General features: G+C 44.1%; 59 protein-coding genes, 3 tRNA genes and 1 pseudogene (2 of these 63 only partly in view). 15 read left to right on the forward strand and 48 right to left on the reverse strand.

Annotation, left to right across the window (positions count from 1 at the left end):
• Nucleotides 1-465: the start of a UDP-N-acetylmuramoyl-L-alanine--D-glutamate ligase gene (gene murD / locus R2J37_RS14485; RefSeq protein ID WP_316265748.1), read on the reverse strand. It extends 933 nt beyond the left edge of the window; only the first 465 of its 1,398 coding nucleotides appear in the window; the start codon lies at nt 463-465; its stop codon lies off the left edge, out of view.
• Between the two features lies 1 nt (nt 466).
• On the reverse strand, nt 467-1,855 hold the full coding sequence (locus R2J37_RS14490; RefSeq protein ID WP_316265750.1) for a MurL-like N-terminal domain-containing: 1,389 nt from the start codon (nt 1,853-1,855) through the stop codon (nt 467-469).
• 502 nt (nt 1,856-2,357) lie between these two features.
• Here R2J37_RS14490 and R2J37_RS14495 point away from each other — a divergent pair.
• Nucleotides 2,358-3,743 carry a TrpB-like pyridoxal phosphate-dependent enzyme gene (locus tag R2J37_RS14495; RefSeq protein WP_230105038.1) on the forward strand — a complete coding sequence of 462 codons (1,386 nt, stop codon included), beginning with the start codon at nt 2,358-2,360 and terminating at the stop codon, nt 3,741-3,743.
• 58 nt (nt 3,744-3,801) lie between these two features.
• On the opposite strand, the gene R2J37_RS14500 is transcribed toward R2J37_RS14495, so the two are convergent.
• The 12 genes from R2J37_RS14500 to R2J37_RS14555 all read right to left on the reverse strand — a co-directional run bounded on the left by R2J37_RS14500 (nt 3,802) and on the right by R2J37_RS14555 (nt 13,219).
• Entirely contained in the window at nt 3,802-4,653 is an 852-nt protein-coding gene (locus R2J37_RS14500; RefSeq protein WP_230105037.1) for a DUF4392 domain-containing protein, read from the reverse strand.
• A 50-nt stretch (nt 4,654-4,703) separates the two neighbouring features.
• Nucleotides 4,704-5,495 (reverse strand): LamB/YcsF family protein, encoded by a 792-nt coding sequence (locus R2J37_RS14505; protein WP_230105036.1) that lies wholly within the window; start codon nt 5,493-5,495, stop codon nt 4,704-4,706.
• 25 nt (nt 5,496-5,520) lie between these two features.
• On the reverse strand, nt 5,521-6,306 hold the full coding sequence (locus R2J37_RS14510; protein ID WP_230105035.1) for a putative hydro-lyase: 786 nt from the start codon (nt 6,304-6,306) through the stop codon (nt 5,521-5,523).
• 2 nt (nt 6,307-6,308) lie between these two features.
• Nucleotides 6,309-7,238: a 5-oxoprolinase subunit C family protein gene (locus R2J37_RS14515; RefSeq protein ID WP_316265753.1), complete on the reverse strand. Its 930-nt coding sequence runs from the start codon at nt 7,236-7,238 to the stop codon at nt 6,309-6,311.
• Between the two features lies 1 nt (nt 7,239).
• Entirely contained in the window at nt 7,240-7,968 is a 729-nt protein-coding gene (pxpB, locus tag R2J37_RS14520) for a 5-oxoprolinase subunit PxpB (protein ID WP_316265755.1), read from the reverse strand.
• 46 nt (nt 7,969-8,014) lie between these two features.
• Nucleotides 8,015-8,854 carry an aminotransferase class IV gene (locus tag R2J37_RS14525; RefSeq protein ID WP_316265757.1) on the reverse strand — a complete coding sequence of 280 codons (840 nt, stop codon included), beginning with the start codon at nt 8,852-8,854 and terminating at the stop codon, nt 8,015-8,017.
• Between the two features lie 318 nt (nt 8,855-9,172).
• On the reverse strand, nt 9,173-9,439 hold the full coding sequence (gene rpsR, locus R2J37_RS14530) for a 30S ribosomal protein S18 (RefSeq protein ID WP_230105031.1): 267 nt from the start codon (nt 9,437-9,439) through the stop codon (nt 9,173-9,175).
• Between the two features lie 43 nt (nt 9,440-9,482).
• Complete coding sequence (locus R2J37_RS14535; RefSeq protein ID WP_230105030.1) at nt 9,483-9,923, reverse strand: single-stranded DNA-binding protein; 441 nt, start codon at nt 9,921-9,923, stop codon at nt 9,483-9,485.
• Nucleotides 9,924-9,941: 18 nt separating this feature from the next.
• The gene (gene rpsF / locus R2J37_RS14540; protein WP_230105029.1) at nt 9,942-10,229 is read right to left on the reverse strand and encodes a 30S ribosomal protein S6; all 288 of its coding nucleotides are present in this window, start codon (nt 10,227-10,229) and stop codon (nt 9,942-9,944) included.
• Between the two features lie 140 nt (nt 10,230-10,369).
• Nucleotides 10,370-10,561 carry a DUF951 domain-containing protein gene (locus R2J37_RS14545; protein WP_230105028.1) on the reverse strand — a complete coding sequence of 64 codons (192 nt, stop codon included), beginning with the start codon at nt 10,559-10,561 and terminating at the stop codon, nt 10,370-10,372.
• A 22-nt stretch (nt 10,562-10,583) separates the two neighbouring features.
• Nucleotides 10,584-11,411: a class B sortase gene (srtB, locus tag R2J37_RS14550; protein ID WP_230107578.1), complete on the reverse strand. Its 828-nt coding sequence runs from the start codon at nt 11,409-11,411 to the stop codon at nt 10,584-10,586.
• Between the two features lie 623 nt (nt 11,412-12,034).
• A complete protein-coding gene (locus R2J37_RS14555) occupies nt 12,035-13,219 on the reverse strand; it encodes an IS110 family RNA-guided transposase (protein WP_316264811.1) in 1,185 nt (394 codons plus the stop codon).
• A gap of 309 nt (nt 13,220-13,528) precedes the next feature.
• Here R2J37_RS14555 and R2J37_RS14560 point away from each other — a divergent pair, with 309 nt between their 5' ends.
• Both R2J37_RS14560 and bilS read left to right on the forward strand, forming a co-directional pair.
• Nucleotides 13,529-13,924, forward strand: a complete 396-nt coding sequence (locus tag R2J37_RS14560; RefSeq protein WP_316265759.1) for a hypothetical protein — start codon at nt 13,529-13,531, stop codon at nt 13,922-13,924.
• A gap of 17 nt (nt 13,925-13,941) precedes the next feature.
• Nucleotides 13,942-14,466: a flavodoxin family protein BilS gene (gene bilS / locus R2J37_RS14565; protein ID WP_316265761.1), complete on the forward strand. Its 525-nt coding sequence runs from the start codon at nt 13,942-13,944 to the stop codon at nt 14,464-14,466.
• On the opposite strand, the gene R2J37_RS14570 is transcribed toward bilS, so the two are convergent.
• The 13 genes from R2J37_RS14570 to R2J37_RS14630 form a co-directional block, all read right to left on the reverse strand.
• A complete protein-coding gene (locus R2J37_RS14570) occupies nt 14,463-15,788 on the reverse strand; it encodes an MATE family efflux transporter (RefSeq protein WP_316265763.1) in 1,326 nt (441 codons plus the stop codon). The genes bilS and R2J37_RS14570 overlap by 4 nt on opposite strands.
• Nucleotides 15,785-16,228: a MarR family winged helix-turn-helix transcriptional regulator gene (locus tag R2J37_RS14575; protein ID WP_316265765.1), complete on the reverse strand. Its 444-nt coding sequence runs from the start codon at nt 16,226-16,228 to the stop codon at nt 15,785-15,787. Before R2J37_RS14575 ends, R2J37_RS14570 begins: the two co-directional genes overlap by 4 nt.
• A gap of 128 nt (nt 16,229-16,356) precedes the next feature.
• Entirely contained in the window at nt 16,357-16,971 is a 615-nt protein-coding gene (locus tag R2J37_RS14580) for a metallophosphoesterase (protein WP_230105023.1), read from the reverse strand.
• Nucleotides 16,972-17,100: 129 nt separating this feature from the next.
• Nucleotides 17,101-18,135, reverse strand: coding sequence for a glycosyltransferase (locus R2J37_RS14585; protein WP_316265767.1), 1,035 nt, complete (start codon nt 18,133-18,135; stop codon nt 17,101-17,103).
• Nucleotides 18,132-19,118 (reverse strand): YfhO family protein, encoded by a 987-nt coding sequence (locus R2J37_RS14590; RefSeq protein WP_316265769.1) that lies wholly within the window; start codon nt 19,116-19,118, stop codon nt 18,132-18,134. The genes R2J37_RS14585 and R2J37_RS14590 overlap by 4 nt, the downstream gene beginning before the upstream one ends.
• Nucleotides 19,119-19,144: 26 nt before the next feature.
• Nucleotides 19,145-19,840, reverse strand: coding sequence for a glycosyltransferase (locus R2J37_RS14595; protein WP_316265771.1), 696 nt, complete (start codon nt 19,838-19,840; stop codon nt 19,145-19,147).
• Nucleotides 19,841-19,974: 134 nt separating this feature from the next.
• Nucleotides 19,975-20,226 carry a hypothetical protein gene (locus tag R2J37_RS14600; protein ID WP_316265773.1) on the reverse strand — a complete coding sequence of 84 codons (252 nt, stop codon included), beginning with the start codon at nt 20,224-20,226 and terminating at the stop codon, nt 19,975-19,977.
• Nucleotides 20,226-21,296: a phosphodiester glycosidase family protein gene (locus tag R2J37_RS14605; RefSeq protein ID WP_316265775.1), complete on the reverse strand. Its 1,071-nt coding sequence runs from the start codon at nt 21,294-21,296 to the stop codon at nt 20,226-20,228. Before R2J37_RS14605 ends, R2J37_RS14600 begins: the two co-directional genes overlap by 1 nt.
• On the reverse strand, nt 21,293-21,829 hold the full coding sequence (locus R2J37_RS14610) for a glycosyltransferase family protein (protein WP_316265777.1): 537 nt from the start codon (nt 21,827-21,829) through the stop codon (nt 21,293-21,295). Before R2J37_RS14610 ends, R2J37_RS14605 begins: the two co-directional genes overlap by 4 nt.
• 25 nt (nt 21,830-21,854) lie before the next feature.
• A complete protein-coding gene (locus tag R2J37_RS14615) occupies nt 21,855-22,214 on the reverse strand; it encodes a glycosyltransferase family 2 protein (protein WP_316265779.1) in 360 nt (119 codons plus the stop codon).
• Nucleotides 22,215-22,443: 229 nt separating this feature from the next.
• Nucleotides 22,444-22,914: a hypothetical protein gene (locus R2J37_RS14620; protein WP_316265781.1), complete on the reverse strand. Its 471-nt coding sequence runs from the start codon at nt 22,912-22,914 to the stop codon at nt 22,444-22,446.
• Nucleotides 22,911-23,198 carry a hypothetical protein gene (locus R2J37_RS14625; RefSeq protein ID WP_316265783.1) on the reverse strand — a complete coding sequence of 96 codons (288 nt, stop codon included), beginning with the start codon at nt 23,196-23,198 and terminating at the stop codon, nt 22,911-22,913. Before R2J37_RS14625 ends, R2J37_RS14620 begins: the two co-directional genes overlap by 4 nt.
• Before the next feature lie 13 nt (nt 23,199-23,211).
• Nucleotides 23,212-23,757, reverse strand: coding sequence for a helix-turn-helix transcriptional regulator (locus tag R2J37_RS14630; RefSeq protein ID WP_316265785.1), 546 nt, complete (start codon nt 23,755-23,757; stop codon nt 23,212-23,214).
• A gap of 735 nt (nt 23,758-24,492) precedes the next feature.
• Here R2J37_RS14630 and R2J37_RS14645 point away from each other — a divergent pair.
• Complete coding sequence (locus tag R2J37_RS14645) at nt 24,493-25,644, forward strand: IS91 family transposase (protein ID WP_463510212.1); 1,152 nt, start codon at nt 24,493-24,495, stop codon at nt 25,642-25,644.
• 40 nt (nt 25,645-25,684) lie between these two features.
• Nucleotides 25,685-25,861 carry a hypothetical protein gene (locus R2J37_RS14650; RefSeq protein WP_164488446.1) on the forward strand — a complete coding sequence of 59 codons (177 nt, stop codon included), beginning with the start codon at nt 25,685-25,687 and terminating at the stop codon, nt 25,859-25,861.
• A gap of 147 nt (nt 25,862-26,008) precedes the next feature.
• Here the strand turns inward: R2J37_RS14650 and R2J37_RS14655 are convergent.
• The 3 genes from R2J37_RS14655 to coaBC all read right to left on the reverse strand — a co-directional run bounded on the left by R2J37_RS14655 (nt 26,009) and on the right by coaBC (nt 28,128).
• Nucleotides 26,009-26,079 (reverse strand) — tRNA-Cys (locus R2J37_RS14655).
• A gap of 81 nt (nt 26,080-26,160) precedes the next feature.
• Entirely contained in the window at nt 26,161-26,799 is a 639-nt protein-coding gene (locus R2J37_RS14660) for a lactate utilization protein (RefSeq protein WP_230105016.1), read from the reverse strand.
• A 123-nt stretch (nt 26,800-26,922) separates the two neighbouring features.
• The gene (gene coaBC, locus R2J37_RS14665; protein WP_316267056.1) at nt 26,923-28,128 is read right to left on the reverse strand and encodes a bifunctional phosphopantothenoylcysteine decarboxylase/phosphopantothenate--cysteine ligase CoaBC; all 1,206 of its coding nucleotides are present in this window, start codon (nt 28,126-28,128) and stop codon (nt 26,923-26,925) included.
• Nucleotides 28,129-28,225: 97 nt separating this feature from the next.
• Here coaBC and R2J37_RS14670 point away from each other — a divergent pair, with 97 nt between their 5' ends.
• Nucleotides 28,226-28,855, forward strand: a complete 630-nt coding sequence (locus R2J37_RS14670) for an ECF transporter S component (protein WP_256195838.1) — start codon at nt 28,226-28,228, stop codon at nt 28,853-28,855.
• Between the two features lie 53 nt (nt 28,856-28,908).
• On the opposite strand, the gene R2J37_RS14675 is transcribed toward R2J37_RS14670, so the two are convergent.
• Both R2J37_RS14675 and R2J37_RS14680 read right to left on the reverse strand, forming a co-directional pair.
• Nucleotides 28,909-29,961 (reverse strand): toxic anion resistance protein, encoded by a 1,053-nt coding sequence (locus R2J37_RS14675; protein ID WP_316265790.1) that lies wholly within the window; start codon nt 29,959-29,961, stop codon nt 28,909-28,911.
• A gap of 27 nt (nt 29,962-29,988) precedes the next feature.
• Nucleotides 29,989-31,218 (reverse strand): 5-bromo-4-chloroindolyl phosphate hydrolysis family protein, encoded by a 1,230-nt coding sequence (locus R2J37_RS14680; protein ID WP_316265792.1) that lies wholly within the window; start codon nt 31,216-31,218, stop codon nt 29,989-29,991.
• A 218-nt stretch (nt 31,219-31,436) separates the two neighbouring features.
• Here R2J37_RS14680 and R2J37_RS14685 point away from each other — a divergent pair, with 218 nt between their 5' ends.
• From R2J37_RS14685 to R2J37_RS14695, 3 genes are all read left to right on the forward strand, one after another.
• On the forward strand, nt 31,437-32,075 hold the full coding sequence (locus tag R2J37_RS14685) for a DUF1847 domain-containing protein (RefSeq protein ID WP_230105012.1): 639 nt from the start codon (nt 31,437-31,439) through the stop codon (nt 32,073-32,075).
• Nucleotides 32,072-32,776, forward strand: coding sequence for a pentapeptide repeat-containing protein (locus tag R2J37_RS14690; protein WP_331490106.1), 705 nt, complete (start codon nt 32,072-32,074; stop codon nt 32,774-32,776). The genes R2J37_RS14685 and R2J37_RS14690 overlap by 4 nt, the downstream gene beginning before the upstream one ends.
• Nucleotides 32,777-32,887: 111 nt before the next feature.
• Nucleotides 32,888-33,427 (forward strand): helix-turn-helix domain-containing protein, encoded by a 540-nt coding sequence (locus tag R2J37_RS14695; protein ID WP_316265795.1) that lies wholly within the window; start codon nt 32,888-32,890, stop codon nt 33,425-33,427.
• Here R2J37_RS14695 and R2J37_RS14700 read toward each other — a convergent pair.
• Entirely contained in the window at nt 33,407-33,802 is a 396-nt protein-coding gene (locus R2J37_RS14700) for a DUF5626 family protein (protein WP_316265797.1), read from the reverse strand. The genes R2J37_RS14695 and R2J37_RS14700 overlap by 21 nt on opposite strands.
• Before the next feature lie 495 nt (nt 33,803-34,297).
• On the reverse strand, nt 34,298-35,053 hold the full coding sequence (locus R2J37_RS14705; protein WP_316265798.1) for a hypothetical protein: 756 nt from the start codon (nt 35,051-35,053) through the stop codon (nt 34,298-34,300).
• A gap of 530 nt (nt 35,054-35,583) precedes the next feature.
• Here R2J37_RS14705 and R2J37_RS14710 point away from each other — a divergent pair.
• A pseudogene (locus tag R2J37_RS14710) lies at nt 35,584-35,850 on the forward strand (transposase); the annotation flags it as partial.
• Nucleotides 35,851-36,625: 775 nt separating this feature from the next.
• Here the strand turns inward: R2J37_RS14710 and R2J37_RS14715 are convergent.
• From R2J37_RS14715 to R2J37_RS14745, 7 genes are all read right to left on the reverse strand, one after another.
• Nucleotides 36,626-36,696, reverse strand: a tRNA-Cys gene (locus R2J37_RS14715).
• 3 nt (nt 36,697-36,699) lie between these two features.
• Nucleotides 36,700-36,771 (reverse strand) — tRNA-Glu (locus R2J37_RS14720).
• A gap of 112 nt (nt 36,772-36,883) precedes the next feature.
• Complete coding sequence (locus R2J37_RS14725; RefSeq protein WP_316265799.1) at nt 36,884-37,381, reverse strand: glycine/sarcosine/betaine reductase component B subunit; 498 nt, start codon at nt 37,379-37,381, stop codon at nt 36,884-36,886.
• Between the two features lie 14 nt (nt 37,382-37,395).
• Nucleotides 37,396-38,151: a proline reductase cluster protein PrdD gene (gene prdD, locus R2J37_RS14730; RefSeq protein ID WP_230104994.1), complete on the reverse strand. Its 756-nt coding sequence runs from the start codon at nt 38,149-38,151 to the stop codon at nt 37,396-37,398.
• A gap of 59 nt (nt 38,152-38,210) precedes the next feature.
• Nucleotides 38,211-39,368 carry a DUF3810 domain-containing protein gene (locus R2J37_RS14735; RefSeq protein WP_316265800.1) on the reverse strand — a complete coding sequence of 386 codons (1,158 nt, stop codon included), beginning with the start codon at nt 39,366-39,368 and terminating at the stop codon, nt 38,211-38,213.
• A gap of 155 nt (nt 39,369-39,523) precedes the next feature.
• On the reverse strand, nt 39,524-40,984 hold the full coding sequence (locus R2J37_RS14740) for an ATP-binding protein (RefSeq protein ID WP_316265801.1): 1,461 nt from the start codon (nt 40,982-40,984) through the stop codon (nt 39,524-39,526).
• A 373-nt stretch (nt 40,985-41,357) separates the two neighbouring features.
• A complete protein-coding gene (locus tag R2J37_RS14745) occupies nt 41,358-42,581 on the reverse strand; it encodes a Gfo/Idh/MocA family oxidoreductase (protein ID WP_316265803.1) in 1,224 nt (407 codons plus the stop codon).
• Between the two features lie 315 nt (nt 42,582-42,896).
• Here R2J37_RS14745 and R2J37_RS14750 point away from each other — a divergent pair, with 315 nt between their 5' ends.
• Nucleotides 42,897-43,871 (forward strand): AraC family transcriptional regulator, encoded by a 975-nt coding sequence (locus tag R2J37_RS14750; RefSeq protein ID WP_316265805.1) that lies wholly within the window; start codon nt 42,897-42,899, stop codon nt 43,869-43,871.
• Between the two features lie 46 nt (nt 43,872-43,917).
• Here R2J37_RS14750 and R2J37_RS14755 read toward each other — a convergent pair whose 3' ends face one another.
• The 4 genes from R2J37_RS14755 to R2J37_RS14770 all read right to left on the reverse strand — a co-directional run bounded on the left by R2J37_RS14755 (nt 43,918) and on the right by R2J37_RS14770 (nt 47,339).
• Nucleotides 43,918-44,085: a DUF6903 family protein gene (locus R2J37_RS14755; protein WP_230104985.1), complete on the reverse strand. Its 168-nt coding sequence runs from the start codon at nt 44,083-44,085 to the stop codon at nt 43,918-43,920.
• Nucleotides 44,086-44,098: 13 nt separating this feature from the next.
• Complete coding sequence (locus tag R2J37_RS14760; RefSeq protein WP_230104984.1) at nt 44,099-44,971, reverse strand: carbohydrate ABC transporter permease; 873 nt, start codon at nt 44,969-44,971, stop codon at nt 44,099-44,101.
• 15 nt (nt 44,972-44,986) lie between these two features.
• The gene (locus tag R2J37_RS14765; RefSeq protein ID WP_230104983.1) at nt 44,987-45,877 is read right to left on the reverse strand and encodes a carbohydrate ABC transporter permease; all 891 of its coding nucleotides are present in this window, start codon (nt 45,875-45,877) and stop codon (nt 44,987-44,989) included.
• Nucleotides 45,878-45,956: 79 nt separating this feature from the next.
• A complete protein-coding gene (locus R2J37_RS14770; protein WP_316265808.1) occupies nt 45,957-47,339 on the reverse strand; it encodes a carbohydrate ABC transporter substrate-binding protein in 1,383 nt (460 codons plus the stop codon).
• 395 nt (nt 47,340-47,734) lie between these two features.
• On the opposite strand from R2J37_RS14770, the gene R2J37_RS14775 reads away from it, so the two are divergent.
• The 3 genes from R2J37_RS14775 to R2J37_RS14785 are packed head-to-tail and all read left to right on the forward strand — an operon-like array spanning nt 47,735 to nt 50,874.
• Nucleotides 47,735-48,571, forward strand: coding sequence for an AraC family transcriptional regulator (locus tag R2J37_RS14775; protein ID WP_230104981.1), 837 nt, complete (start codon nt 47,735-47,737; stop codon nt 48,569-48,571).
• A gap of 18 nt (nt 48,572-48,589) precedes the next feature.
• Entirely contained in the window at nt 48,590-50,089 is a 1,500-nt protein-coding gene (locus tag R2J37_RS14780; RefSeq protein WP_316265810.1) for an arylsulfatase, read from the forward strand.
• Nucleotides 50,086-50,874, forward strand: a complete 789-nt coding sequence (locus tag R2J37_RS14785) for a sulfite exporter TauE/SafE family protein (RefSeq protein ID WP_230104979.1) — start codon at nt 50,086-50,088, stop codon at nt 50,872-50,874. The genes R2J37_RS14780 and R2J37_RS14785 overlap by 4 nt, the downstream gene beginning before the upstream one ends.
• Here R2J37_RS14785 and R2J37_RS14790 read toward each other — a convergent pair.
• Together R2J37_RS14790 and gnpA are read right to left on the reverse strand one after the other, a co-directional pair.
• The gene (locus R2J37_RS14790) at nt 50,861-51,982 is read right to left on the reverse strand and encodes a radical SAM/SPASM domain-containing protein (protein ID WP_316265813.1); all 1,122 of its coding nucleotides are present in this window, start codon (nt 51,980-51,982) and stop codon (nt 50,861-50,863) included. The two genes, R2J37_RS14785 and R2J37_RS14790, sit on opposite strands and share 14 nt — an antisense overlap.
• A 63-nt stretch (nt 51,983-52,045) precedes the next feature.
• Nucleotides 52,046-54,208: a 1,3-beta-galactosyl-N-acetylhexosamine phosphorylase gene (gene gnpA / locus R2J37_RS14795; RefSeq protein ID WP_331490107.1), complete on the reverse strand. Its 2,163-nt coding sequence runs from the start codon at nt 54,206-54,208 to the stop codon at nt 52,046-52,048.
• Between the two features lie 227 nt (nt 54,209-54,435).
• On the opposite strand from gnpA, the gene R2J37_RS14800 reads away from it, so the two are divergent.
• The gene (locus R2J37_RS14800; RefSeq protein WP_316265815.1) at nt 54,436-55,314 is read left to right on the forward strand and encodes a DMT family transporter; all 879 of its coding nucleotides are present in this window, start codon (nt 54,436-54,438) and stop codon (nt 55,312-55,314) included.
• Between the two features lie 29 nt (nt 55,315-55,343).
• Here the strand turns inward: R2J37_RS14800 and R2J37_RS14805 are convergent, their stop codons facing one another.
• Nucleotides 55,344-56,937 carry the 3' portion of a heavy metal translocating P-type ATPase gene (locus R2J37_RS14805; RefSeq protein WP_316265816.1) on the reverse strand. The gene runs 302 nt beyond the window's last position, so 1,594 of the gene's 1,896 nt are visible here — the last part of the coding sequence; its start codon lies beyond the right edge, outside the window; its stop codon occupies nt 55,344-55,346.

Consider the following 56,937-nt stretch of genomic DNA (forward strand, 5'->3'; position numbering starts at 1 on the left):
AATGTCTTCCGCAATATCAAACACCGGGATACCGATATTTCCTGCAAGCACGACGTCCTCTCCGTTCTCTTTCAAAACATGATACAAAAGAGTGGATGTGGTGCTCTTTCCCTTTGTCCCGGTAATTCCCACGATCTGACTGCGGAATTTACTGATAAAAAGTCCGGTCTGAGACACAAACTGGCACTTATAGTTTTCTATTTTTTCCGGCAGAACAATACCCGGAGTCTTAAAGACAATATCATAGGAATCAAGGAGCTCCTTGTCCATATAATGCGTTCCCGATATGACCGGAATCTTCTCTTCTCCGGATTCCTTTACCTCCACCGGGTTCTGATCCGCCACTGCCAGCTCCTTATATCCTCCTGCCTTCCGGATCATACGCAGACTGGATCTTCCCTCTCTTCCAAGTCCAAGAACCAGAACTTTTTTATTTTCTACGGTCTGGCGTATTTTTTCCAGCATGTTACCTTTCCCCTTTCGTGCATTCTCTCCTTACCAGTTCAAGATACCTCTCCGGAAGGAGATTTTCTTCATCGAAATACCGGAAAAATCTTCCGGACGCGGGGTCGTTTTCTCTGTACAGTCCATTCAGCACGTAATAACGGAAAAGTCCGGGCAGTTTTTTCAGATCTTTCTCTTGCCCCATCATCCGGTCAATAGTCAGGGAAATTGCCGCATTCACCTCGTCTCTGCTTCCCACACACTCAAAAGGTTTCTCCTTTTCCATGCCTGTAAGCTTGCGGAAATCTTCTGTCATATCCGGATCATTCAGCATATCTCTTCCGAAAATGCGGATGATTTCTTCTCCGGAAAGGAAAGGTGATAAAATCAGACACACAAAGAGACATTTCGGACAGTGCCCGCACCATTTATCCTCTTTGCTCCCCGCATTGCAGCTTCGGAAAATATCGTGAAACTCCCGGCATTTTGCAAAATACCCGGCAATCTGAAACTCACTTAACGGGCGCAGCATACTGAAGTAATATGTTCCGCTTCCGATATATTCTGCCTCATAGTCATGAAATGCCTTCTCAAAACGAAAACTCTTGGAATACTGGTGATTTACCGTGCTTCCCTCCACCGTGCTTTCATTAGCGCTGGATTCATTGGAAAGGACAATATATTTTTTCCCTTCCATATATGCTGCGATCGTTGCAGAAAATGCTACAATTGCCGAAAAAGGCGTATGGCCGTTCAGATACCCCTGCTTATTCAGCTCCAGCATGTTTTTATCCAGCGTCCGCTTTACGCAGCACATCTGCGCTTCTCCATAGCCGGCTCTTTCTACCGTTTTCAGTGTCGCTCCCCTGGGATTGATAATATAACAGCAGTTTGTCTCCTTTTCTCCTTTCAGAAGCGAAAGAGTTACGGCAGAATCCTTTCCTCCTCCGACAGGCACAAGGCATCCTTCCAGCCGGCGGTCAGATAAAGCGTCGGCGCTGATTTCCTGCCCTGCAGAAACAATTTCCATAAAATCTTCCTGATTCTCACTGATTCCATTTGTATAGTAAAATTCTCCCAGTCCGTTAAAATACAGATCCTTCCACCACAGGATCTGCTCCGCCGTCAAAGCCCCGGCTTCCACGATCACTTTCGGCGGGCAGGCGATCTTCCAGTAGCTGATCAGCTCTACCATACCCAGGGAAAATGCCAGATTACGAAATGTACTGTCATCAGCATACTTTCTATTCTCCTCATCTTTTTTGGGAAATTCCCAGGTGGGATGAAAAGAGGACAGGCCCGGGATTTCGAAATCATATTCCAGGCATATCCTCTCTTTTTCTTCTTTTATCTGATACCCGTGATAAATAAATTCCGGGTAATCTTTACGCAGTTGTGTATATGAAAACATTATGATACCTTCCTTGTATATGTTCTTCTGTATATATTATCTCATTTTCAGCGTTTTCTCAAGTCATTCCAGGTCTTTGGGGAAAATGTCACTTTTCCCGGAAAGAAAATAATTGACAATTTCACCTTTCCATGATAAAGTTTCTATAAACCAGTGAAGAAGAGTAAGTACTTTTTGACATTTGTCTCACAGAGAGCTGCAGGCGGTGGGATTGCGGCAGATCAAACCAAAAAGGAATGGGCTTCTGAGGGCGAGCGGAATACAGTAGTATGCAAGCCGGAGAGAGAACTCCGTTATCAAAGACAGCATATGTCAGTATGCATGAGAGGATGTTTTACATCAAGCCGGGTGGCACCGCAGGAGTTTTATCATTGATTTTTCAGTATAACAAGCTCTTGTCCCTGCATTTTATCTGCAGGGGCAGGAGCTTTTTTTCTTCTCTCCCTGCAGAAAAGCATCATCACATTTCAAGTTTATTTTATTCAGAAAGGAGAACAGACACATGGAAAAGAAAATCCCTTACAAAATTTATCTGGAAGAAAGCGAAATGCCAAAAGAATGGTACAACGTCAGAGCTGATATGACAAACAAACCGGCTCCCCTTTTAAATCCCGGGACTTTAAAACCAATGACTGCCGAAGAACTGGGCACTGTATTTTGTGAGGAACTGGTAAAACAGGAACTGGACAATGACAACCGCTATATTCCTATTCCGCAGAAAATTCAGGATTTTTATAAAATGTACCGTCCCGCTCCCCTGGTAAGAGCTTATTGCCTGGAAGAAAAACTCCAGACTCCCGCAAAAATCTACTACAAATTTGAGGGCAATAATACAAGCGGAAGCCACAAGTTAAATTCTGCCATCGCCCAGGCATTTTATGCCAAAGACCAGGGACTGAAAGGCGTGACAACAGAAACCGGCGCCGGGCAGTGGGGAACCGCTCTTTCCATGGCATGTTCCTACCTGGATCTGGACTGCAAGGTATTTATGGTTAAATGTTCCTATGAGCAGAAACCGTTCCGCCGGGAAGTCATGCGGACCTACGGCGCGTCCGTCACTCCCTCCCCTTCGGAAACAACAGAAATCGGACGCAAAATCCTCTCTGAACATCCAGGCACATCCGGAAGCCTTGGCTGTGCCATTTCTGAGGCAGTAGAGGTTGCTACACATACAGACGGATACCGCTATGTCCTGGGAAGCGTGCTGAATCAGGTACTGCTCCACCAGTCCATCATTGGAATGGAGACCAAGATCGCCATGGATAAATACGGCATTAAACCAGACATCATTATCGGGTGCGCCGGCGGCGGTTCCAACTTGGGCGGATTGATTTCACCATTTATGGGAGAAAAGCTGCGGGGCGAAGCGGATTACCAGTTTATCGCAGTAGAACCGGCCTCTTGCCCCAGCCTCACAAGAGGCGTATACGCATACGATTTCTGCGATACCGGAATGGTTTGTCCTCTTGCAAAAATGTACACTCTCGGAAGCGGATTCATTCCTTCTCCCAATCACGCCGGCGGCCTTCGCTATCACGGCATGAGCTCTATTTTGTCACAGCTTTACCATGACGGCTACATGGAAGCCCGCTCTGTAGAGCAGACCTCTATCTTCGCCGCTGCCGAACAGTTCGCACGGGTAGAAGGAATCCTTCCTGCACCTGAAAGCAGTCACGCTATCCGCGTTGCCATTGATGAGGCAATGAAATGTAAAGAAACCGGAGAAGAAAAAACCATTCTCTTCGGGCTTACAGGTACCGGATATTTTGATATGGTTGCATATGAAAAATACCACAACGGGCAGATGAGCGACTACATTCCGACCGACGCTGACCTTCAAATCGGATTCGACGGGATTCCGAAATTCCCGGGAAATGAGATCAAATAGACAAAAAACGTCCCCAACTATGGATTTTCTCTTCATAGTTGGGGACATCTTCTTTCTTCTACACTGCAGCCAGCGTTTTCAATCCATCCAGGATTTCTTTTTCCACATCGAGTGAAAAACCATCCACACTCAGCGTCTGTTCCTTTGTCACGCCGTCCACGCTTCCCATATTTACGATCAGGGAGAGATACTCTTTGATTTCGGAAAACCCGGGTAAAACTTTTGTTCCGGTCATTTTCTGAATATAGGCTGCGATTGCATATGCACCCCAGTTGGAAACCGTCGCAATGACCAGAGTGTCTACCTTCACTTTACAGGGAACAAGTTCCAGTTTACCGGAAATAACCTCTTTTAAATTGCCCATGCCAATCTCATTTCCGCCGTCGCCCACTCCAAATGTCGGGATTCCCTGCTTTCTTGCCTGAATAAACAGCCAGTCTGTCCGGGCTGTATATTCTTTAATGCTGACTCCGCGCATGTTGGCATAATCATTCTTTACATTTCGGCCGCAGCGCTCAATGGAAATCAGTGCTGTCGGTGCAAATTTCTCCAACAACGCCTCATACTTTTCTGCTCCATCCTCTACATCGACATAACATACTTCCAGATCTGCCGCTTCAAAAAATCCCCGGCAAAATTCATCTGTGATAATAACCGGATAAAAACCCTGTTTTTCCAATGCTTTTGCCAATACAACCGTCCCAAGAGGTCCATCTGTTTCCGCATGTCCCGCTACATAAAATCCGGTCGTTAAAAGGATCGTCCCTTTTTCCAACTCCAGAATCCTTCTTGCAGCCTGTCTGCAGTAATCCCTGGACATGTAGCTGCGTAGCACCGTCATTCCCCGTTTCGAATGGCGAAGTACTACATCTTCGATTGTTTCACTTTTTACCTGCGCTGCCGCTCCCAATTGCATCTCTTCCTTTCTGTTATCATTTCTTCTGTCATTCAGGCGCCGGCTTAAAATGAATGCGCCTGTCTCTGGCCTACGATTTTTTCAAGAGGAACGATCTCTATTCCCTCCTGCACCAGGGTTTTCCTGATCTTTTCCACAAAAGCCAATGCCTTTTCCCCATCGCCGTGGACACAGATGGAATCCGCCTGCACTTCGATGTCTTTTCCTGTAATGGCCGTTACTTTTCCTTCTTTTATCATACGGACAACTCTTTCAATTGCTTCTTCCTCATTTGTGATCATTGCGCCCGGCCTGCTTCTTGCCACCAGTGAACCGTCTTCTTCGTAAGCCCGGTCTGCAAAAACCTCTTTCGCTGACCGAAGCCCGGTCTTTTCAGCCGCCTTCAACATTTCACTGCCGGACAGTCCCAGAAGGATAAGCCCGGGATCTACTTCATAAATCCCCTCGCAAATAGCTTCTGCCAGTTTTGCATCCTTCCCTGCCATGTTGTACATAGCCCCATGAGGCTTTACATGCCGCACCGACATTCCCTGTGCCTTTGCAATAGCCTGAAGCGCTCCTACCTGATACTGCACCATCGCTTTTACTTCTGCAGGAGAAGCTGAAAGATTTCTTCTTCCAAACCCAACCAGATCAGGATAACCTGGATGCGCTCCCACAGATACCTGATTTTCCTTTGCCAGCGCTACTGTCTTCATCATAACAAGCGGATCTGATGCATGAAAACCGCAGGCTATATTCGCAGATGAAATAAAGGGGATCACTTCCTCATCCATCCCGCACTTATAATTTCCGAAACTTTCTCCAAGGTCACAGTTTAAATCTACAAAATACATCGTTTCTTCCTCGTTTCACTCTGATTTAATACTTAAGCTCTACATTCTTTATGTCTGTGATCAGCATATGCCCTGGTGAATGTGTGATAACAATCTCCGGTTTTACATTCATAACAACATTCTGGGGCGTAACGCCGCAAGGCCAGAATACCGGAACCTCTCCTTCTTTGATGGTAACATCATCTCCAAAATCCGGTTTATGGATATCTGAAATGCCGATCACTGACGGATCCCCGATATGGATAGGGGCGCCATGCACCCTCGGCATCTCTCCGGTTACCAGCACCGCTTTCACTACCTGATCGTAAGGCATGGGCCGCATGCTCACCACCATGTTGCCTTTAAAAATTCCCGCCGGAGTACAGGGAATATTTGTCTTAAACATAGGGACATTGCAGTGTTCTTCAATCTGCCGCACCGGAACGCCCACATCCAGAAGCCCTGATTCAAAAGAAAAGCTGCATCCTATCAGAAAACTGACAAAGTCATCCTGCCAAAACTCCTCCACATTTGTATATTCTCCTGCCAGCTCTCCTTTTCTGTAAATTCTGTATTTCGGAATATCTCTGGCAATGTCCACATCTTTTGCAATATAATGAAGCTGCCTGCTTCCCACATCACTGACTTCCAGAACCGGGCAGGATTTTGGGTTCCTCTGTGTAAATAAAAGGAAATCATAAGCCAGATCCTTCGGAAGGATCACAAGATTTGCCTGTGCGTATCCGGCACACATCCCGGAAGTCTGTCCGGTTATCTTCTCTTCTCTTATCAGTGCCCGCGCCTGTGCGGGCGTCATTGTACTGTAATCCATAACTATTTCCCCCTCTTCATGCAGTCTGTCTGCTGCGATTCATTGATTCTTTGCGCCTCTTCCACGCTGATCTTTACAAAACGAACCTGATCTCCCGGCTTGCCCTGTACAAGTTTGGGAATATCAAAGGAACACACTACGGCGATTTTGGCATATCCGCCTGTTGTCTGCCGGTCAGCAAGCAAAATAATAGGCTTCCCGCTTGCAGGCACCTGTATCGCTCCAAAAGCAATGCCGTCAGAAATGATATCCGTCCCGTTTACGCTCTCGATCGGTTCTCCCTCCATACGGTAACCCATACGGTCGCTCTGATCAGAAATTGTATAAATTCCGCCGTAAAAGGTTTCTTTGCCTTTGTCGCTGAAATATTCTGCCTGGGGACCTTCAATCACTCTCACCTCAATGGGAGAACCATAAAATTCCGCTTTCGCCCGCCGCTCTTTTACTTCTTCAAAAGAGGCATGCGGCGTTCCCGTCTTCAGCACATCTCCCGCTTTTAGCGCCCGTCCTTCATAGCCTCCCATGGCACATTTCAGATTCGTGGACCTGCTTCCCATTACGATCGGGACGTCAATACCTCCGCCAAAGGCAATATAAGTTCTGCATCCGCTTTTCACCATACCAAGAGAAACCGTATCTCCCGCCTGCAAGAGATACGGGCGGTTCATTTCAGCCGCTTCCCCGTTAATCTGCGGTTCCATGTCCGCCCCTGTAAAGGCGATCAGTGTATCTTCATCCACTTCCATCATTCCGCCAAACAAAGTGGCCTCCAGCACTGCTTCTCCTGCAGGATTTCCCACCAGTTCGTTGGCCTGTTTATAGGCTTTCTGATCCATTACTCCGGAAGTCTGGATACCGGAATTTTGATATCCATAACGCCCGGCGTCCTGCACTGTCGTGAGTGCACCCGGTATAATAACTTTTACAGACATCTTATGCATCCTCCTCCAAAACCTCTACCTGATATGTGCCGTTTACGATCATACGGCGGATATCATAATAATCATCTATCGTGATCGGAATAAAACGGATAAATTCTCCCGCCTTACAGAGGATCGGCTCCTCCCGGTCAGGATCGTAAAAATCCACCGGAGTGCCTCCCATCAGGCGCCAGCCTCCCGGCGATGCCAGCGGATACACACCTGTTTGATTTCCCCCGATCCCTACTGCTCCCGGCTGAATTTTCACCCGCGGAGTTTTCAGCCTCGGGATCTCGATTCTTTTATCCAATCCTCCCAGATATACAAATCCGGGAAGAAATCCCATCATATAAATTTTATAGTCTACCGAACTGTGGATTGCGATAATTTCATCCCGGTCCAGCCCGGTGTAAGCTTCCATATCTGCCAGATCCTGGCCGAATCTCGCCCCATAGCAGCAAGGAATTTTTAAAATTCTTTTTTTCTCTTTCGCTGATCCTGCTCCTATCTCCCCGCTGTTTTCAAGCACCGCCTTCAGCTTCGCATAGCTTGTCAGGAACGGATCATAATAGACCATCAGTGAACGGAAGGTTGGAACAAGCTCCACAATTCCCGGGATCTGCTCCTCTTCAATCCTTCTTGCAAGTGTATGTACCTGATCGTTAATCCTGGTATCGATCGCATTACCGAATTCTACGACCATTGCCCTGTCACCGGATGGCATAAATTTTACTTCTCCCATGACTTCACCTTTCAAATTTTTCTTTCATCAAAATCTGTCATTTTTCTTATTTTGTCGCTTCATAAAACTCATCCAGCAAAGCTTTTCGAAGCTTTTCCAGAAGCTCAGGATTCTTTCCTCCTACCGGTTTTCCGTCAATCTCGTTTGCATAGAGGCAAAGATTGCTTGAGCTGGTAACAATCACTTCTTCAGCTGCGAAAAGATCTTCCAGAGTATACGGTGTCTCACTAACCGGAATTTCCAGCTTTTTGCACATCCTGATCAGGTGTGCCCTGGCAATTCCCGGAAGGATCAGATTATCGGTAGGCGCTGTAACCAGTTTTCCGTCTTTGATAATATGAACATTGCTGTGTGCACATTCTGTTACTCTGCCTCCCGGACGGTAGAAGACCGCCTCCTGGCAACCGGCCTGTTTCGCCTTCTCTGTCGCCACACAGGAAGGGATCAGATTCAGCGTCTTGATATTACAGTGCAAAAATCTGGTATCTTCCAACGTGATCAGACGGATCGGCTGCGTGCCGTCAGAAATTTCCGCCGGTTTCAGCATGATCCACAGATTCCCCGCTCCTTCTGTAAAAGCATGGTTCCTGATTCCGCTTCCTCTTGTCACCTGATAATACACAAATAAGTTGCCTGTATCCATTTTATTTACCATTTCCTGCAGAATTTCTTTTAGCTCTGCCTTGGTAACCGGCATCTTAATATCAAGCAGTCCGGCACTGTTAAAGAAACGGTCTATATGTTCATCAAGGGCAAAAATTTTGTAGTTTCTGGAAGGACCTGCATCATATACTCCATCCCCAAACCAACATACTCTGTCGTTCATAGGAATCATCATTTCATCCAGTTCCCCATATCTCCCATTGTAATAACCCAGTGTTTTCATACAAACTCTCCTTTTCATTCTTAATTTTCTTCAATGCCCCGCTCGCATCTTGCAGAGCGTTTTATTTAATAGGGAACGAAGTTTCCTATTTAAATAAAAAAGAACGCAAAAAAGCTGTCTGCTGACATCTTTGCCTGCGTTCTTTCACAATCTGTCTGTATTGTATTCCTTTCTAATTTATATGTCAAGGAATTTTTCATTTCTTTCAGCCATGAAATTTTCATTTCAAAGCCGGATCAAATAAGGCGGCTTCCCAGAGTAAAAAAAGACCCTTCGGCAGGGTGATTTCCCAACCGACGGGCCTTTTATTCTTTCTGATTACTCCTGAACGTATGGCATCAAAGCAATATGTCTTGCTCTTTTAATTGCAACTGTAAGAGCTCTCTGATGCTTTGCACAGTTTCCTGTAATTCTTCTCGGAAGGATTTTTCCTCTTTCAGAGATGTATTTTCTTAATTTTGCTACATCCTTGTAATCGATTTCGTTATTTTCTTTGCCGCAGAATACGCATACTTTTTTTCTTCTGCGTCCGCCGCCTCTTTTCTTAAAACCGCCTTCCGGACGATTTCCTTTTTCAAAAGCCATGATAATTTCTCCTTTCTATCAAGTTTATTAAGCTGCCTTCAGCTTAATTAAACGGTAATTCTTCATCAATTCCATCCGGAATGTTCATGAAGCCGTCACCTGCTGGTGCGCTCGGTGCCGGTGCGGGAGCTGACTGGAAGCCGCCTGCATTTGCATCACTGGACGCTTTGCTCTCGGCAAATTCCTGTTCTTCCACTACTACCTCTGTTGTATATACTTTCACGCCATCTCTGTTGGTGTAGCTTCCTGTCTGGATACGTCCGCTGACAACGACTTTAAGTCCCTGACGATAATATCTCTCCGCATGTTCAGCCTGTCTGCCGAAAGCAACACACTGGATAAAATCAGCGCTCTGTTCTCCGTCACGTCTGAATCTGCGGTCTACAGCAAGTGTATATCTGGCAATAGCCAGGGGATTTTCTCCCTGTGAATATCTTACTTCAGGGTCTCTTGTCAAACGTCCCATCAAAATTACTTTATTCATTCTTTTACCTCTCTTCTTCTATGCCTCTTGTTTTACGCATAAATATCTGAGTACGTTATCCATGATGCGGATTCTCTGTTCGATCTCGCCTGGAGTTGTAGCATCAGATTCGAAGTGGATGAAGTAATAATATGCTTCTTTCATTTTCTGAATTTCGTAAGCCAGTCTCTTCTTACCCCATTCATCAACGTCAGTCACATTTCCGCCGAAACGAGTAATTAATGCTTTTACTTTTTCGATTACCTGTGCCCTTTCATCGTCTTCGATTTTTGCATTGACTACAACAGCTAACTCATATTTGTTCATGTAGTGTGCACCTCCTTTTGGTCTTTTGGCCCCCTGTTTTCCTGCGGGGAGCAAGGATATTCTTCTGTCATGCGCCTTGCATGACCAGACGAATACTAATATATCACGGTTTAAAATGATACCATAACGCCCCGGTGATTTCAAGCTTTTTTTCTTAAATCCCTCGTATTTTTCTCCACCAGTTTTCTGGCGATCATGATCTGATGTCCGCACCCCATACATTTCAGTCGAAAATCTGCTCCGACTCTCAGGATTTCCCACTCAAAACTACCGCAGGGATGCTTTTTTTTCATTTTCACAATGTCTCCCACTTCATAAGTATACTGCGGCATAATCTCCTCCTTACACACTTTTTTATTCTTCTATCTGCTTTTCTTCTTCTTTTACTCCCACAACTACCATCCTGTGCTCATCACTTGCCCTGGTACAGGTAGACAGAGTCACCACCGTATCCTCTGCCGTAACTTCGACGCCGGTGTCATATTCGGACGCCTCTTTTGTATAATCAAGAAAAGCCTCATAGGCAGCGTCGTCTGCAAATTCTGTCAGATATGTATCAGAAGTATCTGTCACTACTCCTGCCGCATAAATATGATAAGTAATCTCCCGTCCGTCCGGCGTGTAAATATAGAAATAAGGATTCTCTTCCCAAAAAGATTTTTCTTCATATTTTGCCAGATCATGGAACATAGAATTATCATTCATGCGGTGTCCGTAAATAATAGTATTTCTGTCATTAAAATCCGGATTATTATATGTGTTTACAAAAATTGCACCTACCGTATTATCATTTGCAGAAAATGTCTTGTCCAGATATGTGCTGTTATCTGTTGTCTGCACCACCGGATAGTTGATCTGTGACGGTTCCGGATCGAAACGTATCCATCCCACTGTATCCGGGTTGATCTCCATCAGTGCATCAAAATCTACCTGAAATTGCTCTTCCCCATCTTCTGCCTTTTCCTGTGTCACTGCCATCTCACGAACCTGGTCATATTCCTGACGCCCTTCCTGATATCCGGATATGATCCGGTAAAGTTGAAATCCCGACACACAGAATACAATAATTGCAACTACCAGTACAATATTGCTTATCAGTCTTCCTTTCCCTGCCGACTTTTTCTTTTTCCTTTTACTTCTGCTGCCGGTACTGTTGGTTCTTTTTGTATCCTCATCCCTCATTGCCGTCCGCTTTTCCGATACTGGTTTTCTTCTTCCTCTATGATAATGTTTCCGTTCGCCCATTTTTATCCTCCTTCTCTTCATCCGCCATGCAAGCTCGCCCCTCCGGGGGTCTCGCTCGCGGGCTTTCGCCCTATGCCAGGCTTTCTTTCCCCTCATCCGCCATGCAAGCTCGCCCCCTCCGGGGTCTCGCTCGCGGGCTTTCGCCCTATGCCAGGCTTTCTTTCCCCTCATCCGCCATGCAAGCTCGCCCCCTCCGGGGTCTCGCTCGCGGGCTTTCGCCCTATAGAAATGCAAGACGTCCAAATTGCATGCAAGCATGCATTTGTCCCTCTTGTATTTCTGCATGGCTCAATGCCTACGCGGATATTATACCACATTCCCGAAGAGGTCTTCTATTATTTTATATATTTTTAATGGGGAGTTTATTGACTTTGACGATGGTAAGTGTATCATTCCTGTATAGGAGCTAACTATATAAAAATCAAGTAGTTTTTTTAACATTGAATTTTAGTTAGTAAAAGTATGTACTTTGAAAATATGTGAATAATTATGGATTTTGTGGCACAACAAACAGACCTTCCCAAGAAGGCTCATTGTAATAAGCTGGGTTGTAATTATAGCTATATCAGTAACGTAGAATCAAAACTCTGTCCGGTACTTAGAAGATGATAGATGACTCTTAAAAGTTTTCTGATACAGTGACCTTGAGCACATCTGTGACCTTTGCCTTCGGCTATCTTTTTGTTGTAATAAGAAGTGAAGACCCTGTTGTGATTGATGACCGGCAAGATAATCTGATACAGTGTTTTTCTCAGATACCGGGAACCTTTCTTGGTGATTGCAGTATGCCGGGCGATAAACTGACTGGATTCATAGTGATATGGGGCGACACCGGCAAATTTAATGATTTGAGACGCTTTTGTATAGTTGCAAACATCTCCTAATTCCGCTAAAATAGAAGTACCAGAGAAGTGTGAAATTCCTGGTATGGAGAGGATAGGAGAGTTGTTTTGCAGGGAAAACTCTTCTATCTTTTTGTCTATTTCAGAAAGTTGTTCTTCTATCATTTCAATTTGACTTACAAGGTGTCTGATCTGGATTTCTTCAGCAACAGAAGAGATGCCGACAGAAGCTTTGGCTGCTGTTTTAAGCTGTTCGGCAGAAAGTTGAATCCGTTTTCCGCGCCCCTCATATTCAAAACATTTCCGGATGGTCCGGATATCAGAGTTTGCAATCTTTTCAGCAGAAGCAAACGATTTTAAAACATTCATGTAAACAATGCCATACTTTGAACGGAATAAGGAATTAAATTCAGGGAATACGATATCAATACATTTCTGAAGCCGGTTTTTGTAGAGGTTTAATTCCTCTTTCAGGTTGTGGTGATGGCGTGTCAGCTGCTTTTGTTCATAAAGGTCGAAACGGTTTACTTTTGTAATGCGATAAGGCTTTTTACGCTGATTTGAGCCGATGACATCACAAATGGTAAGAGAATCCAGGGGATCGTTTTTGGTAATGCCGCCCTGAAGTTTTCTGGTAAGGTCAGTAGTGGTTGGGTTGATCAGAGCAACAGTATAGTGCCTGTTAAGAAGATATTTGAGTAAGGCAAAATGATAATGCCCGGTATCTTCCATGCCAATAAGAAGCTGTGATTTGGCATAGCAGCTTAGTTTTCCGATGAGTAACAAAAAGCCATCTTGATTGTTATGAAAAACAGAAGGATTAGAAAGTATTTCACCGGATTGTTTGTCAATGATGGAGAAGATGTGTTGATGTTTACCAATGTCAATTCCGACTAAAATCATGATAATACATTCCTTTCGTAAAAAATATGCAATGTGTTATCCACAGCACTTACTTCGTAAAACCTGGTACAAGATAGGAATTCAAGACTCATCTAACTAATCATTATTTAGAAATAAGGTGTGGTGAGAACCTCCTACAAGTAGTCAAAGCCACAGGATAAAAAAATACAAATCCACATCACATATTTACATCATACAAATGTACAATACCGTAATCAACCACGGACTAAAAGGTTGATAGAAAGGAGACGGTATATTTGTAAGTGACCGTTAGATGAGTCAATTACAATATACCAGGATGATAATATCATGAAAGAAAAACTGATCCGTTTTATGGCAGGCCGTTACGGCTTTGATTCTTTAGGAAAAGCTACTATAATTGCTGCACTTGCTGCTGTTGTTCTCGCCAGTCTTTTTGACATTCCGGTTCTGTCCTGGCTGGCCTGGGCGCTGATTATTTATGCTTATTTCCGTATGTTTTCACGTAATATTTACAAACGCTCTGCTGAAAACCAGACATACCTTGCCAAAACGCGCCGGCTCCGCACCTGGTTTTCTACACAGAAAAATCTTCTGGCACAGAGAAAGACACATCATATCTACAAATGTCCCACCTGCCGTCAGAAAATCCGTGTACCAAAAGGAAAAGGAAAGATCGAAATCCGCTGTCCCAAATGTCAGACACGCTTTATTAAAAAGAGTTAGAAAGGAGAGATTCACAAATGCTGGAATACCTTGTTTTATATAACAGCCAGTCAGGCAATACAAAAAATCTGGCGGCCTCTGTCTTCTCTGCTCTGCCGGGGAACTCAAAAGATCTCATCGACATTACGACAGAAAAAAGTATACCAGAGGCGCGCCTTTATTTCATCGGCTTCTGTGTCCACCGGGGCACATGCGCTTTAGAAGCGAGCAATTTTATCCAAAGTCTCACCGGAAAAGATATCGCTCTGTTCGGCACCTGCGGTATGGGAAATTCTCCCGAATACTATAAAATGATCGAGCAAAATGTCAGTATCTGGATCAACGATACCTGCCGCTATCTGGGCGCGTACCTCTGCCAGGGGAAAATGCCTCTTCAGGTGCGTAACAAATATGAAACTATGCGCACTGATGAAAATTCCGAACAAATTGATATGTTCATCCGAAATTTCGATATGGCTATGACCCATCCTGATACAGAAGATTATCAGAAGGCCCAGGAATTTGCCATTGCCTGTATTTCATCTGCTGACAGTTCCATTTAAATTGTTTTTATTCGGGAAGGTGCATCTGTTCTCCTTCTGCATCTGTCTTCGGATATTCGCAGTATCAGGGCGAGAAATGCCGTTAAAATCTGGGAAGCAACCACGCTCCACCACACGCCGGTCTGGCCCCAGATTCCCGGAAGGATAAACAATAATATCAATAGCAGAACCGGTTCTGCATAGACACACAGATAAGAATAAATGTTATTTTCTGTTGCATAAAACTCAGATGTTGTAATTCTTGAAAAAGCATAAAAGATCAATCCGACAAGAAATACCGGCAGTATATCCGCTACTAAGCGCCCCGTACTTTCTGACGCTCCAAACAGTTCTCCCAGGCTGGTTCTGATAAAAAACAGTACTGCATTGCTGATGAGCGCCAGCCCCACCGCGCTGATATACGCAATATTCTGTACTTTTCTGACCTCTTCTCTTTTCCCTTCACCATAATACCTGCTCATAAGCGGCTGACTTCCGTCTCCAACGCCCTGCATCAGCATTTGAACAACAGAAAGCACATATGCGATACAGGCATAGCAGGCTACTGCCGCTTCTTTGCCGTGCATCATAGAAAAGCGGTTGATCAGCATAAGAGATATCATGGGAGAGAGTGTCAGGCCGAATGGGGCGATACCAATCCTGAAAATATTCCATGACATTCGTCCGAATCCGGGCAGAGAGCCAATGACCGGCAGTTTCCGGTAGATCAGATAGAAAAACGCCTCCACAGTTGTCACCAATTGCCCCAGGACAGTAGCCAGCGCCGCTCCCTTTGTTCCCATATCAAACACCCATACCATCAGATAATCCAGCAGGATATTCGTCAGAAATCCCGACACCATAACTACCAGCGCAAAAAGAGAGCTTCCATTATTGCGGATGATCGGGACAATTCCTGTTGCAAAAATCTGGAAAGCCGCGCCAACAACAATGACATCAAGATAATCTTTCCCGAAAATCAGGATTTCTCCTTCAGCGCCAAACAGTCTCAAAATGGGCTCCGTTACAAAATAAATACCCGCGGTCGTTGCCACACTTACCAGCAACAGCAAAAGAAGTGTCCCCCTGACATATTTCCCCGCAGCCTCCTCGCTTCCGGAGGCTTTTTTTACTGTCCACAAAACGGAACCTCCCATGCCAATTCCGGTTCCCAAAGACTGCATCAGCGATACAACCGGAAAGGCGATATTGATAGCAGACAGTCCTGCATCTCCTGTGCTCCTTCCCACAAAAAATCCGTCCACGATCGCATAAACCCCTGATAAAGCAAATGCCAGAACAGATGGAATTACATATGAAGCAAATACTTTATACCGATTCATTTTGCTTCCTCCAAACGCTTTTCAAGCAAGGTATTAAACGCATCGATCGTATCGATCATCTGCGAAATTTTTTCATCTCCAATTGTTGAAAAGACATACTGTTCCGCCTGATAAAGCGATGCAAGCAGTTTCTTCGCATACGCTTCCCCCTTTTCTGTAAAAACAACCAGCTTTTCTCTTCTGTCTCTCCTGCCCGCTTCCAGAGATACATAGCCCTGCTTCACAAAGTCATGGACAACCCCGTTGACCGTCTGCTTTGTAAATCCGCAGAAATCACAAATATTTTTCTGCGTCATGCTTCCACGAACATCAAGCCCATACAGCGTCATAAACGCCGCATAACTGATTCTCATATGTTCCGCCCACTTTTGATAAAGAATATTTGTATGGCTCCACACAGAAGAAAAATCTTTCTGCTGTTTTCTAAATAGCTGTTCCATTTCCCTTCTCCTTCCCCAATTAGTCTCTTGTCGTACTATTTTATATTTTATTTCGTACTATGTCAAGTGGCATCTGATTGAGCTGTATCCCCCTGACCGAACATACACATCTGAATGGATCCGTAATACTAAATACTTCTCCTCTCTCTGTCCAGGGCAATCCACTCATCCAGAGTAAGGGGCGTATAGTCCGAATACATGCAGAAACAATTGATCATGCTGCTGGGAATCGGCCTCTCCTCTCCATCCGGACTTTGTACAGTCGTTCTTTTTGTTATTTCCTGAAACTGTTCCAGCAGTCTCTGATCCATCGTATCATGCACATGTCCGTAAAGCATATAGGTTCTGGGATTCCCCTTTCTGTCCAGCCGGTACTGACCGTTATAGCACATCACCGGATAATGGCAGAGGATTACCTTTCTTTGATTGTCCTGCATTTCCGCATAGGACTTTATCCACACAAACCGCTCCGCCCGGAAATCTGATTTTTGCAGAAAATAGTCATGATTTCCCCGGATCATATATAGTTTCCCGTGAAGCCTGTCCAGAAGATCATTTGTCTCCTCTGCATTTCCCCAGGAAAAATCCCCAAGGATAACAACCTCGTCATTGCGCCGTACTTTCTGATTCCACTTTTCTATCATGTATTCATTCATTGCCTGAACACTTTCAAAACCGCGTTTGTCCATTTTTTCATTAAGGGCTTCATGAAAAAAATGGCAGTCTGCAATATAGTATCTCATAAGATCACTCCTTTGCCCTTTTCCTTGTAAACAGAAAAAGAACTATGACTTTCATCTTGAAATAAATTCTGTCATAGTCCTTTTTCTATTATATTTGCGCTTCGCACATTTTGTCAAAAATTTTCTCTGTCAGCCGTCCTTATAAATATCCGTTCTGCTCTGCCGTTCATCCCGGTTCATCTCCTCATAAATCCCGTTCAGGCGCATTCCCGTTTCATAAATCCCATGCTCTTCCGCCAGCTTCCTTCCTGCCGCCGTCATTTTTAAACCACACTGGAAAAAGATCTTTTCCAGTTTTTCCCGAAATTCTTTCGTATCCGCCGCTTTATAAACCTGTACTCCGTCTTCCAGCCAGCCTTCATATACCGGGATATCCCTTACCACCACCGGCACTTCACAGGCAAGCGCTTCCAGCACTACAATCCCTTCTGTCTCTTCATAACTGAAGAAAGCAAATGCATCGGCTCCGCAGTAAGCTTCTTTCAGTTCCCGGGGCTCTACATACCCGGCAAACAGGACATTATCCGGTTTATTCCGAAGCGCCCGCTTTACATCCCGGGGCACCGCCCAGCTGTTTCCTCCGCCAAACCATACGAAGAGTGTATCCGGCATTTCCGATGCGAGACTCAAAAAATCGAAAATTCCCTTTCTCCGGATAAGGTGTCCCGCTGAGATCACCACTTTTTTCTCTTCCGGAATCTGATATTTCTTACGGAATTTTCTTCCTGCCTTCCTGTCTGCGCAGAAGAACTCTGTATCCACTCCGTTCGTAATAGAGTAAACCGGCTTTTCTATCCCGTATCCCATGATCAATCCTCTGGAATACTCCGTCGGCGTCAGTACTGCATCTCCCATCCTGTAACATCTGCAGATCCACCTTTTAAATAAAGGCGCTGCCATATTCGATCCGACAAAGGAATTACGGAAGTCTTCCATGGTAGAGTGTCCGTAGTATACGACTTTCTTCCCCTGTTTCTTCGCCAGATACGCCGCAAAAAACGAATCCGGGAATACCGTATTGATATGTACCACATCCGCCTCCCTCCACTGGTCTGTCACCAACACCCCTGTTTCTTTGAGCATCTGTTCCTGATGACGGATCGCGCTTCCCACTCCGCTCTTTCTGACAATGGAAAAGCCTCCTTTATACAGATAAATCTTCATAGTTTTCTCCCCTTTATCTGAACTCTGATCCTGCCGGGTATTGCAGATATCCCTCGCCTGCTCCTGATCGGATGTGCCAGGAGAACCCCAATACACAGCAGCGTCACTGCCGCTCCGGTTTTCAGTCCCGGTGTCTCATAGCTGATCTTTACCTCATGCTTCCCCGCATCCACACCGACTCCAAGGATTCCTTCCAGATTAAGTGTTTTTACTTCCCGTCCATCTACTTCCACATGGATCCCATTATCATAGAAACTACCGAAAAACAATATCCCGGCCCTGTCCGCCTGTATGGATCCCCTGCCATTCCGTATTCGGACTTCGTTTTGAGACAGCTTGCGATAAATGCTGTCCATCTGTGACTGTTCAAAGGTTCCAAGCACTGCATTTCCAAGAGAATGCCCGGTCATACCTACCTCTACAATCCTGTCTTTTTCCGAATATCCAAGATCAAGAAAATTATTATTCCAGTTATTGTATTTCTGTATTCTTCCATTTATGCTGACGGCAGAAGGTTCTGTCCCCGGAATCCACAAATATCCATGCTGGCCTCCCTTGAGCCGGAGCTTAAATATGTTCCCTGCTGTCGCCGTCTGTTTCGGAAGAGTTCCGACTTTTACTGTCTGATAAAGCACGAAGCCCCCCATATGGCGAAGCAGGTTGTTCTGAACTTCAAAAGGATTCTTCTCTTTCAGTCTAAAATCCTGTATGCTGCTGTCCACAAGATATCCGCCAGCCAATACCCGGGGATTCCTGTACAGATCAAAGTATTCGCCGCTATATATCTTCTTATAAGGAGTATCAAGACCGATCGTATTTCTGCACGCCAGATATCTTATACCCAAAAGCATGTCCATAAGCTCTGTTGCTCCGGCATACTGAAAGCGGTTTTTTCCCGTTTCAAATCCCATCTTTTCCATCCACAGCTGCATAGCGTCAGTATTTGTAGAAGAAAATATGGAAACGCCATTTAATCCAAACAAAAGTTCCTCATTTCTCAAGATAGGATTTACAATCGCCGCCCGACTGCCATCTTGAATGCCTGCCGACCCACATAAAGAAGAACTGTGCTGTCTGGTGTAAGCAAGTAGCGTTTCCGTATCTTTTCCCGCCATTCCGTCCTTCTGGCAGTTCCTTCTTCTCCGGATCCGCCAAATTCAGAGAGCCGGATTCCGGACGGGACAACCCACAGCGGGCACTCCACCTGATAACCTTCCAGGATACGGCGGATCTTTTCACTTGGAACAATCATACCGGACACCTGTCTGGACAATTTTCGTGTAATCTGACGTACCACATTTTTTCCCCACGTTTTATTCGGCGAAAAATAATGCGTATAGTCTTCATAAACCGTATGATATGTATGTATGATCGGAATATTTCCTTCACAGGCAATCTTCCGCGCAATAAAAAAGGTAGAAAATTCACACTGGGAATGGATAATATCCGGCCCCCATTCCATCAATTCCCCTACATACCGTTCCGGTATCGGAAGACGGAACCGGGCTTGCGGATAGATCCGCCCTGCGCTTGTTGATCCCATGTAATATACATGCTCTTTTTCATAGGACCGGTAATTTCTCGACAATGTCAGCACTCTCACCTCATGTCCCCGTTTTTGAAGTTCCTCCTCAAGTGTATGCACGGATGTAACCACTCCGTTAATCACCGGATCATACCAGTCCGTTGTAATCAGCACCTTCATACTGCCGCCTCCCTACTATCGTTTCTTTTATAAAAAGGTATCATACCGTGCTAAATATTCCGGTGATATTTCTTAAACGATTCATAAATAATAAGCATAAAAAAGAAGGGGCCATCCCCTTACTTTTTTCTTATTTATCTCCGGTTCATTTTTCCGTATCCTCCTGCTCCATACTCTCCCTGTTTTGCCGCCGGCTTCCTCAGATAAATTTCACATACTCCGAGAAAGACGGACGCTGCACACAAAGCATATAAAAGAAACATAGAGTTTCCCATAAAATTCATTAACGGATTGAACCAGTCCAGGATCTGTATGACCATCAATGAAATACTGCAGATGATACAAATATGCCCTGCTATAATTTTTAAAAGATCGACTACTTTCATTATACTCCCTCCGTAATAAATATTCCGTCTTCTACTTTATGCTCTGACTTATACGGATGATTCACCACCTGATCTTTTAATGTCATAAAAGAACAGTGTCCTCCGTCCAGGTTATAAGCCGCCTTGCATCCCAGCTGTTCAAAAAGGCCCGCCATTTCATCCAGAAACATTCCTCTTGAATTATCCTGCCTTCCGTCTACAACCAGCAAACAGTAATGTCCTGGCTCGTAATAGCCGATAGCCGTTCTCGGATGAGATTCCTCAATATAAGGCCATGTCCGGAACGTTGTTTTTGCTTTTCCATTCCCGTCCAAAAGGCTTGGCCCGAAGATCCAGCTCTGATAGGCGCCGCTGTCAATAAGTTTCTGAGTATCCATTTCCTCCGGATTATATATTTTCATTGTTCCGTCCCAATTCAGGACACAGGTCTCCATGTCTGTCTGCTGTGCACGATAGATCACTCCATTGCGGATGATCATTCCATTATCCCGGTGTCTGCTGTTGCTGTAGGAATCCCCGTTTACCGCAAGAACAGATTTCATCCGCGCCGACATATCAGTTAATTTTTCATCATATCCTACCCCATACATATTCTGCGCGAAACAAGTCTGAAAACAGGTAATATCGCCGACATAAATATCAGCAAGCACATAGGAAATATTCGTCCCGTATTTTTCATGATTACCGTCCTGCGTCTTATCCAGCCGATTGGTATCACACGAATAATAGGTAAGTTTTACCGATACATTGGGACTTGTATATGAAGTATCCGTGGAAACGATCCGGTCTGTAAACTTATCTGCAAACTTCTCATGCCAGTCTTGTGTATCCAGAGACACCTTTGTTGTGGGAAGTCCATTGAGTTTTTTCTGACTCGCCAATTGGCTTTCTCTTTGACTGTCCCTCCGGCTTTCTTTTTGGCCGTCTGCTGCCCGCACTTCCATTGGCCTTGCCGAAATGCCTTTCTGCGGAATCAGATAATTCACACCGTAAATTCCTCCCAGCAGAAGCGCTGCAATCAGCAGATCCGATACAAAGGCAAGTATTCTCCCTTTTATTTTTCCTTTCATATGCGTTCACCACTTTTCTTTATAAGTACAGGATATTTTATGCCGACACTTTTTCTCACACTGAAGATCAGTTTTTTCTGGATGAGCCAGCTGATCAGGAAAAGCGTGCATTCTGTCAGTATCTTTGCCGGATACAGCGGAATGTACACTGCCAGAAAAATCTGAAGCAGTATATTGTTCAGCACCAGGATCAAACCTGCAAGCATGACATAGTCCAGCAGAAAACTGGAAAATGAAACAAAAGAAAACTTTAATAATTGCCTGTAAATCCGCACCGAGTCCCTTACTTTCCGAAAATGAGAACAGCTATTTCCCTTATCGTGATAAATCGTTTCTATCGGTACTTCGATGATCGGTATATTTGCTTTTGCGCAAGTCACCAGTACATTCATCTCATATTCATAGCGCTCCCCCTCTATATCCAGCATAAAATCAAGAAGTCTCGTCGAAAAGGCCCTAAGCCCGGTCTGTGTATCTGACACCTCCACTCCGGTTTTCATCCGAAATATTCTTCGGGTGATCAAATTTCCCATCCGGGATTTCCAGGGAACATTCCTGTCAATAGTCCTGCTCCCCCACGATCAGCGCCATCGGTTCTGCCGCTGCTTTCATCAGAAGCTTTTCCATATCATCAGGCAGATGCTGCCCATCTGCGTCCATAATCCCAACGACTCTGCATTCCCATAGCTCTTCTTTGATATATTTCAAAGCCGTTTTGATCGCCTCGCCCTTTCCCCTGTTCTCTTCATGGTGCAGAACAATACACTTCTCCCCTAACTCCCAGAACAGCCTCTCATACTTTTTATCACTTCCATCATCTACAAGAATAATCTGATTTTCCAACTCCCAGTTTCTTTCCACAATTTCCCCCAGCCCTTCATCAGGATTCAGCGCCGGTATGATAACAGTTCTCTCCATCCTATCCCTTCTTTCATCTTTGTTTTAAAACGTAGTCTAAAGGATAGTTCTAATCACTTCGTATAGATTTGTTAAACAAATTTTAAATATTAAAAAACCAATAACCTGCACTCAATGTTTGCGGGTTATCGGCCTGGGAGGTTTATAAACCTGTTCGTCTGATCTGCACTGCCTTTCCTTTATTAAATAAAAAAATAGGAATGAAACTATTCATAATATATTTTCGCATTTATTCCTCTATGTACATCCTACTGTATATATCAAGGATAGATTCCTTTGACCGGGAAATACCAATATCTGACAACCGTATATCCGTTTCCCGCATCTGCAAGATAAAATTTTGAATATCCGCCAAAACAGAAGAGGGAACATGAATTTCCTGTTCCTCCCTGACGAGAGGGAAGAGACGGAATACATCAAGCCGGTGTTTCCGAAGATCTCTGGAATTGACATGAATTCCCTGTTCCTTTTTACTCTTGAGATCAATCCACGCCTTCATTTTAAGCGGAATAATATGCTCTGCATCCAGAATCGAGATTCCAGCTTTCTCTATCCTCCCATTCAACAGGAAATGATAGTAGTCATCATTCAACAATATCGCTGATAGACTGGACACCTCATCATCGATATGCAGAGGCATAAGGTGAGTATTTGGCTGCAGTTTTACATTGCTCTGAGGACGCGAAAATAATTCAATCATTTTCGGATATGATGGATCTGTCGGATTGACAAAACGATAGAATTCCGGTTGTCCGCTGCTGCGATGGCGTGCCTGGTAACCCCATCATCAATAAAAGTCCAGAAAGCAGACGCGAATTCTGTTGTAAGTGCTTCTATAATGATAACCATATCAATATCTACGGTCTGCCTGAAATCCAGTCCGGCATCTGTCATAAGAAGATCACAGGCGAATCCGCCGATTATTGTATACTGCTCTTTGTAATCGCTGAAGTGTTCCTTAAAAAGATCAATCCCATTTACCATATTCTTCTCCTTATCATTCGTAATCTTTAACCGGAAGTCCGTGCTTCTCTCTGATCTCATCCAGTCCCATCTGTATCCGTTCATCCGGATCATTGTCAAGACTAAGCAAGAGAGAAATATCATCTACCCGTCCATTATCAGAAAGTAATTCCGGGGCATAGCTCCATACTTCGATAACCGATCCTCCAAAGTCTTCAAATTCCCGCTTTGATATGATGTATTCTGCAGGAATTGTCGATGCTATCCTTGCGGAGACAGCAATCCCTCTATCGTATTCTTTCGCGCCCACCATTGATATAGAAGAAAGTGCTTTTACACCACTCTGAAGAAGGTGCGGTCCTGATGGCTCGTTTTTCACATATATAACACGTTTTACCGGCGACTTCATCCTACTATATGCTTTCCTTAAAAATTCTGGTTTGTCAAACCGGGAAATAATCCACTTATTTGTACCTTCATTTTTTATTTCAATGACTCCTGATTCAGCCAGATCTTTGATCGCCCTACTGCAGGTTGCTTTTGAGAGCCGAAGCTTTTTTGACAACTCTGTCTGGTTCATAGTCCTGTTGTGCCCTGTATGGTAATATAAATAAAGAAATACCAGCTGCGTACCCGGTGCCATGGTTTCCTCTATATGGGAAACGGACGCACATTTTTCATTAAAAAAGCATACCCAGAAAGGTAAAAAAACCTGTTGTGATTCCGCTATAAAAGGCAGCCTGTTTTCTACTAAATTTCGGCGCTGCTGCGCAGTAAGCCTATCCAAATACAGCGCACACGGAACAGTGCTCAGTTTGCAAAAATTTACAAACTGCTTCTTTAAGGATGGAAGGCGCCAGGAATTACTATTCGGTGACAGCAATGCGCATCTGTGTTCATCCCACGATAAAAGTTGGACATTATAATTATCCCGAATATACACTGGCGTATCCCTCGGGTATTCATATGATGTAATTATAATATTATCACCAAATATTGATTTCAGAAACTCCATCATATCCAATCTCCTTTGAATCCCTCATAAGTTTCATTGTTTTTTTATTGTATCATTTATATTGAAACAATACAAGTTTCAATGAAATAATTGTTGATTCCCTTATAGTTTTAGTATTGCGTATTCTACAAATATAATACCATTTTATAAAAATGTAAAAGAGGAGGGGATTGTATTATGGCCGGCAGCATAAAAGATTTAGCAAATAAAAAATAGGCTTCGCCTATTCAACTCCCCTACCCCTCAATCATGAGGGGATAGGGGGTTTTCTTTTGTTACTTTTTCTTGCATAATAGACTTATGAACATCTTACAAAGAATCTTTGCAGACCATTATGAAGAAATTAAATATACTCTTCATCCCAGAGAGACTGAGATGGAAAATATCAATAAGATGATCAACTGTGGTGATCCTTCTTTTGGCGGTGCCATGTACAATTGTCCGCACTGCGGGAACTTCAAATTCGTTCCTTTCCGCTGTCACAGCCGTTTTTGCCCTTCATGTGGCAACAAATATTCTATGGAACGCACCACCAGTATGTCTTTCAAACTCGTTAGCGTCCAACACCGCCATTGCGTTTTTACTATTGATGAAAATCTCCGCAGCTTCTTCCTTCAGGACCGATCTCTTCTGAACTGTCTCTTCCATTCCGTCTCCAGTGTAATATCAAGGATGTTTTTCAATCTAAACCATGCCCAAAATTTTACTCCCGGCTATATCATGGTCCTTCATACTTTTGGCCGCGATCTCAAATGGAATCCCCACATTCACTGCCTCCTTTCCGAAGGTGGCTACAGTAATGACGGCTTCTGGCGCCATGTAAAACACTTTAACTACAACTATCTGCGCAATGCTTTCCGCACGGCTCTTCTCAATGAACTGGAAGACCGGATTGGACCTTCTTTCAAAAAAGTGAAAGCGAAATGTTACACTCAGCATAAGCAGGGCTTCTATGTCTATGCTAAACCGAATCTCTGCGATCCGAAAGTAGTGGCTAAATACATCGGCCGCTATCTTGGCAGGCCAGTAATTGCCACTTCCAGGATTGACCGGTATGACGGAGATATCGTTACTTTCCACTATAACCGTCACGAAGATGAACAGTATGTGGAAGAAACTTTGCCTGTTATGGATTTCATAAAACGTCTCATCCGACACATCCCGGAAAAACATTTTAAAATGATCCGCTATGGCGGTCTGTATGCAAGGCACCGCAAGATTGATTCAAAACTGCACCGTGTCATCTCAAAAGAAAAGCATAGGATATACCGCAGCTTCACTCAATGGAGAACATCTCTTTTTCTCTCCTTCGGATATGACCCCCTGTATTGTTCCGAGTGTAATCATAAAATGGAGTTCTTGGAACTTTATTACAACCACAAGCGCGTACCTCTCGAAGAAATGTACGAGAAAGTAATGTCCAAATCTCGTGGAAAGCGTTCCTCCGCGTAGAACCGTTGTGATATAATCCTCTCAAAGGAGGTTGCTTACCATGAAACCAGATATTGAGGAACTGCGCAAAAAGTACATAGAGAATCCACCCGAAGGAATGACATCCGAGGACATTCGCCATATGAGCGAGGATGACCTTCTGGATATGGATTATTTTCTGAATGAAGACGACCCTTTTGACGATTTGTTTGGAGAAGAAGGTTTTTATATCTTCTAAATCTAACCATCGTCCTATTGTCATGCCCACTCCCCTGTTGATTTAACATATGTTCGATCAGTAGGGCTTTTTCCCCCTTATCCAAAAATCGGAATTTCCTATAAAGTAAAAACAACCCGGAAAATAAACTTTTCCGGGTTCTCTAAAAGGCGCCAACCAGATTTGAACTGGTGATGAAGGTGTTGCAGACCTCTGCCTTACCACTTGGCTATGGCGCCGTATATAAGTGCCCTGCTCCGGTCATTTCTGCCGACCGCCGGGCACTTTTTTATTATAACAGAGCATTTCTTGTTCGTCAATTAAAATCCCAAATCTTCATTGACAAGGATTACCTTGATCCTTCCTTTTTCTTTGGAAAATCTTGTGACAAGGATCTGGCTGCAGATACTGTCCGGAGATTTGCAATTCGCACATGCTCCGGTCTTAGAGCAGGGCGTGCTCAGATCAAAACGCATAGCATTGATAGGCGCCGCCTCGTTTCTTGCGCGGGATACGGCGTCGTCCACTTCTTTGACAACTTTATTCATCCCTACAATGAGCAGAACATTTTTCGGTCCCCAGGCAATGCAGGCCACACGGTTCCCTACTCCGTCAATATTAACCAGGATCCCGTCTTCTGTAATGGCATTGGTACTTGCCAGGAAGAAATCACTGTGGAAAATATTAAGCTGCACTTCCCGTTTTTCTTCCGGAGATTTACAGGTATCCCTGTTATAGACCGTATAATTTCCCTGACAGACTTTTTCGATCAGTCCGATCTCCTGTGCGGACATGGAACCGCCCCAGCCGATCACGCTTCCTTCCGGGATCATATCCAGAGCTGTCTTAAGCGCTTCCTCTTTCGTCTCCGCATAATAGCCTTCCATTCCCCTGGATTCCAGCCCTTTCATTACTTTTTGTGCCAGCATCTGGTTTCTCTTTTTTCTGTTGTTGTCCATTTGTAAACTCCTCCTTTATGTTTTGTCTGTTTCGCTTCTTCTCTCCCAAATACGCTATGTTCTTATTTTGTGATATATTCCTTTCCCGTTTGTTCTATCGTTATTTTTCTATTGCTATCATTCTTACACGATATTTCCGGCGCGGCGGGCAAGGATCTCATCCAGAATGCATCCGGCCACCTCCTCTTTGCTCATGATCTCCAGTTCTTTTACCGCGTCCTCTGTAATCAGGGTTACAATATTGGTGTCCGTTCCAAACCCGGCTCCTTCCACCTTCAGATTGTTGGCAACGATCATATCCACATTTTTCTTCTTCAGCTTTGCTTTGGAATTTTCCAACATATTTTCGGTTTCCATGGAGAAGCCGCAGATAAACTGTCCTTCTCTTTTATGGCTTCCGAGGAATTTCAAAATATCTTCTGTACGCTCCAGGGAAAGACTGGTATCGCTATCCGATTTTTTTATTTTTTCATTGCTGACGCTGGCGGGACGGTAATCCGCCACTGCTGCCGCTTTAATGATAATATCTGTCTGGCTGCTCCTTTGGGTCACGGCCTCGTACATATCCTGTGCACTTACGACTGGAACAATGCTGACAAACATAGGCGGTTCTATGGAGGTGCGCCCGCTCACCAGTGTCACATCCGCTCCCCGCAGTGCGCAGATACGCGCAATGCTGTATCCCATCTTCCCGCTGGAATGGTTGGTGAGATAGCGGACCGGATCCAGGCTCTCCTGGGTCGGTCCTGCTGTCACAAGGACCTTGAGCCCTTCCATATCTTTTTTATATGCGCATGCCTTCAGTACATACTGATACAAAATATCCGGCTCCGGCATTTTTCCCTTTCCTACATCTCCGCATGCAAGTCTTCCCTCCGCCGGTTCCACAATCTCCATGCCATACTCTTTTAATTTTCTAAGGTTGTCCTGCGTAACCGCATTTTCATACATGCGTGTGTTCATGGCAGGCACAATGATTTTCGGACAGGTGCAGGCCAGAACCGTCGTCGTCAGCATATCATCCGCAATTCCATGAGCAAGCTTCGCGATCACATTGGCTGTTGCCGGAGCAATGATCACTGCATCAGCCCGGTCTGCCAGAGAAATATGTTCTGTGCTGTACTCATGGTTTCTGTCGAATGTATCCGTATGGCACCGCTGATTTGTCAGTCCTTCAAATGTCAGCGGCGTAATAAATTCCTGCGCATGTTCCGTCATGATCACCTGCACATCAGCCCCTGCCTTTACCAGAAGACTGGTAAGATAAGCGCTTTTGTAAGCTGCGATCCCCCCTGTTACTCCCAGAAGTATGGTTTTGCCCTTTAACAGTTTCAACATGTTGTAAATTCCTTCCTTTCGTGCTATACTTCCATCGTAATTGTATTATATCCCTACAGAGGGAATGATAACAAGGAGGAATTGAATAATGAGAGAAAAAACACATGACACCAGATGGATGGTCTGTGTTGCACTTATGGCAGCGATCGTCATTGTCCTTGCGAACACACCGCTTGGCATGATCCAGCTTCCGATCATTAAGGCGACAACAGTACACATTCCTGTCATCATCGGAGCAATCCTTTTGGGGCCTTTTGCGGGAGGCGTTTTGGGAGCCGTATTCGGCATCTGCTCCGTCATCAGCAACACCATGGCACCTACACTTTTATCCTTTGCGTTTTCACCTTTTATGAGCACGACCGGATTTCCCGGAGTTGCCAAAGCGCTGTGGATCTCAATCGGATGCCGTATCCTGATCGGCGTCGCCGCCGGCTGGCTCTGGCGCCTGTGCCTTCATTTCCACTGGAATCAGACAATCTGTCTTCCAATTGTGGGCTTTGCAGGATCTATGGTAAATACCATCACCGTCATGGGCAGCATTTATCTGTTCTTTGCCAGAGAGTACGCCCAGGCACAGGACGTAGGACTGACTGCCGTGTGGGGACTCATCATGGGAACCATCACCGCATCCGGCATTCCGGAGGCCGTCGCATCAGCTGTACTTGTGCTGGCGCTGGGAAAAGTACTTTTGAAATTTATGAAAAGAAGTTTGATATAAAAATAACGGGAGACGTAGTAAAATTGAATTTTGCTACGTCTCCCGTTATTTTTTTAACGTCTGATTTCCAGCAATTTTGCTTTCAGTTCTCCTTCCAGCCGCTGTATTTCCTGTTCCGCTTCTCTTCTCTTTGTCCGTCCTTCCTGCTGGATCTGCATTACCTCATCAAGGGTGGAAATAAGAGATTCATTTGTGGCTTTCAGTGTTTCCATATCCACGATTCCCCGCTCGGATTCTCTGGCGGATTCTACAGACGCCATCTTCAGTTTTTCTGCATTTCTGCGAAGAAGTTCATTTGTCATATCTGTCACTTCCCGCTGTGCAGCTGCTGCCTGTGAGGAATGCTCCACGCCAAGGGCAAGCACCATCTGACTTTTCCACAGCGGCACTGTATTGACAATGGTAGATTGGATTTTCTCCACCATCAGCGTATCATTGTTCTGCACCAGCCTGATCTGCGGAGCAGTCTGCACTGCGATCATTCTTGTCAGCTCCAGATCATGAACTTTCTTTTCAAAACGTACACACAGAGATTCCAGGTCTTTCGCCGCCTGAATATCCTCCGGGAACCCGCTGGTCTCCGCTTTCTTTATCATTTCCGGGAGTTCTTTTGTCCTTACATCCTCTATCTTCTTTTTTCCTGCCGCAATATAGAGGTTCAGCTCTTTATAATATTCCAGATTCTGCTGATACATCTTATCCAGAAGAGCTGCATCTTTCATAAGCTGAACCTGATAGCCCTCCAGCGTTTTACAAATCTTGGAGATGTTTGCCTCCGCCTTATCGTATTTTGCTTTCATGGCTGTCAGCTTATTGGCATTCTTCTTAAAAAATCCAAAAATTCCTTTGCTTTCTTCCTCGTCAAAATCTTTCAATTCAGTGACGACATCGGTAAGCAGCCCGCCGATTTCACCGAGATCTTTGGTACGCACATTTTCCAGTGCCTTTTCAGAAAAATCCGCCATCTTTTTCTGTACGCCGGAGCCATACTGCAAAACGGCGTTGGAATCATACAGATCAATCTCTCCGGCAAATGCTTCTGCTCTTGCTTTTTCTTCCTCTGTAAGAGAGGTCTGTTCTGTTAGGGTTTGATATTCTTCGTTCATACTCATTTCCTTTCCTGATCTGTTCTGTTATTTTCTGTTTTTCTGAAGGCCGTCCTCTGTCAGCCCCTCCTGCGCCAGCATTGCTTCCAGTACGGAAATATCAGAAGAAATATCCCAAGCCACGTCTTCAAACAGGCTGTCCAGCAATTTCTCAAAAGCTGTATTCAGCGTATCCAGCGTCTTTTCAATCTCTTCTTTTGCCTGACGGATATTTTCTCCTGCTTCCGGCTGGCCGTCCAACTGCTCGTAAGCCTCCAGAAGTTTCACCGTTGTGGGGAGATAGTATTCCATCATTTTTTCAATATCTTCCACGGCAGAAGGATCTTCCTTCACCCGATCAAATATCCTGCGGACCAGAAGTTCGATCCGGTCAATTTTCCGGGAAATTTCCACTCCCGGAATGGCGTCGTTGCACTCCCTGATCTTCTTCACATACCAGTTTCCCAGACTGATGACTTTTTCTGCTTCCGTCTCCGGCTTTTCCGGTGTTCTTTCCTGCCTCTGTCTCTCCTGTTCCCTGGCTTCCCGGCGCTCCTTCTCCGCCTGCATGTGGGCTTCTCTTTGCCGTTTCAGCTGCTGATATTCTTCATAAAATGCGTCCGTCACCATAAGGCAGGTTTCCTGATCGTCCAGATGCCCCTGCAGAAACCAGCGCTTTTCGATCATTTGTTTCAGATCCTTTACAACGCCTTTTGCTGATCTTCCGCTTTTATCGGCCAGTTCTTTTACATTGCAGTAGACTCTTCCCTGCATAATCTCAATATATTTATGAAAACGCCTGTTCCTTCCAAGGCGGGTCCTGCCGTTCCATATAAGAACAACTCCCGCTGCGACCAGCAGCAAAAGCGTCCCGATCAAAAGGCCTCCCAGCCATGGAAATGCTCCTGTTACCGCTACGGTTATTACAGTTGCCGCCAGCACAAGACTGCTTGGAATCAGCAGGAGGCATCCGAGAATCGTTAAAATGATCCCTGCTGCTTTTACTCCTTTATTGCCGGCAAAAAGAGTGAGGGGCTTTGTATCCGGCCTGCTGTATTCCTGTCCATCCCACCGGAAATCCGGTCTGCTTTTCCCAAAATCGGCGTCGGCCTGCCGGAATCCTTCGCCTGTCTGACGGACACTCTCCTTGAACTGAAACACCGCGTCATTTACTGTATTTGCAATTGTATCATTAAGTCTGCGAAAATCCTGGGAGTCAATGGCATTTTGAACGATGTTCCGAATGTCGCGCCCCCATCTTTCCCAATCCTGGTTCATGCTTTCTGCGTCCTTTCTGTTCTTTGTCTTCCATTATAGCAAGTTGCCGGCCTGCTGACTAGTGTATTACTGCATTCCCTTTCAGATAAGTTCCCCTTGTGATATAATATTTTTATAAGCATCTGCCATGCAAAAACTCCGTAAGGCCAAACACCAGCGAGCGTGAAGCCCAAGGAAACTAACGTTTAAGCATGGCGCATAAAAAGGAGGAATACTTTATGTCCGAGAATAACCTATCCTGCATTGACTGTGCTGTAAAAAACTGCGACAAGGAGGATCGCTCCTATCCGCCTTTCTGCCTCACAACGCACATGGATCACGAGATTCTTAACGAAGCTCTCTCCTGCTACCAGGAGCCGGAAAATCACGCAATCATGTGCGCTGCCGCAGAAGTGGAATTTGAGCACTACTGTAAATATACCAGGGTAGAGGAAATTATGGCTTTTGCCGAAAAAATAGGCGCAAAAAAGATAGGCATAGCCACCTGTGTGGGACTGCTGGCGGAAAGCCGTACCCTGGCGCAGATTTTTCGCAGCCATGGATTTGAAGTTTACGGAATCGGCTGTAAAGTAGGCGCCATCCCCAAAACAGCTCTCGGAATTGATGAAAAATGCAACGGCGTAGGCAAAAACGCCTGCAATCCTATTCTGCAGGCCAAGCTTCTTAACGCCGCGAAAACCGACCTCAACGTGGTAGTAGGTCTCTGCGTCGGTCACGACAGCCTGTTTTACAAATATTCCGACGCCATAGTTACAACAGCCGTGACAAAGGACAGAGTTCTTGGGCACAATCCGGCGGCTGCACTTTATACTGCCAACTCTTATTATTCAAAATTAAAACAGGAAGGTGAGGTATGATGAAGAAATTATCTTCAGAAGAATTAAAAGAGCAGTTAAAAGAACGAAAAGAAGGCTCTCTGCTTCCTCTTCGCGAAATTCTGGTTGAAAATGCCGACCTTAGCGGCTGGAATATGGATCATGTTGACTTTTCCCTTTCCACTTTCCGAAACGTCTGTTTTAACGGATCAAGCCTGAAAGGAAGCGCTATAGAAAACTCTCTGTTTGATCAGTGTACGTTCCGCAAAACCTGCTTTCAAAACGCCAATATGAAAGGCGCTGCCCTCCGCTATGACGATCTGACCGGAGCCGATATCCGGGGCGCCAACCTCTTTTCCGCAGTGTTAGAGTTCGCCGATCTGACGGATATTATTTCTGATGAGGATACAAAATTCTTCCGGCTCTACTGTCCGGAGAAGGGCGCTTTCCTTGGATATAAAAAATGTTTCAACAATCGGCTGGTGCAGCTTCTTATCCCGGCTGACGCCAAGAGAACTTCCGCCACCCTAAACTCCTGCCGCTGCAGTAAAGCTAAAGTTCTGACGATCAAAAGCTTCGACTATTCCGAAGAATATGCCGAAGCCTGGTCTCTTGTAGATGAAAATTTTGTTTACCGCCGGGGTCAGTGGGTAGAAGTCAAAGATTTCAATGAAGACCGGTGGCAGGATTCTACCACCGGAATCCATTTCTGGCTCACCCGCGAGGAGGCCAAAGCTTATTGATGCATCAACGCTTTAAATCCCACCTGTTAACTTTCTTTTGACTTCATATCGCTTTCTGTATTTCCTCGAGCTATAATCGTCTCAAATATATTAGCGAAGGGAGAGATATATATGGAAATTGGCGATAATTTAAAAAGAATAAGATTAAAAAGGGGACTTTCACAAAATGAAGTCGCTGATAAATTAAACATATCTCGACAAGCTGTTTCTAAGTGGGAACGTAATATATCTTCACCTGATATAGAAACATTAGAGAAATTAAGGAAGCTTTATGATGTAAGCTTTGATGAACTAATAACACAGACGGAAATAGACAGTAATGCTTCTATTGTTGAAAAAAGTGATAATATGGACATATTTGAAGGTCAGGAGAATAGAATAATACATTGCCTTATTATTATTGGAATGCTTGTATTATCTTGCTCATTACCTTTTCTTGGAATCATTATCTCCATTTTTATCATATACTATTTAGTAAAAATCAGGTCAAAATCTATCCTGCTTTTTTCTTGCTGCTTTCTTGCCATTTTTATCAATACCTGGAACACTTGGGCGTTTTTAAATAATGCTTTTATAAAAGAAGCGACAGCCACTGTTGAAGTAGTGGCTGTCAATTATAAAAATAATTATTTAGATCACCTCGGTTTTTAAAGCACTTCCTGAAATACAGGCTTTTACCCCTGTGGGAATCGCTATTATACCAGGATAATAGTTAAATGTATACAAAGCTTCTTTTGTACTTGTTAATCTAAGCCTGGCCCCTTCTATTCTACCTATGTAAGCGGCATAAAATGGATCATATGCTGACACTAGCTTATTATCTTTTACTTTTACCTTAAATCCCGCTCTCCAGCTCCCGGAAGATGTGCATGTAATCTGATAAGAATTGTCCGCAATTCTTTCTTCTGAAACGATTTGCGATATGACTACATGTATAGCATTTCCTTCCTTGTCTAATATATCAAATTCTTGAGTACCACCTGTATTTATATTATACGATGCGCTTGAGACTGTAGCGGCATACACTGGTGTATTTACTGTTAATAGTGCAAGTATACAAAAAACACTTAATGCAAAAACTTTTTTGAAGATCGTTGTTTCATTATAAACTCCTTATCAATCTTATTTCTTTATAAATAGCATCCGTACATATCTAAAAATTTCTACCCCCATTATCATTGCTCCTACACTTAAGAAATTCTGCCAATTCAAATGAAAAGAAACTGGATAAAATGAAAAATATATCAGTTGTATAAAAAGTGTTAACATCCAGATGGAAGGGATATCCAATAGCAATACATCTAAAATAAGAGTTTCCTTTTTCTTAGGACAATAAGCTATATAGCTAAATATAATCCCTATTAGTATGCTCGTAAAAAATAGATACCATATTGTACGAGCACAGTTGTCATAGGTGATTTTGACAAAAGCTCAATCTTATCATTTAAATCTGTATATAACCAAAACAGATAGCAATATAGAATTACAATAAATATATAGGGCTTTTTGTTTACTTTCATACTAATGCTCTCCTCCACCTGGTTCCCATACATTTCCATATTGCGTCGTCACAGATACCACATATTCTGAATTTCCATGCTTATATTTTACCAAAAAGTCACACTTTAAAATCCCCCAATAATATGTACTATAGAAATATTGAAATCCTAAATTACTTTTTCTATATACAGTGTTTTCCTTCGGAGAGGCAATTATTAAAGGATTACCTTCTTCGTTTGCAATCCCTAAAGTATAATTACCTCCATCGCCCTGTTGCCCCCAACAAAGCGGATGTGCTGATAAATCGTGTACTCCTGTTTCGCGAAAATTGTACGCTTTTGTTTCAACGGCTGTCATTTTACAGTATTCTTCTCCATTATCTATTGATTCATCCGCTCCAGCAGTAGTATCACTTCTTACTGCCATACTAATAACAGAGTACGTTTCATCAATGTCACCTGAACGATACGTTGTAATCTTTAACGGAGTTTTACTAATAAATGAATAATTAATAAAACCATTTCTATTTTCAGAAATGCTAATATTTGCTTTACCTCCTATAGATTCAAGATCTAAATCAGTTATATTTTTTGCCTCCTTCAAATCATTTTCATAGGATATATCATCTGCATTGGCAATCTCTATTGACTCAACAGATTTTGCATCGATTTCTTGTGGCTCATTCGCAAAGACACTATTTTTAAAAGAAAACAGAATTGATAATGCCATAAGTAGTGCCATAACAGCTCTAAGTCTATATTTTCTCTTTCTCTTCATATCTCTCCATTTATTTTTTAATTCCTTTTAACTACTGGTTTCAAAATCAAGTTTTCAAGAAAGCTTTCTTAAAATATAATTGTAATCTAAATGTATCTTACTAAAATTTCAAGAATCTAATTGTTTCAGGAGGGAATCTGACAGTTGCATATGTGATTTTGTAAATTTTTATATTTCTTTTATATACTTTTATACATAATAATATTTAATGAAATTATTCTTTTATTTTTTATGAGAATTTCAATTCCTCTTTACATTCTAAATGGGGGGCATAAACAAAGAGTTACGCAAGCGGGACTCTCGCGCCGAGCGCGGTCGCTTTAGCGGCAACTTCTACTTCGCACGATTGCGCATCCCGCGGAGCGTTTTATTTAATAGGATTAGGGTGTCAAAAGGTTATGAACCTTTGATATAAATTTCTACCTTGAAAACTGAACACGATATAAGAATATTCTTAAATCTTTGATACAATCAATGTATCAAAGATAGAGGTGATCGAAATGGCTTTTGTATCAAACGATACCCAGCAGATGTCATTGGCAGACAGTACCTTTCATCTGACTAACCGAGAGCGTAAATTTCTTGAAAAATCCTGGGCCAAAACATTTGCAGATAAGATTTTTCCTGCAATAGATGAAGATCTGTTTTCTGTTTTATACAGCGAAAAGGCATCAAGGCCGAATACTCCTGTAAATGTGATTGTCGGAGCGCTGATACTGAAAGAAGCGCTTGGCGATTCAGACGATGAACTTGTTCAGGCTTTGATGTTTGATATCAGATATCAGTATGCACTCCATACGACCAGTTTTAAGGAGCACCCTTTAAGCGACAGGACATTGAGCAGATTCCGCGCCAGATGTCTGGCATATGAAACGGAAACAGGGATCGACCTGATCCACATTTGTGTGACATCTCTGGCAAAAGAGATTGCAGAATTTATGGGTCTGGCTCCTTCCATGCAGAGAATGGACAGTATAATGATCGCTGCAAACATCAGAAATCTTTCGTTACTGGAACTTTTTTATACCTGTGTTTCAAATCTTGCAAAAGTTATGGTGACCCGGGATGTTCCCCTTCCGGAAGCGCAAAAGCACTATGTCGAGAAAGATGATTATAATGCATTCATTTATCATCAGCGCAACCTTGATGCCAATAACAGGACACACCAGGTCATGCATGATGCAGAAAGGCTTCTGGATATCTGTGGCGGGGATTTTGACGATACCAGCGAATATCAGCTGTTGATCCGGCTGCTTAAAGAACAGACAACTTTTCATAACGACGGGACCCGGCGTTTGCGCGAGAAAAGGGAAAAAGAGGATCCTTCAAAAGTGCTGTTGAATCCATCGGATCCAGAAGCAGCTTTCCGTAAAAAGGCTGGCAGTAAACAAAGGCCACTTTTAGATATGCCTTTTGACACCCTAATCTTAATAGAAAAAAATTTCCTGTCAAATAAAAAAGACGACCCGGCAGAAAAATCCGGCTTTCATAAAACCTGGATTCTGCAGGAACGTCTTCCTTTTATATATCAGGGTACTGAAGTTCGGTATTTCCCGACAGCCCCTCTTATAAAGGCGCCAACCAGATTTGAACTGGTGATGAAGGTGTTGCAGACCTCTGCCTTACCACTTGGCTATGGCGCCATATGACTCCACCGGGAATCGAACCCGGGTTACCGCCGTGAAAGGGCGATGTCTTAACCGCTTGACCATGGAGCCGGATATTATATTGTCGAATCACTGCCTTAAACCGTGACCGAGAATTATAATATCACACCTTATAAGAAAATGCAAGCACTTTTTATAATTTCTTTGAAGGTTTTATACGTCTTTATATACCCTTCTCTTTTTCCTCCCATTTTCTCATTTTCAGCTTCAGCAAAGCCAAAGCTTTCTTTGCATCAATCTCTGTTACTGTATTTTCAGCCAGTACTTTTGTCTCATCGCCGTCCTGTTCCATTCTATCTCTCGATTTATAATAGCATACCACTCCATCCAGATATTTATTCTGTACAACAAAATCTTTTGCCGGGCACTGGCTTAAAACCGCAGTAGATATACCCCTTTTTTCTGTCTCTTCGATAGCATGGGCATAATCTACATGATTATTGCCAATACCATTGCAGGAGAAAACTGCACCGTCCACTCTCATACATTCCAAAGATACGCCGACTCTCTCGGCAGATAAATATTTGTCTTCGTTTTTGTCAGGAGAACCCACGATCACAATTCCCCGAAGATTCACATCCGCATCTTCCGAAAGGACTTCCACCAACGGATCTCTGTAATAATGAAGTGTTGTTTCCTTCATACTCGTTCCGATTCCCATAAAACATCCTCCTTTTAATCCATCGCGTGCATAATTCCATCCCGAAATTCATTGGGCGTCACAATTACCGGCATCCATCCCATATCGATCACAGATCTGCCGCCCTCATATCCGCCGGGTTCATGGCCGAACAGCCTTGTGTCATAGACCGCTCCCTGGCCGGATACTTCTTTTACAATTACCACATCCTTGCGTCCCGGCTCGTAAGTCTCCTGAAACACATGCTTTTCCGTACATTTATAGCCATTAAATTTTTTCATCTGACTGCGGAAGATCTGGCAAAAGGCGTCACATGCTCTGTGGATTGCTTCCGGTCCCGGCCGGTCCGCCCATGTACCTTCTTTTAACACTACATCAAAGGAGATCAGGATATCGCTTTCCAGCGGCGTACCCGGACGTCCCCATGCAATCTTGTCCTTAAGGATCCCGTCACTGGCACCGAAGTTGCATACCTGACGCCCGCCTTCATCTACTCCGGTCAATATCACATATACACCTGTTAAAGTATGGGTGATCCCTTCTCCCACCCGTCCCAGCACCTTAGTGGAAAGCGGAATGACATCCATCACCGTATTGGTATGCTGCTGATGCTCATCGGGCTGTATGATCCGGATTTTAATATCACTGATCAGCGGCTCCCCGGCCTTTATGCTGTCCGCAATCCCGGGCTGTACAGTCATATGGCCATCCACATCGATTCGATTTTCTTCTCCGTACTCTACCGAATAAACATGATAGGCACGGACTGTAAGTCTGCTTCCTGTTTCCATCCTCTTCGTCCCCTTTCTATTACACGATATGCAGGAAAATTTCCCTGTACATCTGGCTCTTACCCGTTCTGCTGCCGGTTATAGACAAGAATCAGTTCCACCATTCTGTCATAACTTACAACGCCATCCTGCTGTCCGTTGGCCTTCAGATAAGTGTCATTTACCTCATTTGCCACCTCTGCCACCGGACTTTCATACTTCTGCCAGAACTGGCTGTTTGCTTCCAGATCAACTTCCGCTTCTTCGCAAAGCTCTGACCGTATCTCCCGATAAGCTTCGTAATCCGTCTCCTGCAGAGCATTGGTACAGTAGATCCATCCAAGAAGCGCCCCACTGTACTGAAACTCTGTATCATCCGACTCAAGCGCTGCCAGATAACCGATAAAATTTGCCTCCTGCTCCTGCATAAATCCTTTGAGATGGGCCAGCTCATGACAGGCTGTAAAAGGAATATTATAATCTGTCATTTCCGTATTATAATTTGCTTCTATCGTAAAGGGAGAATATATTCCTGTCAGTTTCTGGACAGAAAGAATCCAGGAAAACACAAGTCCTTTCGGCCGAGGATACTCTCCTTCCAGACAGTCATATTTCTCTCCCAGCTTTTCCATGGCAGCCACTGCTCTTTCCTGAACGTCGCCTGTCAGCTTCATCTGGCCGGACTCATCCCGATAAACTTCCGAGGCAGTTTCATTGACCTGATCTGTCAGCATCCGGCACGCTTCCTTCAACTCTTCCACCGTTCCCCCCTCCACCTCAAGGGAAGTCTCCTCTGCAAAAGATGTACGATAATAATTTACTCCACATGCCGCCGCATAGATAAAAAACAGGATTCCAGCGGCCAAAAGCAGACCCGAAAAGAACTTGGACAATGGGGCTGCCGCCTTTCCCGAGTGTACGGCTTCTCTGATCGTCCGTCCGATACAAAAGACAAAAAACACTGCCAATATATATAGAAGGAACTCCGATACAGATATCGGAAATATCCCAAAAAAACGCCCTGCTAAAGACACAAGTGCTTTATATATATGTAGGCTGTACCACGTGGCAAAATTCGGAAATGAACGGGCTGCAAAGAGAAGAAGCACTGCGGCCAAAAGCAGAAAAAGCCCCTCCAGCGCCCTCTTTTTTTCTCTCTGCCCTTTCCCCTTCTGCTGTTTTTCCCCCGTCTGCAGCTCTTCCTTCCCCTGTCTCATCCTCTGCAAATCTTGAGCCATCCGCTATTCCTTCCTAAGTAAATTTCAATCCTGGATTTATCTACAGTATACTGCAAAATCTCTGTAATTACAAACAGGGAACTCCTGTTTCCAGGAGTCCCCTCTGTATTAAGAGACACTTCCTAAAGTTTAAAACAAAGTCTGCACCGGCCATTTTACAATTTACCGTTCCATCCCTCTGCTTCTGCTTTTCCTAAGATATAGAGAAAAGCAATAGCCGGAACACGCAGAATGGGTACCTTTGTTTTATGCTTGGTAATACCAAAATCGTCCAGGCGTTTTGTGATTAAAAAAGCGTTTGTCACTTTCGTTTGTTCGTCCCGGCATAACTCGACAATGGCATCTGTCTCTGTAATGTGAGAATTATTACGGTATTTCACTTCACAGAGGATCTTCTGACGGGGAAGTTCTACCACCACATCGACCTCTTTCTGATTATTCTTTGCCTTTCTGAAATATCCAAGCTGAGCAGGACTTCCCTGATAAAAAGAAACCATATGTTTATAAACAGTTGTTTCCACCATTGCGCCGAGTTCCTTTTCATCTGAAAGTACATCGTCAATCATCAGCACTGCATTACGGATAGCCGCATCAGCAATGAATATTTTCGGCTTCCCTTTTAGAGCACCTTTGCTTCCTACATCCATTGGCTTTGCCAAATAAATGAGATTGGACATTTCCAGCGCTTTAATATAACTTTCAACCGTTGTGATCGAAGTATTTTCCAATTCCTTTGCCGCGGTAGTAGCGTTAAAAATCTCGGTTGAGTTCATACACAAGTAGAGAAACAGCTTTTCCATCAACAGAGGACTTCGAATATTAAAGAGCGACAGCACATCTCGCTTGATAACCTTATCGACCACGTCTTCCCTCAGCATTCTCTGTGCATAGACATCGTCGTCCGATAACACCAGCTCTGGAAAACCACCGATCATTAGATAACGATTAAAATGATTTTGCAATGGAGTAAATTTGTCCATCAAACTGCCAAGCTGTGCCGAACTAAAGCCTTGAAGCTCTGATAAACGCAGCTCATCCTCCAAAACAGGTAAATCGAGACCAAGCAGCCTGCAATACTCATAAAAAGACATAGTAGGTATTTTGAGAACGCTCCAACGCCCTGTGCCGCTGTCTGCAGCCCCCCTTTCCAGGATAGGACTGGCAGACCCTGTAGCAATCAAACGAATATCCTTTCTGCTGTCATAAATCACCTTCATCCAGAGCTCCCAATTTTCAGTGTACTGTACTTCATCAAAAAGAATATACCTTGTACCCTCTATAGGGTACATTCCTTCATAGATGGACAGCACATTTTCCACATTGACAAGTTTCAGAATCGGATTATCAAAGGTAGCGTACAGAATATTTCCGGGATTGATCCCCCGGTCTATCAGATGGTCAATGATCTGATAGAGAATTGTCGTCTTACCCACACGTCTCATGCCAGACAAAACAGCAAATCTTCGTATCGTTTTATGCGTAAGTATTTTCAGGGCTTCATAATATGCCAGCCTTTTGTGCGGCTTGCTTTCTTCCTTGATGGCAGAAGGCGTCCGCCACCACGGGTTATACTGCCGCAATACTTTAATAACTTGTTCATCATTTACAATCGCCATAATACACCTCCATAATACTAGTATTCTATCGGAGTTTAACTATTATATGCTCCATTTTTACGCGCCGTTTACAAAGTATATTATATCAATAGTCTTTACAAATTGCAAATTATATTACAAAAATATGCAAACACCGACATAATCCTCCCTAAGAGGAATCCTTGACTCTTTTGCAGCGCCATACAGCAAGGTATCCTCCGGTAATCCACATAGACAGACATGCACACAATCCAATGTAGCAAAATACAGGTTTGGCGTTTTTGCTAATCGTTTCCATTCATTATTGGCAAAAGGTTTTATTTCATACTTGCCAAAAATAACAAAAATACTATGCAATAGACTAATCTTTTGCATAGTATTTTCTATTTTTCCTTTAATCGGGTCCTTCAGGCGGAATAAACCCGCAGCCCATTCCCACTTTATTTCCTTTCTGTAAATATGCCTTCAACGCTCTTTGAAGACTTGTATCTTCCGGATATTCTTCTATCCGGTCCGTCACCTTTCCAAAGACTCTTTCTTCTGCCTGCCTTGCAGGTATCTCATTATAAACAAAAAACAAATCCTGAAACCGGAGAATATTGGACTGTTTTGAAAGCAGATTGTGAAGCTGCGGAGAAAGAAGCCAGGATTCACAGTGAAATCCATCGTACTTATAAGAAACCACTTCTTCAAAAAATCCCGCCGCTTCTTTAAATGAATCTTTCACTGCCTGTACATCCAATGGCTCCCCTTCGGGAATATGCACCTCCAGAACCGGAATCTCTTCCCCTTCCTCCCAGTTTTCATCTTTCAGCCGGGAAGGTTCATACTGCAGCCGTCCGAGGCGGTAAATCTTCCTTTTAATAGGAAGGCTTGTCCACTGGTACTGTTTCATCCCCGGGATGCCCGTCTCCTTCAGACAGTGTCTGTACCAGATCTCCATATCCCGAAATGTATCATAATAGATCCTGTCGGATATTCCCGCTTCCTTATAAGAAGGATAGCTCTCCGCTCCCCATTTCATATAGAGATACAGTGCTGTCTGATACTCTGTCTTCTCTTTTTGCAAAGCCTGATAAAAGGACGGCTCATCTTCTTCAAATAGTTTCCTAAGCTGCGCTTCCTTTTCCCCTGGTATCCGCCCTGCCTCTGCTGCTTCAAAGGGAAGTCCGATTTGCCCGCTCTTTAAAATTCGTTTCACTTCCTGGTAGAAAGGTGTATAACGGAGAACATGGCAGATCACAACAGTCCTGTTCAGTTTTTTTGCTACCCGAATGATCTCCCTGCACTCGTTAAGATCCGGAGAAATCGGTTTTTCCATCAAAAGGTCATATCCCTTTTCCATCGCCTTGATTGCCTGCCCTACGTGCTGCTGATCCTGGGTAGTAATGAACATAACGTCCGCCAGTTTCGGCTGACTGATCATTTCCTCCGCACTGGTGAAACAGGATTCATCCGGAACATCATAAGCATCCGCCACCTCCTTCACCTTAGCCGGATCAATATCAGCAATTGCTACAATCTTCATGCGATCCGGAAACAGCTTTGCCGCCGGGGCGTATGTATCTTTTCCTCTGCTTCCCAGCCCTGCAAGCGCCACTGTTACTTGTTTTTTCATTTTTGTCTCATCCTTTCCAGCAAAAGATATTTTTCGGCCGAACAGTTTATCTTTTGTTTTTAGTAATTTTATTATAATTTATACAATTCTTTCCTGCTTGTCTTATTCCTTATTCAAGTTATCTTATTCTATCTATTTTTTAATATTTTTTTCACAATATTTTTATATTATCCTTTTAAATTCTTTTATTTACAAGCAAAAATTTGTTATTTCTAAAATTTCTCTCTTTTTTTCTTGTCAGATTTCCTGCATTGTGTTATCTTTTTTAGTAAATTGTTAAGATTAAACACTTATTTTCAGGAGGCATACAAAGGCATGGCATATAAAAGCACCCATCTGAAACGGGAATTTATCATCAATGAAATTATCACCATTCACTATTTTGAATATATGAAAGATTTTTTCTTTTCCGGAGAATCCCATGATTTCTGGGAGCTGATGTATGTAGATAAGGGCGAACTGCGTGTGACAGCTGACGCTTCCGTCCACCTTCTTGGCACAGGAGACGTTATTTTTCATCGCCCCAACGAATTTCATGCCCTGCACTCCATAGGCGACAAGGCTCCAAACCTGGTAAATATTTCTTTTATCTGTCATTCTCCTGCCATGAAATTTTTCGAACAGAAAGTCTTTCATCTGTCAGCGGATGAACAATATTTGATTTCGGCCATTGTCCGCGAGGCAGGTGCAGCCTTCGATTCACCTTTAAATATTCCGCAGGTGGAACAGGTGTCTGTTAATCCGAAAGGCAGATTCGGAGCGCAGCATCTTGTTCTTCTATACCTGGAAGCTTTTCTTATCACTTTGTGCCGTCATCATTTGGAAGATGTCCCCGCGCTTGCCGGAACAGAGCAAACTTTTGAAAACACAGATCCCGTCTCCCCTTTTCAGGCAGAATCCACCCATCTGGCCCTTCAGAACATTCTGGATTACATGGAACTGCATCTGTGTGAACGCCTGACAATCGCTTCTCTGTGCAACACCTTTTCCTTAAGCCCCTCCTCGCTGTACAACCTGTTTCACAGAGAATTTCATCATGGTGCAATTGACCATTTTCTGGAAATGAAAATCGACGCTGCAAAGCAGCTGATCCGCGACGGAACCATGAATTTTACAGAAATTGCACACTACCTTTCTTTTGGTTCACTCCAATATTTTTCCAAACGCTTCAAGCAGTCCACCGGCATGGCGCCCATGGAGTATGCTACGTCTGTTAAAAACTACTCCAATTCCCAAAGCCTGTCCAGCAACCTTGCCAAGCGTCACGGAACGAGAAGAAGCTATGATTGAACAATAAAAAAAGAGCCGCATGCGACTCTTTTTTTATCGTTTTACATTATTTATATTTATGGTTATAGATAAACAACAATGTCAGAAGTCCTACCAGACCTACCAGCTGTGTCGCAAGACCTGTGACACTGATCGTCTTTTGTCCTATTATCACAAGTGCAAGGCAAACAATAAAAACAATAACCATAATCAGATTTTTTACCGTATTGCTCATATCATTTCCCTCCTTAACCTTTCAGACCACCAAGCGTCATACCTTCTGTCAGCTGTTTCTGTACACAGATATACAGGATCAGTACCGGTAACATAACGATAACCAGACCGGCATACATGATACCGTAATTTGTTGCCGTTCTTTCTACTGCCATCAGGTTCTTCAGTCCCATTGCCAATGTTCCGTGTTCATCCATCAGAGTATACGCAATAATATACTCATTCCAGAACGACAGGAAATTGAACAGGATAACTGTAATAATACTTGGCTTTGCCATAGGAACCATAATCTTTACCATTGTTTTAAAATATCCGCATCCGTCAATGTAAGCGGCTTCCTCAAAGCCCTTCGGAAGCGTTTTAAAATAACCGCTCAAAAGATAGATGGTAAACGGCAGCGCACTGGACGCATAGATCAGCGCCAGAATAAAGCGGTTGTCCAGGAAAAATTCCACTCCCAGCGCTTTGTTTGCATCACTTAACATCAGGAAGATCGGTACAACGATGTAGTTGATGTTAATAAAAAGCCCTGCCATAAACGCAACGTTCAAAATTCTTCTTCCCTTAAAGTCAAATCTTGACAATACATAGGACGCCGGAAGAGCAATTACAAGAAGGAGAATCAGTCCCAATGCAGTGACAATAATCGAGTTGAGGAAGAAATCTCCCATCTGCGCATCGCGGAATGCCACAATAAAGTTCTGATAGAAGAACTGCTTCGGAAGTGCCCACGGATTCACATCTGCTCCGATAAATTCCGCGTTACGCTTCACACTCGCCATAAATACCCACAAAACCGGTATGATGATCGAGATAGCCAAAGCAAGGAGGGCAACATAAATAAATATTTTATATAAGATATTTCCAGAATGTTTCTTTTTTCCCATATTCTTTCGCCCCCTTTAAAATTCCAGAACTTCCCGGTCTGTGATCTTGTTTACAATAGCTGCCAGCACAAAGGAGAAGAGGAATACTACAACTCCGATTGCCATACCATATCCATATACGCCTGCTCCATATGCCTGTTTATACATATAGTTCAGGAATACTTCCGTCTTTCCGTTCGGTCCTCCGTTGCTCATGATCTGCACGAACAGGAAGCTTAAGTTTATCGTACTGATGATATAGAATGTAAGTGTTGTCCGAATATTGCTCCAGATCAACGGCAGTGTTACCTGGAAGAACATCTGTATTTCTGTTGCGCCGTCCAGGGAAGCAGCTTCATAGAGATCCTCCGGAATCGCCGCCATACTTGCCATATACATGACCATATAATATCCGATCGCCTGCCATACAAGGGCAAAAATTACAGAATATAATACAATATTAGGATCTCCCATCCACTGATGCTTCAGAAAATCCAGGTGCACTGCTTCCAGAAATGTATTCAGCAGACCGTTGCTCGGATCATAAATAGCTCCAAAGATACCGGCAATAACTACGATACTTAAAATATTCGGTATGTAGAAAATAACACGGAAAAAGTTTTTCCCTTTGAACTTTCCTCTTGACAGCAAAGCTGCAAAAAGAATTGCCAGTACAATCGTACAAACCATTACCATAACAATGATCGTGATCGAGTTCTGCATTGCCTGCAGGAAATTTTTATCTCCCATCAGGGTTTTAAAATTATATAATCCGACAAATTCTTTTTTATTCGTAATACCGCCCATTCTGTAAAGAGACATGCGGAATACATTGACTGTCGGAACAAATATAAACAACACGACCAGAACAACTGCAGGAGCCAGACATGCAAAAACAAATCTTCTCTGTGCGTTCTTTCTGTTCATGATTCTCCTCCTTTTCTCTTAAAAACGGTGAGTCATATAACTCACCGTTTTGTCTCCACTCATTACAATAGTCTACTGATTATTCAAGCGCTGCTGCACATTTCTCCCAAGTCTCTACCAACTGTGCCTGCCATTCTTCCACAGTCATATCACCTGTGTTAATGGATTCAATTGGTTTGTAAGTAGCCTCATTCATATTCAGGCCTTCGATAGGAGCTGTTGTAGCCCATTTTCCTGTAACTGTTACGATATCATCTGCAGTTGTAGCTGCATAGCAGTCTTTTGTTGTTCCTTCCGGAAGTTTGTCTGCTGCGCCTTTAACAGGTGCTACTACTGGTGACGGAGATTCTTCTCCTGTTTCCTCATCTGTTGTTGTATTTCCTAACAGGATATCAACAACTGTGTCAGAGTACATAAATTTGATAAATTCTTTTGCAAGATCCATGTTTGGTGCGTCTGCCGGAATCCACATCTGCTCTGTGAATGTGTAAACAGCCTGTGTCTCATCGCCTTCCCACTTCGGTGCCGGCATCATGCCCCACTCAAAGTCATCCGGTGTAGAAGCAGCCATCTCACCGATTACCCAGTTTCCGTTTGGCATAAACAGAGCTTTTCCATCGATTACATTCTGCTGATTGATCTTGAATCCACCGTCAGCATTTGCATTTGCTACTGTATCTTCCTGTGTATAGTCCGGAGATACCAGTTTTCCGATTGTATCCAGAACCTTCTGTCCTTCTTCGGATGTCCATGTGTTTTCATCATACTGCAGAGCTGCATTGTAGAAGTCCATTCCTCCTGCCTGCTCCAGCATGCTGTACATTGTAGCGTCAAAGTATCCTGCCTGCGGGAATGTGAACAGAGAAATTCCGTCTGCCTTTGCCTGATCACCCAGCGCAAAGAACTCTTCCCATGTTGTCGGCAGTTCATACTGTTTGCCTTCTCCGATCAGGTTCTTATTGTACCAGAATCCTGTCGGTGTGTAGAAGATCGGTGCCAGATAAATCTTTCCGTCTGCATACGGCTGTGCATCTGTACCATCAAGAATACCATCCAGAAGTTTGCCTTTGAGTTCATCGTCAAATACGTCTGTGATATCTGCGATCGCATTCTCTTTCAGCATTGTCTCTGTGAAGCCACTTTCCTGTCCCAGATTGTAATATACAACATCCGGAACATCCCCGTTTCTGATCTCCTTTGTCAGATCCTGATCCAGCTGTGAAGACATTTCAAGTTCTACAGTTACGCCTTCATTTTCTTCCTCAAAAGCGGCTACAATGTCTTCCCAGATCTGGGTTCCGTTTCCGCCTTCAAAAGCAGCAACTTTCAACGTTGTTCCGTCTCCGCTGTCGCTTCCGGAGTCTGATCCGCTGTCGCTTGATCCACATGCTGTAAGAGTCCCCAGTGTCATTACAGAAACAAGGGATGCAGCGATCAGTCTGTTTACTACTTTCCTTTTCATAAAAATTCCCTCCTGTTCTTTGATAAGTTCATCATAGCTCATTCAGAAAGCTTTTTCCATAGGGATATTGCCTTTTCTTTTATATATCTTGCTATTTCATGAAAGAATTTTTGATTTTTAAAAATTTTCTTGTAATAAAACTCCAGTTTTTCTGTATATAGTATCTATTTTTTATTCATTATACACAATATTTCTCTCGACATCTTTTGATTCCTTTAGACAAAACATTACATTTATTGTTGCTTTTTCCAGCCCCGTCATTCTTCTGATTTTTTCGATTTTTTATATCTGTTGCTTTTCAATAGATGAAAATATATAATAATAAAAAAGGATCCGTCCTTACCCTTTTGCTTCGGCTTCGGCCGCTGAAACAGCGAGATCAGGAGGATTTTGATATGAGCCACAGAAATTATACGATTAAAGATACAGATCTTCAGAAATTGAACGCACGGCTTTTATCCATCTCTTTCTCCAAAGATGAAAAAGACTGGAAAAGCGTGCTTCACACTCACTATTTTACCGAACTTTTTTATGTAGTGAACGGGAAGGGGAGGTTTCTGTTCCGCGATGAAGTGCATTCCATTAAAAGCGGAGACCTTGTGATCATCCCTCCTTATGTAGAACACACCGAGCAATCTATCCGCGGATATTCTCTGGAGTACTATGTTATTGGAATTGACGGTATTACGTTTCACCCCGAAAACGATCAGACCTGCGTGCAGGTGTTCTGTAATTTTCAGGAAAAAACTCTGATCACCGACCTGTTTGTACAGATTTTGCATGAAGTAAAAAACCAGCAGTTTGCCTCTGACACCATCTGCCAGAAGCTTCTGGAAATTCTGATCCTCCGTATCATCCGTTCGCAGCGCCTGGTTCCCGCACCGATCCAGTCCGTGCGAATGACGAAAGAATGTGCCCACATTAAGGAATACCTGGACAATAACTATTCCGAGCATATTACCCTGGACACCCTTACAAGTCTGACCCATATGAATAAATATTATATGGCTCATTCTTTTACCAAATACACAGGCCTTTCGCCGATCCAATACCTGAACCAGCGTCGTCTGGAAGCAGCCTGCACGCTGCTCAAAGATACCGATCATTCTATCTCAGATATTGCGTCATCGGCAGGATTTTCATCGCAGTCTTATTTTACACAGATTTTCCGCAAAAACTTCGGTATAACCCCCATTAAATACCGGCAGGAACACAATAATACTACCATATAGACCAGGAGGATATCCAAAATGAAAAAAACAAACAGACCAAATATACTTCTGATCATGACAGATCAGCTAAGGGGTGATGCCTTAGGTTATGCCGGGCATCCCGATGTCAAAACCCCCTACCTGGACACTCTTGCCAGCAAGGGAGTTGTCTTTGATCATGCATACAGCGCATGTCCGAGCTGCATTGCCGCGCGCGCCGCGCTTCACACCGGAATGTCGCCCGAACATCACCGCCGGGTAGGCTATGAAGATAATATTCCCTGGACGTATCCTCACACCATGGCAGGTGAACTTTCAAAGGCCGGCTATCATACCCAGTGTACAGGAAAAATGCATGTGCATCCTTTGAGAAACTATCTCGGATTTCACAATATAGATCTGCACGACGGCTATCTTCACGCCGCCAGATACGGCAGTGTCCCATACAGGGAATCTCAGTTGGTAGCGGACGATTATTTTTACTGGCTGAAAGAAGAACTGGGTGTGTCTGCCGATGTAACTGACACAGGACTTGACTGCAACGGCTATGTAGCCCGTCCCTGGATTTATGAAGAAAAATATCACCCGACCAATTGGGTGACAGACCGCAGCATTGATTTTCTCAGGCGGCGGGACCCCGGAAAACCTTTTTTCCTTATGGCTTCTTATTTAAAGCCTCATCCGCCTTTTGACGCTCCTGAATATTATTTTGATCTGTACCGCAGCCGTGAGCTTCGGCCGCCTTTTGTAGGTACCTGGGAAAGCGATCGTTATCTGAAAGAGTCCGGACGGATTTTCGACTCTAAGACGGGCCCCATTGACCCCGATCTGATCCGCGAAGCACAGATTGGATACTATGCCTGCATTACCCATCTTGACCACCAGATCGGCCGGCTTATCATGGCTCTTATAGAACACGAAGTCTATGACAATACACTGATTCTCTTTACGTCCGATCACGGGGAGGAACTGTGCGACCACCACATGTTCCGCAAATCCCGGCCATATGAGGGTAGCTGCCATATTCCTCTTTTAATCTCCGGCGGCGCTCTTGCCAACATCGAAGCACAGCCTGGCAGTGTCTGCCACTCTGTTGCCGAGCTTCGGGACGTTATGCCCACCCTTCTGGACATTGCCGACGCTCCTATCCCAGAATCCGTAGATGGGATCAGCCTGAAGCCGCTTCTTACTGATCCGGTAGAAAAACTTCGGGATTCTCTCCATGGCGAACACTCTTATGGAGAGTTTTCCAATCACTGGATTGTAACAGAAACAGACAAATATATCTGGCATTCACAGACAGGACAGGAACAGTATTTCCTTCTGAAAGAGGATCCTCATGAGCTGACAGACCGCATCAATGATCCCCAGTACAGGGACCGCATTGATACTTTAAGACGCCTGTTGATTCGTAATCTTACCGGAAGGCCGGAAGGCTTTACAGACGGGCAGGAACTGATTCCGGGACGCCCGTACCCTCCCTATCTTACAGATGTCAGCGACACTAATGAAGCAAAAGAAGGGGGCGGCGTTCTATGATCCAGTACCTGATTATTATTACTATCTGCCTTCTTGCATCTGTTATCGGTTCCATCTGCGGAATCGGCGGCGGAGTCATTGTCAAGCCCGTCCTTGACAGTATGGGGATTATGAGCGTGGAAACCGTAAGCTTCCTTTCCGGACTTATGGTCATGAGTATGTCCATCTATTCTATTGGAAAGGCAGTAGCCGCAAAAGATACAAGACTTGAGGCAAGAACGGGGATTCTTCTGTCCCTGGGCGCCGTAGCAGGCGGCATTACCGGAAAACAGCTTTTTTCTGTTATTCAGACTTTAAGCTCTGATCCGAACCGGATCGGAGCATGCCAGGCGGCCGTTCTTTTTCTCCTTACCTTTGGCACACTGATCTACACCATTAAAAAACACACGATCCGGACCCATCGCATGACGCATCCTGTCGTGTGCATTATCATTGGTATTATTCTGGGCCTTCTTTCCTCCTTCCTTGGAATAGGCGGAGGTCCCTTTAATCTGGTCTTCCTCTCCTTCTTCTTTTCCATGGAGACAAAGACTGCTGCCCAGAACTCTCTTTTGATCATTATGTTCTCGCAGATTTCCGGTTTCCTGCAAACTCTGCTGACCGGATCAGTTCCGGATTTTTCCTGGATCCTTTTGATCTGCATGGTCGTATTTGCTGTGATCGGAGCCGCCATTGGCCGCTCCTTCAATCGGAAGCTGGACAATGACATGGTGGACCGGCTTTTCTGCGGACTCATCATTATCATTTTGTTCATCTGTGTCTATAACTTCTTCAAATACATATAGATGCCAGATATTCCAGACGGCCGATGGCCGTCTGGAAAAATTTCTGATATGCCTCACAGTAACGGTTTCTCATTTCCTTTCCATAAGGTATCAGATCTCTTCTGCAGCCTCCCCGGCACAGAGGATACCAGCGGCAATCCGGACATCTTTCATCTCTTTTTTCAGCATCGGCAAAAAAAGGCGCTCTTTCGGCATCTCTTGCCATTTCTTCAAGCACTTTAAAATCAACGTTTGAATCTGTAATATTTCCCATCTCATATTCATCCAGCGCATAGAAATCACAGGGATAGACCGTACCGTCCGCCTCGATCACGTTCTGCATACTGCATCTTCCATACATACTGCAGGCTTCCGGCTGTGCTCCTCTTAGCATCCCCGCATAATTATCAAACTGCCGGATATATACCGGAACTCCCCTGATCTTATCCTCAAACCAGAGTGCAAAAAGACGTTCCAAAGCCGCTTGATACTGTTCTCCTGTCAAAGAATAGGGATATTTTCCTTCTTCTACCTCCCCCAGAGGATCCAGACAGGGGATATACTGCTGTTCGTAAAAACCTTTTTTTATAAAAAACCGATAGATTGCCTCTATTCTCTCCGCTGTCTGAGCATTCAGTACACACAAAATATGAAACGGCACTTTTTTCTCCTGCAGTTTCTTTAAATTTTCAAATACCTGCGAAAAAGTCCCCTCCCCGCGGTGATCCACCCGGTTTTCATCATGAGACTTCCTCACTCCGTCCAAAGATACTCCCAGCAGAAAATTTTCTTCCTTGAAAAACGAGATCCATTGGTCGTCAAGCGCCATTCCATTGGTCTGGATCGTATAAAAAACCTGCTGTTCCTCTCTTTTCTTCTGCCTGACACAGGAGACAAATTGACGGTAAAACGAAAGTCCGGCAAGCAAAGGCTCTCCCCCCTGAAAACCAAACACACACGTATCCGCTGCTTTTAAAGCTTTGTCAATTAGTATCTCCATGGTTTCCAAAGACATGATCCCATGATCTGCATTTTTCCTATGCTTCGCCTCTTCTTTGTAAAAACAGTATCTGCACTGCAGATCACAGGCAGATGATACCGGTTTGATCAAAAGCTGCAATTCTTTCATTTCTCAGTGCCTCCTTAAACAAAGCGGGGATGGAACCATTCGTCCCATCCCCATCTCTTTTTCCTAAATTTCGTACCAGTAAATACCGTTTGCTTCCAGATCCAGATCAAAGCTTGTACCGTCTCCTTTATATACGGTAGTGCTCTGCGGCTCATAGGTATTGTTTACTACACAATATTTTCCATTCTTTACATAAGCATGTACTTCCACGTTGTAGTTGGTGCTGAACCATTTGCAAAGATCATCTTCGTCATGGGAAGACCAGATAATGGAACGGTACAGAAGTCTGCTGTTTTCAAAGCTGTAAGGAAGTCCGCTGATGTATACGCAGCGTCCTTTTCCAAATTCATTGACTGCCAGCTGTACTTCCTGGTTTGTCTGTTTCAGAATCGTTGTTCCCTCATATGCATAGATATTTTTCTTGCCTTCTCCAAAGTCGATCTCACCTTTGCAGTCCTCTGTGATGAAATGGTCATACTCATCCCAGTTATATTTATCCACATTAAGAGTGAATCCGTTTTCTTCCTCTACACCCATAACGGTAGCAAGCTGGAAGAAGTGTCCCTCATGCTGATGTGCTGCCGGTTCGCCTACGCCGATGAAACCTCCTCCGTTGTAAATGAATTTCTTTACAGCGGTCACAATTCTTTCATCTGTCCAGTTTTCGCCTCCGGAATAAGCGGTATCGGCATCTCCCACATTGAGAATAACGTCAATATCATTCAGGATATCCGGATTGTTTCTGATATCATCAAAGCTGATAAACTGTACGTCAAACGGTGCGCCGCTCAATGCCTCAATCACTCCTGCATAGGAATAATTCTGTTTATAGTAAATAGCGTGATGTACCATGTGGTTGCCCCATGCCCTCATTTTACCCCAGCAGTTCAGAACTGCAACTTTTTTCACGCAGTAAGGAGTCGTTCCTTTAATATTATCATACAGGGTACGGAACTCCTGGCATACACTCTCTACATAGTCGATAAATTCCGGAAACTGCATTGCCAGCTTCAGGTATCCGCCGTATCCGATACGGTCGATCGGCTTACGCAGGATCGCACGTCTTGCTGTCACCCAGTTTACCTTGGCTTCCTTTACAGGATCTCCGCCTTCGTGGAAGGTATCCGGGAAGAAGTACGGAAGCAGACGTCCTTCTGTGTATTTTACGCCTTCAATATCGCTGATAAGACGGAGCGTAGCGCCGTTGCCGACACTTCCTACAACAGCGTCAAGTCCTACCTGCTTAAATTCATCCATGAACGGTTCCATTCCGATCCAGTGATCTCCCAGGAACATCATAGCTTCCTTGCCGCACTCATGGGTGATATCTACCATCTCTTTTGCCAGTTTTGTGACTTCTCTTCTCTGGAAGTCCTGGAAATCTCGAAATTCCTTGGACGGAATGCGGTAAGTATTGTTCATGTATCCCTGATCAATGATATATTCCGGACGGAATTTATATCCTACTTCCTGTTCAAACTGTTCCAGAATGTAGGGACTTACTGATGCAGAGTATCCATACCAGTCTACGTATTTTTCCCTTGCCAGCTCATCGAAGATCAATGTAAACTGATGGAAAAATGTAGTGTACCGGATCACATCAATATGGGGATTGTCTGCAATATATTTGCGGAGACGCTCCATGGAATATTTATGAGTTTTCGGCTGACGCACATCAAAGGTGATCTGCTTCTCAAAATTGGTCCATCCATTTGTTACGGCATTGTACATATGCACCGGATCCCACATGATATAAGCCAGAAAGCTGACAGTATAATCATGAAATTCCTTTGCATCGTGAATAATCACATCGCCTTTCCCGGCGTCATAGCTCCACTGTGAAACCGGAACAATTTCTCCTGTTGTCCGGTCGATCACTTCCCACCATCTCTCAATATCATCATGGTCGTTTACTTTAAGCATATCCGGATACAGATGATTCATCAGATGAATGGAAAGCTCGCTTTCTACTGCTGTATAAAACGGCGTCATAATATACATCTGTTGGATTTCTTCCGGATTCGCCTTGGCCCAGGCATTGTCTTTTCTTGTTGTATAATAAGTGGAATATACCTTGGCGTCCACATCCCGAAGCTCTTCCGGATAATCTGTACCGTCACAGTCACGGATGGCGTCCGCCCCCCAGCGTTCCACCAGTTCCAATGTCTCCGGTACTACATCTACATCTGTGGGAATGGTAACTCTTCCTTTTGTACGTTCTTTCACAATAGATCTCCTTTCCTTTTAAACACAATTTACAGTTGCTCCTCTCTCAGCAAAACCGCACCTGCCGGAGAGTCTGTCTCTTTTCATAAGCATAGGAGAAAAACTTTTTCCCGTCAATTTTCATATTGTTGACATTTTTAGTATTCTTGCTATTTTTTATTTGACTTTACCCCTTATCTCCAAAATGATAAAATAAATAAAAATCCCCTGGAAAAGGAGAACGGAAAATGAAAGAAAGAAAAGCGGTCTATGTCCTCTTTATTTTAATACAAAGTCTTGTCTACGGCATCGGAAATCCATTAACTAAAACTGCTTATGACTCCATTACTCCATTCTGGCTTCTCACGTTTCGCTTTGCCCTGGCCTTCCTCCTTCTTTTTCTGTGGAGAGGTCGGAAAATTGCAGGTCAGCTTAAGGACGTCAGCTGGACTGTCTGGATGCCTTCCGCCCTGTGCTGCGCCGGAGCTTATATTTCCTGCAATCTGGCTCTGAACCTGACTGCAGCCACCAATGTAGGCTTTATCATGTCCCTGCCCGTTCTTTTCGCTCCTTTGCTTTCCACCATTGTTCTTCGCACTCCCTACCAATGGAAACGCCTTCCCCTGCAGCTTATTACTGTAATCGGACTGTTTCTTCTCTGCTGCAATACGGGCACCTTTACCTTTGGTCCCGGAGAAGCTCTTGCACTCTTCGACGCTCTGTGTCTTGCAGGACTCCTTGTCTTCGGTGAGCAGGCTATCTCGCAGATGGATGTTACTTCTGTCACCACGCTGCAGGTAGGTGTCACCATGCTTATCAGTCTGGTCTGCGCCTTCATCTTTGACGATCTGTCTGTACCTGGCCGAGTAGATTTTAATGCGTGGATGGTTGTCATTTATCTTGCCGTTATATGTACGATTTTTGCCTACCTCCTTCAGAACAGCGCTGTGGAACATTTATCCGCCTCCACAGTCTCCATGCTGCAGTGCACACAGCCTATTCTGACTGCCATTGTAGCCTATTTTCTGCTGGATGAACGATTAAACAGCGCCGGACTCGCCGGCGCCGCTGTGATTGTGATCTGTCTTTTGGCAGATGGAGCAATGAACCGGGTGTCACCGCAATGATCCGAAAGCACAGTGGATCCAGGTAACGATCACCTGTACTTTCTGTCATACAGTAAAGCCGCGATCAATACGACCAGACAAGAACCGGCATTATGTACCAGAGCGCCGGTTGTCGGGTTAAGTACTTCCATAAGTGAAAGCAGGATTGCTGCAAAGTTAATACACATGGACAGAGTAATACTCACCTTGATCGTATTTACTGTTGTGTTGGACAGCCATTTCAAATAGGGAATCTGGGAAATATTATCGCTCATAAGAGCGACTTCTGCCGCATCCACTGCAATATCACTTCCCATACTTCCCATTGCTACACTGACATCCGCTGTTTTCAGCGCCGGTGCATCATTGACGCCGTCCCCGATCATACATACCTTATGTCCTTCCTCCTGGAGTTTTTCAATATTCTTTACTTTTTCTTCTGGAAGTAATTCAGCACGGACTTCCGATATCCCAGCCTGTTCTGCAAAATAATCGGCTGCCTTTTTGCTGTCACCGGTGAGAAGAAGCGTCCATGTCCGCATATCAGCCAGACGTTCTGCCATGTCTTTCACATCGGGTCTTAGTACATCAGAAAGCGCCAGTACTCCTATACACCGTTCCTCATCGGATATAAGGACAGAGGCTTTTCCCTGCATCCGGAACCGTTCCAGAGCTGACTGCACGGCGCCATCTGCAAAAACCCCGTACTCGGCAAGAAATTTTTCACTTCCCAGGTACAGCCTGCGTCCCTCGATTTCCGCACAGATCCCTCTTCCCGCTGTCATCTTGAAACTTTTTGCTTCCGACAACATAATTCCCTTTCCTCTGGCATATTCCACAATCGCTTTCCCCAATGGATGCTCACTCTTTGACTCAGCTGAAGCCGCAAGAAACAAAAGTTCTTCCCGGCTGACATCTGTATCAAAAGTAAGGATATCGCTGACTTCCAGTCGGCCATATGTCAAAGTACCTGTTTTATCAAATGCGATGGTATCTACTTTCCCCATTTTTTCAAGGGCTTCTCCTGATTTGATGATCACACCGTGCTTTGCCGCCTGACCGATTGCCGCCATGACCGCTGTAGGTGTCGCCAGCACAAGGGCACAGGGGCAAAATACAACCAAAACAGTAACCGCTGTCACAATATTGCCGGTTCCTATGTATGCTCCTATAGCGATCAAAAGAGCGACCGGAACAAGATAGCTTGCACATTTATCGGCAATGCGCTGCATGGGCGCCTGCTTATTCTCCGCTTCCTGCACCATGTGGATCAGCTTCTGCAGCGAACTGTCTTCTCCCACCTTTGTCGCTTCCATATCGACAGCACCAAAACAATTGAGTGTACCGCTAAATACTGCATCTCCCTCGTTTTTATCGACGGGAAGGGATTCCCCTGTCATAACAGACTGATCCACCGTTGTTTCCCCGCTGATGATCTGTCCATCTACCGGTATTTTTTCACCGGGAAGCACTCGAAGGATATCCCCTTTTCTTATTTCTCCGGCAGGTATGATCTCTTCCCTGCCGTCAGATAAACGGCGTCCTGTTACCGGCGCAAGGTTTATCAGCTCTTTCAGCCCTTTCTTTGCCCGGTTGGTCGTAGCCTCCTCAAGAAGCGCTCCGATCGCCATGATAAATGCCACC

Origin of the sequence: Claveliimonas bilis, assembly GCF_030296775.1 — a bacterium.
Classification (GTDB): Bacteria; Bacillota; Clostridia; order Lachnospirales; family Lachnospiraceae; genus Claveliimonas; species Claveliimonas bilis.

Bases quoted from the DNA above. Each gene is read 5' to 3' on its own strand.
- R2J37_RS14650 (WP_164488446.1), top strand. From the start codon at position 25,685: ATGAAACCAGATATTGAGGAACTGCGCAAAAAGTACATAGAGAATCCA.
- R2J37_RS14780 (WP_316265810.1), top strand. From the start codon at position 48,590: ATGAAAAAAACAAACAGACCAAATATACTTCTGATCATGACAGATCAG.
- R2J37_RS14725 (WP_316265799.1), bottom strand. From the start codon at position 37,381: ATGGGAATCGGAACGAGTATGAAGGAAACAACACTTCATTATTACAGA.
- R2J37_RS14570 (WP_316265763.1), bottom strand. From the start codon at position 15,788: ATGAATCGGTATAAAGTATTTGCTTCATATGTAATTCCATCTGTTCTG.
- R2J37_RS14785 (WP_230104979.1), top strand. From the start codon at position 50,086: ATGATCCAGTACCTGATTATTATTACTATCTGCCTTCTTGCATCTGTT.
- R2J37_RS14615 (WP_316265779.1), bottom strand. From the start codon at position 22,214: ATGGAGAGAACTGTTATCATACCGGCGCTGAATCCTGATGAAGGGCTG.
- R2J37_RS14675 (WP_316265790.1), bottom strand. From the start codon at position 29,961: ATGAACGAAGAATATCAAACCCTAACAGAACAGACCTCTCTTACAGAG.
- R2J37_RS14645 (WP_463510212.1), top strand. From the start codon at position 24,493: ATGAACATCTTACAAAGAATCTTTGCAGACCATTATGAAGAAATTAAA.
- R2J37_RS14690 (WP_331490106.1), top strand. From the start codon at position 32,072: ATGATGAAGAAATTATCTTCAGAAGAATTAAAAGAGCAGTTAAAAGAA.
- R2J37_RS14660 (WP_230105016.1), bottom strand. From the start codon at position 26,799: ATGGACAACAACAGAAAAAAGAGAAACCAGATGCTGGCACAAAAAGTA.
- R2J37_RS14770 (WP_316265808.1), bottom strand. From the start codon at position 47,339: ATGAAAAGGAAAGTAGTAAACAGACTGATCGCTGCATCCCTTGTTTCT.
- R2J37_RS14765 (WP_230104983.1), bottom strand. From the start codon at position 45,877: ATGAACAGAAAGAACGCACAGAGAAGATTTGTTTTTGCATGTCTGGCT.
- R2J37_RS14625 (WP_316265783.1), bottom strand. From the start codon at position 23,198: ATGGTAAATGGGATTGATCTTTTTAAGGAACACTTCAGCGATTACAAA.
- R2J37_RS14610 (WP_316265777.1), bottom strand. From the start codon at position 21,829: ATGGGAAATTTGATCACCCGAAGAATATTTCGGATGAAAACCGGAGTG.
- R2J37_RS14630 (WP_316265785.1), bottom strand. From the start codon at position 23,757: ATGAACCAGACAGAGTTGTCAAAAAAGCTTCGGCTCTCAAAAGCAACC.
- R2J37_RS14495 (WP_230105038.1), top strand. From the start codon at position 2,358: ATGGAAAAGAAAATCCCTTACAAAATTTATCTGGAAGAAAGCGAAATG.
- R2J37_RS14490 (WP_316265750.1), bottom strand. From the start codon at position 1,855: ATGTTTTCATATACACAACTGCGTAAAGATTACCCGGAATTTATTTAT.
- R2J37_RS14740 (WP_316265801.1), bottom strand. From the start codon at position 40,984: ATGGCGATTGTAAATGATGAACAAGTTATTAAAGTATTGCGGCAGTAT.
- R2J37_RS14790 (WP_316265813.1), bottom strand. From the start codon at position 51,982: ATGAAAGAATTGCAGCTTTTGATCAAACCGGTATCATCTGCCTGTGAT.
- prdD (WP_230104994.1), bottom strand. From the start codon at position 38,151: ATGGAAACAGGAAGCAGACTTACAGTCCGTGCCTATCATGTTTATTCG.
- R2J37_RS14620 (WP_316265781.1), bottom strand. From the start codon at position 22,914: ATGATTGAATTATTTTCGCGTCCTCAGAGCAATGTAAAACTGCAGCCA.
- R2J37_RS14735 (WP_316265800.1), bottom strand. From the start codon at position 39,368: ATGGCTCAAGATTTGCAGAGGATGAGACAGGGGAAGGAAGAGCTGCAG.
- R2J37_RS14505 (WP_230105036.1), bottom strand. From the start codon at position 5,495: ATGTATTTTGTAGATTTAAACTGTGACCTTGGAGAAAGTTTCGGAAAT.
- R2J37_RS14560 (WP_316265759.1), top strand. From the start codon at position 13,529: ATGAAAGAAAAACTGATCCGTTTTATGGCAGGCCGTTACGGCTTTGAT.
- R2J37_RS14525 (WP_316265757.1), bottom strand. From the start codon at position 8,854: ATGAAAACACTGGGTTATTACAATGGGAGATATGGGGAACTGGATGAA.
- R2J37_RS14595 (WP_316265771.1), bottom strand. From the start codon at position 19,840: ATGAAGGTGCTGATTACAACGGACTGGTATGATCCGGTGATTAACGGA.
- pxpB (WP_316265755.1), bottom strand. From the start codon at position 7,968: ATGGGAGAAGTAAAATTTATGCCATCCGGTGACAGGGCAATGGTCGTA.
- R2J37_RS14510 (WP_230105035.1), bottom strand. From the start codon at position 6,306: ATGGATTACAGTACAATGACGCCCGCACAGGCGCGGGCACTGATAAGA.
- R2J37_RS14555 (WP_316264811.1), bottom strand. From the start codon at position 13,219: ATGATTTTAGTCGGAATTGACATTGGTAAACATCAACACATCTTCTCC.
- R2J37_RS14515 (WP_316265753.1), bottom strand. From the start codon at position 7,238: ATGTCTGTAAAAGTTATTATACCGGGTGCACTCACGACAGTGCAGGAC.
- R2J37_RS14775 (WP_230104981.1), top strand. From the start codon at position 47,735: ATGAGCCACAGAAATTATACGATTAAAGATACAGATCTTCAGAAATTG.
- R2J37_RS14695 (WP_316265795.1), top strand. From the start codon at position 32,888: ATGGAAATTGGCGATAATTTAAAAAGAATAAGATTAAAAAGGGGACTT.
- R2J37_RS14705 (WP_316265798.1), bottom strand. From the start codon at position 35,053: ATGAAGAGAAAGAGAAAATATAGACTTAGAGCTGTTATGGCACTACTT.
- R2J37_RS14575 (WP_316265765.1), bottom strand. From the start codon at position 16,228: ATGGAACAGCTATTTAGAAAACAGCAGAAAGATTTTTCTTCTGTGTGG.
- R2J37_RS14670 (WP_256195838.1), top strand. From the start codon at position 28,226: ATGAGAGAAAAAACACATGACACCAGATGGATGGTCTGTGTTGCACTT.
- R2J37_RS14685 (WP_230105012.1), top strand. From the start codon at position 31,437: ATGTCCGAGAATAACCTATCCTGCATTGACTGTGCTGTAAAAAACTGC.
- rpsR (WP_230105031.1), bottom strand. From the start codon at position 9,439: ATGGCTTTTGAAAAAGGAAATCGTCCGGAAGGCGGTTTTAAGAAAAGA.
- R2J37_RS14800 (WP_316265815.1), top strand. From the start codon at position 54,436: ATGAAAGAAAGAAAAGCGGTCTATGTCCTCTTTATTTTAATACAAAGT.
- R2J37_RS14545 (WP_230105028.1), bottom strand. From the start codon at position 10,561: ATGCCGCAGTATACTTATGAAGTGGGAGACATTGTGAAAATGAAAAAA.
- R2J37_RS14600 (WP_316265773.1), bottom strand. From the start codon at position 20,226: ATGAAAGTAGTCGATCTTTTAAAAATTATAGCAGGGCATATTTGTATC.
- R2J37_RS14585 (WP_316265767.1), bottom strand. From the start codon at position 18,135: ATGAAGATTTATCTGTATAAAGGAGGCTTTTCCATTGTCAGAAAGAGC.
- srtB (WP_230107578.1), bottom strand. From the start codon at position 11,411: ATGAGGGATGAGGATACAAAAAGAACCAACAGTACCGGCAGCAGAAGT.
- R2J37_RS14605 (WP_316265775.1), bottom strand. From the start codon at position 21,296: ATGAAAGGAAAAATAAAAGGGAGAATACTTGCCTTTGTATCGGATCTG.
- R2J37_RS14750 (WP_316265805.1), top strand. From the start codon at position 42,897: ATGGCATATAAAAGCACCCATCTGAAACGGGAATTTATCATCAATGAA.
- rpsF (WP_230105029.1), bottom strand. From the start codon at position 10,229: ATGAACAAATATGAGTTAGCTGTTGTAGTCAATGCAAAAATCGAAGAC.
- bilS (WP_316265761.1), top strand. From the start codon at position 13,942: ATGCTGGAATACCTTGTTTTATATAACAGCCAGTCAGGCAATACAAAA.
- R2J37_RS14745 (WP_316265803.1), bottom strand. From the start codon at position 42,581: ATGAAAAAACAAGTAACAGTGGCGCTTGCAGGGCTGGGAAGCAGAGGA.
- R2J37_RS14535 (WP_230105030.1), bottom strand. From the start codon at position 9,923: ATGAATAAAGTAATTTTGATGGGACGTTTGACAAGAGACCCTGAAGTA.
- R2J37_RS14680 (WP_316265792.1), bottom strand. From the start codon at position 31,218: ATGAACCAGGATTGGGAAAGATGGGGGCGCGACATTCGGAACATCGTT.
- R2J37_RS14755 (WP_230104985.1), bottom strand. From the start codon at position 44,085: ATGAGCAATACGGTAAAAAATCTGATTATGGTTATTGTTTTTATTGTT.
- R2J37_RS14580 (WP_230105023.1), bottom strand. From the start codon at position 16,971: ATGAGATACTATATTGCAGACTGCCATTTTTTTCATGAAGCCCTTAAT.
- R2J37_RS14760 (WP_230104984.1), bottom strand. From the start codon at position 44,971: ATGGGAAAAAAGAAACATTCTGGAAATATCTTATATAAAATATTTATT.